We start from the raw sequence: 56684 nt of genomic DNA, 5'->3' as shown, positions 1-56684 counted from the left end.
CGATACCGCCCACGGTCACTCCAAGGGCGTGATCGAGCGCGTGCGCTGGGTCAAGGAGACCTATCCGCAGGTCCAGGTCATCGGCGGCAACATCGCCACCGCCGAAGCCGCCAAGGCCCTGGCTGACGCCGGCGCCGACGCGGTAAAGGTCGGTATCGGCCCGGGCTCCATCTGCACCACCCGCATCGTCGCCGGTGTCGGCGTGCCGCAGATCTCCGCCATCGCCAACGTCGCCGCCGCCCTCGAAGGCACCGGCGTCCCGCTGATCGCCGACGGCGGTATCCGCTTCTCCGGTGACCTGTCCAAGGCCATCGTCGCCGGTGGCTACTGCGTGATGATGGGCTCCATGTTCGCCGGTACCGAAGAGGCCCCGGGCGAGGTCGAGCTCTTCCAGGGCCGCTCCTACAAGTCCTACCGCGGCATGGGCTCCCTGGGCGCCATGTCCCAGACCCAGGGCTCCAGCGACCGCTACTTCCAGGATTCCGCCTCCGGCGCCGAGAAGCTGGTCCCCGAAGGCATCGAAGGCCGCGTCCCCTACAAGGGCCCGCTGGCGGCGATCATCCACCAGCTGATGGGCGGCCTGCGTGCCTCCATGGGCTACACCGGTTGCGCCACCGTCGAGCAGATGCGCACCAAGCCGCAGTTCGTGCGCATCACCGGCGCCGGCATGGCCGAATCCCACGTCCACGACGTGCAGATCACCAAGGAAGCGCCCAACTACCGCGTGGGCTGATTTCCAACCTGTTTCTACGTTGCGATTCGGGGCTGTCTAGACAGCCCCGAATCGTCTGAACCTAGCGCTATCGAGACCTGGCCATGTCCCAAGACATCCACGCCCACCGCATCCTCATCCTCGACTTCGGCTCCCAGTACACCCAGCTCATCGCCCGCCGCGTGCGCGAACTGGGCGTCTATTGCGAGCTGCACCCCTTCGACATGGACGACGCCGACATCCGTGCCTTCGCTCCGCGCGGCATCATCCTCGCCGGTGGCCCCGAGTCGGTCCATGAGGCTGGCAGCCCCCGCGCACCCAAGGCCGTGTTCGACCTGGGCGTGCCCCTGTTCGGCATCTGCTACGGCATGCAGACCATGGCCGAGCAGCTCGGTGGCAAGGTCGAAGGCTCCAACATCCGTGAATTCGGCTATGCCAAGGTCGACGTGGTCGGCAAGAGCCGCCTGCTCGAAGGCATCGAAGACCACATCGACGACGACGGCGTGCTCGGCCTGGACGTCTGGATGAGCCATGGCGACAAGGTCGGCAAGCTGCCGGACGGCTTCCACATCGTCGCCAGCACCCCGAGCTGCGCCATCGCCGCCATGGGCGACGACGAGCGCGGCTGGTACGGCGTGCAGTTCCACCCCGAGGTGACCCACACCAAGCAGGGCGGGCGCATCCTCTCGCGCTTCCTCAAGGACATCTGCGGCTGCGAAGCCCTCTGGACCCCGGCCAACATCGTCGAGGACGCCATCGCCCAGGTGCGCGCCCAGGTCGGCAGCGCCAACGTGCTGCTGGGTCTCTCCGGCGGCGTCGACTCATCGGTGGTCGCGGCCCTGCTGCACAAGGCCATCGGCGACCAGCTGACCTGCGTCTTCGTCGACAACGGCCTGCTGCGCCTGCACGAGGGTGACCAGGTGATGGCCATGTTCGCCGAGAACATGGGCGTCAAGGTGATCCGCTCCAACTCCGAGCAGCGCTTCCTGACCAACCTGGAAGGCGAAGCCGACCCGGAGAAGAAGCGCAAGATCATCGGCCGCACCTTCATCGACGTCTTCGACGCCGAAGCCAGCAAGCTCGACAACATCAAGTTCCTGGCCCAGGGCACCATCTACCCCGACGTCATCGAGTCGGCCGGCGCCAAGACCGGCAAGGCCCACGTCATCAAGTCCCACCACAACGTCGGCGGCCTGCCCGAGGAGATGAACCTCAAGCTGGTCGAGCCGCTGCGCGAACTGTTCAAGGACGAGGTGCGCAAGATCGGCCTGGAACTGGGCCTGCCCTACGACATGGTCTACCGCCATCCTTTCCCGGGCCCGGGCCTGGGCGTGCGCATCCTCGGCGAAGTGAAGAAGGAGTACGCCGACCTGCTGCGCCGCGCCGACGACATCTTCATCACCGAACTGCGCAAGGCCGACTGGTACCACAAGGTCAGCCAGGCCTTCGTCGTCTTCCAGCCGGTCAAATCCGTCGGCGTGGTCGGCGACGGTCGTCGCTACGCCTGGGTCGTCGCCCTGCGCGCAGTGGAAACCATCGACTTCATGACCGCCCGCTGGGCCCATCTGCCCTACGAGCTGCTGGAAAAGGTCTCCAACCGCATCATCAACGAAATCGACGGCATCTCCCGCGTCACCTACGACGTCTCGAGCAAGCCGCCGGCGACGATTGAGTGGGAGTGATTCGGCTCAGTGCTTGGCGCTGATCGTCTAAAAAGCCCGCCAACTGGCGGGCTTTTTCATGGCGGACAAGCAAAGGCCGATAGGCTACGGGTAAAGTCCAAAGCCAATGGATGACTACTCGCGGTTGATACAATTATCCGACCATGCTGATAAGCAGGCTAAAGCTTTTAATCAATTGCTACAGAACAGAAGAGGGATATCTATGGCTAGGATGTGGATGGTTCGTGGCGAAGGTGGCAGCCTGTATGACGTCTTTCGTGAGCGCGGGGTCGCTGCGGTTGGTTGGAAGCAACTGGCAGCACATGCCAAGCCTGGGATAGCCCGTAAACAGCTAATTGCCCTGTATCAAACCATCGAGCCCCAGGCCAAACAGGGAACGGTGGTCTCTGGAGCTTCCCAAGTCTGGCGCTTCGTTAATGACATCAAAGACGGTGATTGGATCGTCACCTATTCACCGGCCAACCGGCTGTACTCGATTGGTACGGTTACCAGCAATGCCGAACACCATCCGGAATGGGCTGAACAGGGCATGTCCCTGACCCGTACCGTGCAGTGGCAGACCCAGGAACTCTCACGTGATAGCTTGGGGATCGGTACCAAGAACTCCCTAGGCTCCACGCTTACCTTGTTTGAAGTGCCGTCCAGCGCGGTGGCCGAAATATTGGCCGCTGTTAAAGGTAAGCCTACGCCACCCGAGGTGGTGGAGGCCGAAGAGGCCATAGCTGATCCGCTGGCCGATATCGAAGCCCAGGCGCTGGAGCGTATCAAGGATAGAGTCAACGAACTCGACTGGGACGAGATGCAGCACCTCATCGCGGGCATCCTGCGCGCCATGGGCTACAAGACCCAGGTCTCACCGCCAGGCGCTGATCTTGGCAAGGACATCGTCGCCTCGCCTGATGGTTTTGGGTTTGAACATCCGCGTATCGTCGTGGAGGTCAAGCATAGAAAGGAGCGGATGGGTAGCCAGGAGATTCGTAGCTTTCTTGGCGGTCGTCACAAGGATGATCGCGGGCTCTACGTCAGTACCGGTGGCTTCTCTAAAGATGCCAGCTATGAAGCGGATCGCGCTTCGATACCTTTGTCGATGTGGACACTAGATCATGTGGTGCGGGCGTTAATAGAGCATTACGACGCCACTGATGCCGAAACAAAACGTATTGTGCCGCTGAAGCGGCTTTATTGGCCAGCGTAAAATAAGAGAATATCTGTTTATTAGTGGTTGTAAGATTGGTTTTCGGCGAATTTTTATAGCTATGTGTGTCGGTTGATGCGAATGGCTTGGTTTCTGTTTTGAGTTTTACAGGATGAGGTTTTTAGATGAAATCTGTTGAGCAACAATTTCTAAATGATCTTGAAAAAAAGCTTTGGAGCTCCGCTGACAGGCTGCGCTCTAATTTGGATGCGGCAGTTTATAAGCATGTAGTGCTGGGGTTGATCTTTTTGAAGTATGTCTCGGACGCTTTTGATGAACGACGGCGAGAGTTGCGTAATCAACTTACGAACCCTGCTGATGAGTACTTTATGGATCCTCAAGATTATGGTGAGATTGGCAGCGAGGAGTACGAAGAAAATGTCGCTGCCGAGCTTGAAGTGCGTGATTATTATACTGAAAGGAATGTGTTCTGGGTGCCCGTTGAGGCGCGTTGGCAGACCTTGCGCGACTGTGCGCAACTTCCGCCTAAGGCAGCTTTGCCCTGGGAAAAATACGGTAAAGACGAGCCAGAGGAAATGCGCTCGGTCGGTTGGCTAATCGACAATGCCATGGAAGCCATTGAGCGCGAAAACCCTCGCTTAAAGAACGTGCTCAACAAAGACTTCGCCCGCGTGCAGCTCGACTCTAGCAAGCTGGCCGGATTGATCAGCCACTTCTCGGATACCGACTTCAGTGCCAAGGAATATAAGGGTCAGCCGCTCGACCTGAAATCCAAGGACATCCTCGGCCACGTATACGAATACTTCCTCGGCCAGTTCGCCCTGGCCGAAGGCAAGAAGGGTGGCCAGTACTACACGCCCAAGAGCATCGTCACCCTGATTGTGGAAATGCTCCAGCCGTTCAAGGGCCGCGTCTATGACCCAGCCATGGGTTCCGGCGGCTTCTTCGTGCAGAGCGAGGAGTTCATCGAACAGCACGGCGGCAAAGCAGCCAACGGCAAGAGCGGGCAGATCAGCGTCTACGGGCAGGAGAGCAACCCCACCACCTGGCGATTAGCTGCAATGAACATGGCCATCCGTGGTATCGAGTTCAACTTCGGCACTGGTCCGGCCGATACGCTGTTGAACGACCTGCACCCGGACCTGCGCGCTGATTTTGTGATGGCCAACCCGCCCTTCAACATGAAGGAATGGTGGAACGAAAAGCTAGCCGCCGACCCGCGCTGGATTGCCGGCACGCCGCCGCAGGGCAACGCCAACTTCGCCTGGCTGCAACACATGCTCTGGCACCTGGCGCCCACCGGCAGCATGGCGCTGCTGTTGGCCAACGGTTCGATGAGTTCCAACACCAACAATGAGGGCGAAATCCGCAAGCGGCTGATCGAGGACGACTACGTGGAGTGCATGGTCGCGCTGCCCGGCCAGCTGTTCACCAACACCCAGATCCCTGCCTGCATTTGGTTTCTGACTCGCGACAAGCAGAACGGCTTCGCGCTGGACAAGAAGAAGCGCGACCGGCGCGGTGAGTTCCTGTTCATCGACGCCCGCCAGTTAGGCTATATGAAGGACCGGGTACTGCGCGACTTTACCCCTGACGACATCCAGAAAATCGCCAGTACCTTCCATGCCTGGCAACAAAACGAGGGGTATGAGGATGTGCCGGGCTTTTGCCATTCCGCCAAGCTTGACGGAATCCGCAAGTACGAGCACGTGCTGACGCCGGGTCGCTATGTGGGAGCGATCGAGCAGGAAGGGGATGATGAGCTCTTTGCTGAGAAGATGCAGCAGTTGACAGTGAAACTGGCGGAGCAGTTTGCGGAGAGTGAAAAGCTGGAAATGGAGATCAAGAAGAATTTGGCGAGGTTGGGTTATGTCATCTAATCCCGCAAAGCTCCCGCTTTCTGAACTCTTGGAACTGATCATTGATCATCGTGGTAAGACCCCAAACAAGATGGGGTTCGATGATTTTTTCCTAAGTGGTGTACCTGTTCTATCTGCAAAGCATGTCAAGACGGATGGCTTGGTTGACGTACAGTCAATGCGATATGCATCTGCTGAGATGTATAAAAAATGGATGAAAGTGGAGGTGCAAGAGGGCGATATAATTTTGACCTCCGAAGCACCAATGGGTGAAGTCTTCTACATTAAAGATGACAAGAAGTACGTGCTTGGACAACGAGTGTTTGGACTGCGGCCAAATCTAAGATTGATCAATCCAAAATACCTAACAGCCTGGCTTGCCTCCTCAAAGGGACAGCGGCAGATTGCAGCACGAGCATCTGGATCAACAGTTCAGGGTATTCGCCAATCTGAACTATTAAAACTGGAAGTTGATCTGCCCTCCAAGGAGGAACAAGAGATAATCGCAAACGTCAGGTTCTCACTTACTGACAAGTTAAGTCTTAACCGCAGCATCAATCAAACCCTCGAAGCTATGGCGCAAGCCATCTTCAAGTCCTGGTTTGTCGATTTCGACCCGGTCAAGGCCAAGATCGCGGCCATCGAACAAGGCGAAGACCCCCAGCAGGCCGCCATGCGCGCCATCAGCGGCAAGACCGACGCCGAACTCTACCAGATGTCCCGCGAGCACCACGACCAACTCGCCATCACCGCCGCGCTGTTTCCCGATGCCATGGAAGAATCGGAGTTGGGAGTGATTCCTAAGGGGTGGAATATCAAATCCGTTGCTGATCTGGCGCGGTACGCAGTCGGCAAGACTGATGTGTCTTCCTTGACTATTGAAACCTATATATCTACAGAAAATATGATTGAGAACCGGGGTGGGGTAGGTCGCGCATCCTCTCTGCCTGTGGTTAGTACCGTGCCGTCCTTTAAGAAAGGACAGATTCTAATTTCCAACATCAGGCCATATTTCAAGAAAATATGGATGGCAAGTTTTGATGGGGGGAGATCAAATGACGTGCTCTGTTTCGAGACGAAAGAAAAAGGCTGTCAAGAATTTATTTACAATCTGCTTTATCAGGATGATTTTTTTGAATTCATGATGCGCACATCCAAGGGAGCAAAAATGCCAAGGGGAGACAAGGATGCAATCGCTGGCTGGAAGTTTCCTTGCGCGTCTCCGGAGCTTAGATGCACCTTCTCGGAGAGGGTTCGCCCGTTCTATTCGCACATTGAAAACCTCAATTTGGAGTCTCGGCAAATTTCTGCGCTCCGCGATACCCTACTTCCGAAACTTCTATGTGGTGAGCTGACGGTTCCTTCTAATTTGAGTAATGAGGAAGGTCAATGACTCAGCAAGAGAGCATCTTCCCTGAGAAGCAGAACATAGGCTACTTTGAGAAAATTCCGGTTTGGAAGAGTGGAGAAAAGTGCTTTGAAGTGATGGCCGACGAACGCAGCGGCCGAATTCCAGTAACTCGATTGGAATCATGGCGGGATTACAATGAACTATTGGAAAGCCCATTTTTCAATCGCCCTGCGATACAACTGATTTTTCGTGGCCAACGACGCTCAGACTGGAGTTTGATGCCGACCCTAGGTCGTCTATCCGACAATGGGGTCGTCACCAAGAATTTGGCAGCGACTCAGCTTGAGCGCTTCAAGCGGGCGATTCGAGGCCGACTTAGCGACAATAGTCTCGTGGATGAAGATGACGAGCTTTGGTCCATTGGTCAGCATCACGGATTGATGACACCTTTACTTGACTGGACTTATTCCCCGTATGTCGCCCTGTTTTTTGCCTTTGCCAAGGCTGATAGCAAGGATGAAGAAGAGAGTCCTTATCGTGTCGTCTACGTTCTCAACAAGAGTTTTATTCTGGGGCATCAAGATGAGACTGGCATTCGGCTTTGGGAGCCGCGCAAGGACAGCTACGGGAGGTTGGTTAATCAGGCTGGACTGTTCACTTTCTCTCCGTATGACGCCACGATAGAAAACAAACTGGCAAATGTCTTAGCTGACGACGAAGCTTTTGAAGATGAGGAGTTACGCTCCGCATCGGAAGAAGATCAGCCTGATTTATTAGCTAGATACATCTGCAAGATTTATATCCGTAATGAAGGGCGTGATGCTTGCTTGCGCCATCTTAGGCGGATGAACGTGCACCATGCCAGTCTCTTTCCTGATCTGATCGGAGCATCTGATTATTGCAATATCACAACCGCGGAAGCGGAAGAGGAAGCCAGTCTTGCGCGAGCTGCAGAGCGCGAGCGCTTGATCTCTACTCAAGTTGTTCAAGTGCCTCCTGTTCCAGCTGTTGATGTCGTGGAGGCTCCTATCATTGATTCGGAGCAGACTTCTTTCAACATTGATGCCATCTTGCGTGCTCATCCTGACGCGCAGCAAGTGGAACCAGGACGTATCGCTTTGATTGCTAGCGAACTATCCCGGGATATTTCCAAACAACAAGTTGTGGATTGGGAAAAGCGTGAAGACGCTCAGGCTCGAATGCGTAACGTTATCCGAGTCACATTGCGAAAGAACGGCTATCCATCGCAACTACGTGATGAAGTGGTCGAACAAATCATGGATGCGGTGAAGCAGCAGGTAGCGGAGGGGAAATGATTACTGAACAACAACTCGAAGACCTCTGCATTAAATGGTTCGGGAGTCTCGGTTGGACGTACACACAGGGCTCTGATATTGCGCCCGATGGTGATCAACCTGCTCGCTCCGACTATCGTCAGACCGTATTGCGCGAACGCTTGTTGGTCGCGCTCATCCGCATCAACCCGCACATCCCCGTCGCGGGGCTAGAGCAGGCGGCACACGAGCTTCTGACGGTCAGCGAGCCGCTGCTGATTGCACGCAACCGTCATGTGCATCGACTGCTGCTGGCTGGCATTCCGGTCGAGTTCTCCATAGGCGACGAAAAGCGCACCGACCTGGTCAACCTGATCGACTTCGCCTATCCACGCAACAACGACTTCGTGTTGGTCAGCCAGTTCACCGTCACCGGCACCAAGCAGCCGCGCCGGCCGGATTTGGTGGCTTTCGTCAACGGCCTGCCACTGGCGGTGATCGAACTGAAGAGCCCCGCCAACGAGCAGACCGACATCTGGGATGCCTTCAACCAGATCCAGACCTACAAGGAAGAGATCGGCGACCTGTTCAACAGCAATGTGGCGGTGGTGGTCAGCGACGGTTTCACGGCGCGGTTGGGGTCGCTCACAGCCAATCAGGAGCGCATGCAGCCCTGGCGCGCAATCGCTAATGAAGACGACCGACCGCTGCTGGAGTTCGAAGTGGAGACGCTGGTGCGCGGGTTCTTCGCACCTGTGCTGTTTCTCGACTACGTGCGCCACTTCGTGCTGTTCGAACAGGATGCCGACCACATCGTCAAGAAGATCGCGGGCTATCACCAGTTCCATGCGGTGCGCGAGGCGGTGAGGGCCACGGTGATCGCCGCCAGCAGTCCGAACAAAGGCGTGCTAGAAGTGCAGGAGCCCCGTGCCACCTATGGCAAGGAAGTGCGGCCCGGCAGCCGCAAGGCCGGCGTGGTGTGGCATACGCAAGGCTCGGGCAAGAGCATCACCATGGCCTGCTACGCGGGCAAGCTGTTGCAGCAGCCGGAGATGAAAAACCCCACGCTAGTGGTGGTGACCGACCGCAACGATCTGGACGGGCAGTTGTTCGGCACCTTCTGCGCCGCCGAAGACCTGCTGCGGCAGACGCCGGTGCAGGCTGGCAGCCGCGAGGAACTGCGCGAGATGCTGGCTTCGCGCGAGGCTGGCGGCATCATCTTCACCACGGTGCAAAAGTTTGCCCTGTTGGACGATGAGGAACAGCACCCGCTGCTGTCGGATCGCAGCAATATCGTGGTGATTTCCGACGAGGCGCACCGCAGCCAGTACGGCATGAAAGGGCGACTGGATACCAAGACCGGCAAGTACGTATTTGGCTACGCCAAGCACATGCGCGACGCGCTGGCTAACGCTACCTTCATCGGCTTCACCGGCACCCCCATCGCCCTGGAAGACAAAGACACAAGGGCGGTGTTCGGCGATTACGTCAGCATCTACGACATTCAGGACGCGGTGGACGATGGCGCCACGGTACCGATCTTCTACGAAAGCCGCCTGGCCAAGCTGGACGTGAACCAGGCCGAGATCGACGCACTCAATGCCCAGGTAGATGAGGTCATCGAGGACGAGGAAGATATCACCGCCCGTGAGAAGACCAAGAGCGATTGGGCTGCGCTGACCAAGCTGGTCGGCGCGCAGCCGCGTCTGGAACAGGTGGCTGCCGACTTGGTGCAGCACTTCGAGACGCGCACGGCCACGCTGGAAGGCAAGGCGGTGATCGTCTGCATGAGCCGTGACATTTGCGCCGAGCTGTACAACGCCATCGTCGCCCTGCGCCCGGACTGGCAAGATGCCGACCCGGAGAAGGGCGCAATCAAGGTAGTGATGACCGGTTCGGCAGCGGACAAGCCCTTGCTGCAGCCGCACCTGTACAGCCAGCAGGTGAAGAAACGTCTGGAAAAGCGCTTCAAAGACCCGGCAGATCCGTTGAAGCTGGTGATCGTGCGCGACATGTGGCTGACTGGCTTCGACGCGCCCTGCTGCCACACCATGTATGTAGACAAGCCCATGAAGGGCCACAACCTGATGCAGGCCATTGCCCGTGTCAACCGGGTGTTCCGCAACAAGCCCGGTGGATTGGTGGTGGATTACATCGGCATTGCCAACGAACTGAAAGCGGCGCTCAAGACCTATACCGAATCCAAGGGCAAGGGCGACCCGGCGCATAACGCAGCCGAGGCCCTGGCGGTACTACTGGAAAAGCTCGACATCGTTCGCGGGCTGATGCATGGCTTCGACTACAGCGGCTTCGAGACCGATGCAATGAAACTGCTGGCGCCGGTAGCCAACCATATCCTGGGCCTGAAGGACGGCAAGCAGCGTTTCCTTGATGCCATGCTGGCCGTGAGCAAGGCGTTTTCCCTGTGCAGCACGTTGGATGAGGCCGCCGCCTTGCGCACGGAGATTGCCTTCTTCGCCGCCGTCAGGGCCGCCATCGTCAAGTTCACCACGGTGGATCGCAAGCGTTCCGACGCGGACAAGAACAGCGCGCTCAAGCAGATCCTGGACAACGCCATCATGGCGGATGGGGTGGCGGACATCTTCGCCCTAGCAGGCCTGGATAAACCCAACATCGGCCTGCTGTCGGAAGAGTTCTTGGAAGACGTTCGGCAGATGAAGACCCGCAACCTGGCGGTGGAACTGCTGGAAAAGCTGCTGCGTGACGAGATCAAGGCGCGGGCGCGCAACAACGTGGTGCAGGAGAAGAAGTACGGCGACCGCCTGCTGGAAACCCTACGCAAATACCACAATCGGGCGGTGGAGACGGCGCAGGTCATTGAGGAACTGATCCAGATGGCCAAGGACTTCCAGGCTGCGCTGGAACGGGAAGCCGCGTTGGGGCTGAACCCGGATGAGATTGCCTTCTACGATGCGTTGGCCAACAACGAAGGCGCCGTGAGGGAACTGGGTGACGATATTCTCAAAAAGATTGCTGTCGAAATCACCGAAAAACTGCGCAACAGCACCAAGGTGGATTGGCAAGTGCGCGAGAGCGTCCGCGCCAAGCTGAGAATTCTGGTGCGACGTACCCTGAAGAAATGGAAATACCCGCCGGTAGGTGAGGACGCGGCTGTAGAACTAGTGCTGAAGCAGGCGGAGTCGCTGTCCAACGCGTGGTCAAAATAGGTGGTGTAGTACAGTGCTCTTGGGCTTTGAGGAAACAATAGAACTGGCAAGTCCAAGCGGGACAGGCTACTGCAGGATTGCAGTCGCGAGGGAGCAGGATTGAATCAGGATCGATGCTGAGACGCGGGTGCGAGTGCGAGTTGCACCTTGCCCTTCCAGCAGTTCAAACCGCCAGCACCTCAGCCAACTGGTCCCCCTCCAACCAACCCCTGATCTCACTCCCCCGCATAGGCTTGGCGAACAGATAACCTTGTGCCCTCGTACAACCAAGATTCCTCAGCGCACCCAGTTCTGCTGCCGTCTCCACCCCTTCCACGATGCATTCCAGCTGCATGTCCTGGCACAGGGCGATCAGGGATCTGACGATCTTCACGCTGGCCGGGTCGAGGTGGAGGTTGGTGACGAAGGTGCGGTCCACCTTGAGTTTGGTCAGGGGCAGGGCGTGGATCTGGCTCAGGCTGGAGTAGCCGGTGCCGAAGTCGTCGAGGGAGATACCGCAGCCCAGTTCGCGGAAGCGGCTGATGGCGCGCTGGGTCTGGGGCAGGTCCTGGATGGCGGCGGTTTCGGTGATCTCCAGGTCGAGGCAGGCCGGGTCGAAGGGGCTGCGCTTGATCAGTTCGACGATCTGCTGGGCGGCTTCTTCGGAGGCACAGTCGTGGGCGGAGAGGTTGAAGGCCAGGCGGATGCCTGCAGGCCAGCGCGCGGCCGCGTTCAGCGCCTTGTTCAGCAGCGGCAGGGTGAGTCTATTGACCATGCCGACGCGCTCGGCGGTGGCGATGAAATCATCCGGCGGGACGTTGCCCAGCTCCGGGCTTTCCCAGCGGGCGAGTGCCTCGAAGGCCACGGTCTGCTTGCTGCGGATGTCCACGATGGGCTGGAAGACCATGTAGAACTCGCGCTCCAGGTCGGCCCGGCGCAGGGCCTGTTCGGTCAGGCCTTCGCGATTGAGCTGCTGGCGATGGGCGGTGCTGAACAGGCAGGCCGTGCCCGGGCGGTGGCGCTTGCTCTGGTACAGGGCGTAGTCGGCGTATTCATAGACGTCCGTGGCGGAAAAGGCCTGGTCGGGAAAGGTCGCGAGGCCCAGCGAGCCACTGATCTGGATGGGCAGGTCCACCAGCAGGAAGGGCTCGCGCAGGCTGGCGCAGACCCTTTCGCCAAACGCCCGCAGCTGCTCATCGTTCAAGACCCCGGTGATGATCAGGCTGAATTCGTCGCCACCCAGGCGGGCCAGGTGGACGTCTTCGCCCAGCAGCGCGCTCAGGCGCTGGCCGACCTGATGGAGCAGTCGGTCGCCCACGCTATGACCATAGAGATCGTTGACCGGCTTGAAGCCGTCCAGGTCGATCAGGCCCACGGCCAGGCGGGTCCCTTGGGCGCGCGCGTCGGCCAGCAGCGTGTCGAGGCGGGAGAAGAATTGCCGCCGATTGGCCAGGCCGGTCAGGCTGTCCTGGTTGGCCAGCTTGAGATTTTCCTCGCTGAGTTTCGCCGTCTGCGCCTGCATGTTCACCAGGCGGGTGAAGTCGCCGTACTGCGCTTTGAGGATGACCAGCATGGCGATGGATACCAGCAGGACGTCGATCGCCGTGGCCACGAAGGTGCTGATGGTGGTGGAGGCGAAGAACACCACGAAGGCGGTGTTGACCACGGCGGTGGTGGCCAGGGCCGCGGGCAGCAGGTGCATCATGCAGAAGATGCAGCCGATCACGGTGATCGCCATGTAGAAGCCCACATGCGCCTGGGTGTAGCTGTCGCCATAGGGAAACAGCGCCAGCGCCCAGGCGGTGAAGGCCGAGGCCACGAAGGGCGCCAGCCGGTTGGTGCGCTTCAGGGCCGTGAGCATCTGCGTCGGGCTGCGCGGCTGATTGCGCGTGCGGAACCATTCGGCCGCGCGGATCACGCCGAACAGCGTCATGATCAGCGGGCAATAGAGCACCAGCCAGCGCGGCGCCACGACGTAGTGGGTGCCGGCCAGCATCAGGGTGTTGGTCAGCAGGATGAAGTACATCATCGGCAGCTGGCGCGACAGCGCGAGGTATTGCGCCTTGATCAGGCCAGGATTGTCCTTGGGCACGGACATCAGGGCGCGCAGGCCGAGCAGGAGTCTCTTCATCGGGCAGGGCTCTGAAAATACGACCAGGTAATAGCTTGCACGGAATATCCTTTCCAGCCTGGGCGGAGCAGGGCTAAGGCTGCGCTCATGAGAGGCTGTCGGCTGGCGCCAGGAATTCTGCAATCTTTGCGACTAGTGGCACCTGGGCAGCAGAGCGAGGCGCCGCGCGGAAAACTGCCGTGCGCAGGCGTTGGCGGGGCGCAGTAAAAAGCCCGCCAGTTGGCGGGCTTTTTCAGGTGCGCAGTTCTTAACCCAGTTTGGTCAGCAAGGCGTCTGCCGCGGCTTCCGAGCTGGCCGGATTCTGGCCGGTGACCAGGTTGCCGTCCTCGACCACGAACTCGCCCCAGTCCGGGCCCTTCTCGTAGCGGGCGCCGAGCTTCTTGAGTTCGTCTTCCACCAGGAAGGGCACCACGTCGGTGAGCTGTACGCCGGCTTCTTCGCTGTTGGTGAAGCCGGTGACGGTGCGGCCCTTGACCAGCGGGGTGCCATCGGCGGCCTTGACGTGGCGCAGCACGCCGGGGGCGTGGCAGACCAGGCCGAAGGGCTTGTTGGCCTGGGCGAAGGCTTCGAGCAGCGCGATGGAATCGCGGGATTCGGCGAGGTCCCAGAGCGGGCCGTGGCCGCCGGGATAGAAGACACTGTCGTAGTCCTCGGCCTGCACCTCGGCAAGTTTGACGGTGCTGGCCAGCGCCTGCTGCGCCTCGGGATCGTTCTTGAAGCGTTCGGTGGACTCGGTCTGGGCGTCGGGGGCGTCGCTCTTGGGGTCCAGCGGCGGTTGGCCGCCGGCGGGGGAGGCCAGGGTGATCTCGGCACCGGCATCCTTGAAGACGTAGTAGGGAGCAGCGAATTCTTCCAGCCAGAAGCCGGTTTTCTTGCCGGTATCGCCGAGCTGGTCATGGGAGGTCAGGACCATCAGGATCTTCATCTCGGTTTCCTCTTGCACGCGGGGTGGGTGTGGTTAGACAGACCCCGGATGCGTCCGGCTAGTGCCCCTGAGAGGTCAGGGCTGGGAACCAGCGCTCGCTGCCCTGCCCGTGGAAGGGGCAGGGCAGCGTAGGGGATCAGCCCCAGTTGCCGATGCCGCGCTCGCCCGCGGCGACGGTGGAGGCCACGTCGGTGAGGTCGTGCGTACCCACCAGCTGGATCAGCGAGTCCGAGGCATCGATCTGGCCGCGGTCGCTGCCGTCATGGAAGACGTAGGTGTCCTTGCCATAGTGGAAGACCGCGGCATGCACGTCGCCGGTGGTGGTCTGGACCACCTGCTGCAGGGCGGCATAGAGGCTGGTCGCGCCCTTGAGGGTGGCGTCCGCCACGGTGGTGACCGCCGCATCGACGAACAGCGAGGAGCCGAAGACGATCTGGTCGTCCTTGGCGTTGTAGTCGGTCACGGTCACGTGGTTGGCCGCCAGGGAGCGGTTGGCGGCGGCGCTATTGGAACCGTCGAAGTTGACCAGGCTGGAGGTGAGCAGGCTGAGGGTGTCACTGCCTTCACCCAGGGTGACGGTGGCGCCATGGCCATAGTTGCCCCTCAGGGTGGCGTTGTGGGCAGCCACCCCTTCAGTGAACAGCAGATCGACGTTGTCGTTGCCGCTGCCGGCCTTGATGACGATGTCGGCCTGCTGGATATGGGCGCCGATCTGGTCATTGCCGGCGCCGCTGTCGACGGTAAGGGTCTTGACCCGGCAGTTGCTCAGGGCGGCCACACTGTCGAGTTCCGGCGCGGCGATGGTGCTGACCTGAATCAGGTCGTTGCCGCTGCCGGTGGTCACGCTCTTGAGGAAAGCGCTCTGGCTGGAATAGAGGTGATCCAGGCCGTGCTTGTAGCCATTGAGGAAGTCGATTGACAGGCCGACGGTGGAGGCGGAGCCGTCGAAGGTTTGCAGGCCGTCGAAGTTGTCCAGGGTGATGATGTCGCCTTCGTGGAACTGGTTGTCAGCGGTGTCGGTGAGGCTGACGGTGAGCTTGGTGATGCTCGAATCCAGGGTGCCGTCGCTGGCGGTGGCGCCGCGGGTATGGCCGTCGAGGCGGGTGACCTGGTCTTCCCAATGGCCGGTCAGGGTCAGCTCGTTCAGGGTCGAGCCGGCCGCATAGTGCGGGCCCTTGGCATCGAAGGTCTTGGCGAAGCCGACGTATTCGGGCGCGGTATTGATGTCGAGGGTCAGCCGCGGCTGGCTCTGGAAGGCGTAGTAGGTGACGCCGTCAGAGATGCCGGCCGGCTTGGCGGGGGCAGCGGTCAGCGGCGCCTTGGTGGTAGCGGCAGCGGTGAACAGGGTAGCGGCGGTGTCCAGGGGGTTCTTGTAGGTCATTGCGGTCATCCTTAATGCATGTCAGGCCGAGCGCTCGCTGGACACGTTCTCGCGCAGGGCAAGACGTTTCATACAGCGGAACGTCACGCCGACAGTGCCTAGCTTTCCACGGACCTACAGCGAACCACGCCGCAATTTCATCGGGCCACTAGTGGGATGCCGCTAAACGGTAGTGCGCTAAAAGTTCAATAGGCAGACGATTAGGGCGACCAGTAGCGCGATCAGCACCGGTGACCAGCGGGTGCGCAGGAGCAGCGCCAGGGCTAGGGCTGCCAGGACGACATCCGTCAGGCTGCGGATCGCCCCCGTCCACACCGGATCGTAGAGCGCCGCGAGCAGCAGACCGACGACTCCGGCGTTGAGTCCGGTCAGCAGGCGTTGCCAGCCGGGGTGCTGGCGCAGCGTCTGCCAGAACGGCAGGGCCGCGAGCAGCAGCAGGGCGCCGGGTAGAAAGATCAGCAGGGTCCAGAACAGGCCATTGAGCCAGGCGGGCAGGGCCGCGGGCGCCAGGGCGCCCAGGTAGGCGGCGAAGGTGAACAGCGGGCCGGGCACCGCCTGCGCCAGGCCGTAGCCGGCCATGACCTGGCTATCACTGACCAGGCCGCTGGGCACCACCACCGCCTGCAGCAGCGGCAGCACCACATGGCCGCCGCCGAACACCAGGGCGCCGGCGCGATAGACACCCGCGGCCAGGTTGTCCCAGACGGGTAAGAGCAGCAGCGGCAGCAGGAACAGCAGCAGTGCGACGACACCCAGGCGTCGGGAGAGTCCCGTTTGCAGGCTCGGGGCCGGCGGGGTGGCGGCGGGCGCCAGGGCCAGGCGTCCGACCAGGGCGGCCAGACCCAGGCCCAGCAGCTGGCCCACCGAACCGGGCAGCCAGAGCGCCAGGCCGGCGACGACCAGCGCCAGGATGCGACGCGAGGTATCCGGGCAGAGGCTGCGGCCCATGCTCCAGACCGCCTGGGCCACCACCGCCACGGCAAAGACCTTGAGCCCATGCACCGCGCCCGAGTCGGCCAATCCCGGAAAGTGGGCGAGGCCCAGGGCGAACAGGATCAGCAGCAGGGCGGAGGGCAGGGTGAAACCCAGCCAGGCCGCCAGCAGACCCCAGCCACCGGCGCGCCCCAGGCCCAGGGCCATGCCGACCTGGCTGCTGGTCGGGCCGGGCAGCAGCTGGCAGAGCGCGACCAGCTCGGCATAGGCGGCTTCGTCCAGCCACTGGCGCCGCGTGACGAAGGCCTGGCGGAAGTAGCCGAGGTGGGCGATGGGGCCGCCAAAGCTGGTGCAGCCCAGGCGCAGGAAGATCAGGAAGACCTGCCAGGCGCTGTCCTTATCGCGGGCGATGTCGCGCATGGCGGCCCCGATCAGCCGCGCGGCGCCGCAGAGGGAACCACCACCTCGCCATCTTCCTTGACGAAAGGTCCACGCTGCGGCTCGGGCAGAATCTCCAGTACCCGTTCCGAGGGCCGGCAGAGGCGGGTACCCAGGGGGGTCACCACGATGGGTCGATTGATCAGCAGGGGATGCTGCAGCATGGCGGCGATCAGGGCCGCGTCATCCAGCTGCGGATCGTCCAGGCCCAGTTCGGCGTAGGGCGTACCCTTCTGGCGCAGCAGCTCGCGCACCGGCATGTCCAGGTCGGCGATCAGCCGCTCCAGCTGCGCCCGGTCGGGCGGTGTCTCCAGGTAGTGGATGACCGTCGGCTCGACGCCGCTGTTGCGAATCAGGCCCAGCACGTTGCGCGAGGTGCCGCAGGCGGGGTTGTGGTAGATCGTGATGGTGCTGGTCATGGACGGTCTCGACGGTGGGAAGGGGCACCCCGTTCGTACCAGCCACGCGAGCCGTTCACCAGGCGCACGACCAGCAGCATCAGCGGTACCTCGATAAGGACGCCCACCACGGTAGCCAGGGCGGCGCCCGAGTGGAAGCCGAACAGGCTGATGGCGGCGGCCACCGCCAGCTCGAAGAAGTTGCTGGCGCCGATCAGCGCCGAGGGACAGGCCACGCTGTGGCTCTCGCCCACCAGGCGATTCAGCCAGTAGGCCAGGGCCGAATTGAACAGCACCTGGATCAGGATGGGCACGGCCAGCAGGGCGATCACCAGCGGCTGCGCAAGGATGGCCTCGCCCTGGAAGGCGAACAGCAGCACCAGGGTCGCCAGCAGGGCGGCCATCGAGAGAGGGCCGAGACGGGCCAGGGTACGCTCGAAGGCGGCCTGACCCTGGCGCAGCAGCGCGCGACGCCAGAGCTGGGCGAGAATCACCGGCAGCACCAGGTAGAGAACCACCGAGAGCAGCAGCGTGGCCCAGGGCACCGTGATCGACGACAGGCCCAGCAACAGGCCGACGATGGGGGCGAAGGCGAAGACCATGAGGGTGTCGTTCAGCGCGACCTGGGACAGGGTGAACAGCGGATCGCCCTGGGTGAGTCGACTCCAGACGAAGACCATGGCGGTGCAGGGCGCCGCTGCCAGCAGGATGAGCCCGGCGATGTAGCTGTCCAACTGCTCCGTCGGCAGCCAGGGCGCGAAGAGCTCGCGAATGAACAGCCAGGCGAGCAGCGCCATGGAGAAGGGCTTGACCGCCCAGTTGACGAACAGGGTGACGCCGATCCCGCGCCAGTGCTGGCGCACCTGGCCGAGGGCACCGAAATCCACCTTAAGCAGCATCGGCACGATCATGATCCAGATCAGCAGGCCGACCGGCAGATTGACCTGGGCCACCTCGATCCGGCCGATAGCGCGGAACAGGCCCGGAGCCAGCTGGCCAAGGGCGATGCCGGCGAGGATGCAGAGCGCGACCCAGAGGCTGAGGTAACGCTCGAAGGTGTTCATGGCGGGTGCTGCCGGAGGGCAGGCGGGGGGACTGTGCATGGCGGGCCTGGTCTTGTGGTTGGCGGTGGAGGGACTGAGGTCAGCAGGAGCAGCGCGGCGGTGCGCTGACCGCGCAGTCGCTGCCGGCGCAACAGTGCTCGGTCAGGTAGCCGAGCAGGGCATTCATCTGGTCATAGGCCGCGCGATAGATGAGATTGCGGCCCTGCTGTTCCACCGAAACCAGACCGGCATTGGCCAGTTCCTTGAGGTGGAAGGAGAGGTTGCTGCGGGCTACCTCGAGCTGATCGGCCAACTGGCTGGGGGTAAGGCCGGTCGTGCCGGCGACCACCAGGGCGCGGAAGACCTTCAGGCGCTGGGCGTGGGCGAGGGCGGCGAGGGCGGAAACGGCAAGCTCTTCATTCATGGTTCAATAGTACAAGGATCGTTGAATCATTGAATGATAGGGCGTGGTGGGCGTCTGGTCGAGCCCCTATCAGCGGCGCAGCTGTCGCAACGCTTCCAGTACCTGCTGCAGCGGGCGACCCAGGGGTTTGTCGCGGCGCAGCACCAGGGCCAGGGTGCGGGTCAGGGGCGGCGTCAGTGACTGGACCTGTAGTCCGTGGCGATGGTGCTCGGTGGCCACGGCGATGCCGGGCACCAGGCTGTAGCCGAGGCCGGCGGCCACCAGTTCCTTGAGCGCCTCGATGCTGCCCAGCTCCATCACCGGGCGGCTGGCCTGGCCGGCGCGGCGAAACCAGTCGTCGATCAGCAGCCGGGTGCTGCTGCCGGTCTCGAAGGCCAGCAGCGGCGTCTCGGCCAGGTCGGCTGGCGCCAGCGCACCCGTTGGTAACGAACCTGCAGGCGGGAGCAGGGCGACGAAGGCATCCTCCAGCAGGGGTTCCACCTGCAGGTTGCGACCGCTGGCGGGCAGGGTGACCAGGCCCAGGTCGAGGCGGTTGTCTTCCACCGCCCGCAGGACGTCCAGGGTGTTGCCGGTGCTGACCCGCACATCCAGCTGCGGAAAGCGCTGGCGCAACTGGCCCAGCAGCGGCGGCAGGAGGTGGATGCAGGCGGTGGCGCCGGTGCCGATGGCGACCCGGCCGGCGACCGTCTCGCCATGGCTGGCCAGGGCCTGCAGGGCCTGGTCCACCGCGGTCTGGATACGTTCGGCGTGATCCAGCAGCAGACGACCCGCGGCGGTGGGCTTGAGACCGCGCCCCAGGCGCTCCAGCAGCTTGAGACCCAGGCGTCGCTCCAGCTGGCGGATCTGCAGGCTGACCGCCGGCTGGCTCAGCCCGAGGCGATCGGCCGCGGCGGAAAAGCTGCCGGTGGCGACGACCTGGACGAAGGTCTCCAGCTGAGTGAGGTTGAGGTCGGCCATGCCAAGGTTTCGCTTATACCGGTGATAACCGAGCATAGCTTTATCTTTGGCTGGCCGTCCCGGCATGATCGCCCTATCGATCCCGTGAATGGACCTCTCCTGTGAACACCGCTCTGCTGTTGCGCGATGCCACCCCTGCCGATCTGCCGGCCATCCAGGCCATCTATGCCCCGCACGTGCTGCATGGCTGCGCCAGCTTCGAGCTGGAACCGCCGGACCTCGCCGAGCTGGGTCGTCGCCTGGCCGCGGTGCGCCAGGCCGGGCTGCCTTACCGGGTGGCCGAGCTGGACGGGGAGGTGGTGGGCTATGCCTATGCGGTGCTCTATCGCCCGCGACCGGCCTATCGCCATACCGCGGAAGACTCGGTGTACGTGCGTGACGGCCTGGGCGGCCAGGGCATTGGCCGCCGCCTGCTGGAAGAGATCGTCGCGGCCTGCACGACGGCGGGCTTTCGCCAGCTGGTGGCGGTGATCGGCGACAGCGCCAACCAGGGCTCCATCGCCCTGCATCAGCGGCTGGGCTTTCGCACCGTCGGCACCTTCGAGGCGGTGGGCTTCAAGCACGGGCGCTGGGTGGACACGGTGCTGATGCAGCGCAGCCTGGGTGAGGGCGAGCGGACCCCGGGTACGCGCTGATGACGCCGATGCCGAGCGATCGCGCCATCTGGCAACTGGGGCTGATGCAGTTGCTGGCCTGGGGCCTGGCCTTCTATCTACCCGGGGTCTATGGCCCGGCGATGGCCGCGGGGCTGGGCTGGGACGCGCGCTGGGTCTATGGCGGCTTTTCCCTGGCGATGCTGACCATGGGCCTGGTCTCGCCCTTCAGCGGCGCGGTGATCGAACGCCTGGGTGGCTGTCGCACCCTGCAACTCGGCCTGGTGCTCGATGCCCTGGGCTGCCTGGGCCTGGCCGCGGCCCAGTCGGCGCCGCTGTTCTACCTGGCCTGGGTGACCCTGGGCGTGGGCATGCGCCTGTCGCTGTACGACGCCGCCTTCGCCACCCTGGCGCGGCTGGCCGGCGAGCGGTCGCGGGCGGTGATGGTGCGCATCACCCTGCTCGGTGGATTGGCCTCGGCGGTGTTCTGGCCGCTGGGGCATTGGCTGCTGGAGGGGCTGGGCTGGCGCCTGGGGCTGGTGGTCTATGCCGGCATCGCCCTGGCCGGGCTGCTGTTGCTCCTGCCGCTGCCCAATGTGCGGGGGCGCCTGCCCAGTGCCGAGGTGCCCGTTGCGGCGGCGGCTGGTTCGCCACGCCTGGCCGGGGTGCTGTTCGCCACCGGGATGGCACTGATCGGCTTTCTTTCGGCGGGATTGTCGGCCCATCTGCCGGCGCTGCTGGCCGAGCGTGGGGTGCCGGTGGGGGTGGCGGCGCTGTGGGGGATCGGTCAGGTCTGCGCGCGGCTGGCGGAACTGGCCTCCGGGCAGCGGCTTTCGGCGCGCCAGCTCAATCTGTTGCTGGGCCTGGGCCTGCCGCTGAGTTTCGCCCTGGCGCTGGCGAGCGAAGGCCACCTGGGCCTCACCGCCGGCTTCGTCTTTCTCTATGGCGCCCTCAACGGCCTGGTGGCGGTGCTGCGAGCCAGCCTGCCGCTGGAATTGTTCGACCGGGCGCTCTATGCGCGCCTGACCGGCAAGCTGCTGGCGCCGAGCTTTCTGCTCTCGGCGGCCGCGCCCTGGTGCTATGCCCTGGCGCGAGAGAGTTGGGGGGATCGCGGTCTGCTCGGGCTGTGCCTGCTGGTCAGCCTGGGCGTGACCCTGGCCGCGCTGGGGCTGCTCGGCCGGCGGCGTCCGGCCCCGGCCTGAGGCGGGCGCGTTAGTTGAGGCGGCGGGCGAACTGACCCACCGCACCCACCACGCGCTGGGCGCCGTCCTGGATTTCGGTGATGCGGGTACCGGCGGCGTTGGCCAGTTGCAGGCCCTGTTCCGCCTGGTGCTTGCTCGCCGCCATGTTGGCGACCGCGGTCTGCGCCAGCTGCTGGTTCTGCTGCACCACGCCGACGATCTCTTCGGTGGCCTTGCTGGTCCGACCGGCCAGTTGGCGGACCTCGTCGGCCACCACGGCGAAGCCGCGACCCTGTTCACCGGCCCGCGCTGCTTCGATGGCGGCGTTGAGCGCCAGCAGGTTGGTCTGTTCGGCGATGCCGCTGATGGTCTTGACGATGGTGCTGATGACCAGTGACTGCTCGCCCAGGGCCTCGATGCCGTTGGAAGCCACCTGCAGCTCCTCGGCGATCTTGCGCATCACCGAGACGGTGTTCTGCACCACCTCGGCACCCTGGCGGGCGCTTTCGTCGGTCTGCTGGGAGATGTCGAAGGCGACCTTGGCCGCCTCGGCCACCGCCTGTTCCTGTTCCACCTGCTCGGTGATCACGGTGGCGAATTTGACCACCTTGTACAGCTCGCCACGGGTGTTGAGCACCGGGTTGTAGGAGGCCTCCAGCCACACGGTACGGCCATGGCTGTCGAGGCGCTTGAAGCGGCTGGCGATGAATTCGCCGCGATTCAGCCGCGCCCAGAACGCCTGGTATTCGGCGGAATTGGCTTCTTCGCTGGTGCAGAACTGCCGGTGGTGCTTGCCCTGGATCTGCTGCAGCGAATAGCCCATGCCCTGCAGGAAGCGGTCGTTGGCGGTGAGCACCTCGCCGGCCAGGTTGAATTCGATGACCGCGGTGGATCTCAGCAGGGCATTGATCAGCCCGGAGTGCTCGGTGGAGGTTTCGACCTGTTCGGTACGGTCGTTGCCATAGCAGATGGTCTTGTGGATGCGGCCGTCGGCGTCGCGCAGCGGCTGCCAGGTGGCATAGAGCCAGGCTTCCTGGCCGTTGGCGCGCAGCAGGCGGTACATGCCGCTGGTCTGGTTGCCCTGGCTGAGCGCGCTCTTGAGGTCGCGATAGCAGGGCAGTTGTTTGACGTATTCCGGAATGAAGGCATCCAGCGGACGCCCCACCACGTTCTCGGCGCGATAGCCCATCTCGCGACAGAAGCGTTCGTTGACCCGCTCGACGTTGCCGCGCTCGTCCACGGTAAGACTTAGCGCCTGGCTTTCGAAACCGGCGTGCAGCTGACGCAATTCGGCGACCTCGGCGCGCAGTTGGGCGAGTTCGGTCTTGAGAGGGCGATTGAACATGGCAGGACACCGAGAGGAGTGAAGGTATGACTTCCACTACTTCGACGGTGCCGGGATTTTCTTAAGGGGAGCGCAGCGACTTTCGACTAAAGCCGCAGCCGTCAGGCCTGGCGACTGGCGATGAAACGCCGGAAGACTTCCAGGGTGGCCTCGCTGACATGGTGCTCCATGCCCTCGGCATCGCGCCGTGCGGTATCGGCGTCCACGCCCAGGGTCAGCAGGAAGGTCTCCACCACATGGTGGCGGGCGCGGCTGGCTTCGGCCAGGGCTTCGCCTTCGGGGGTGAGGAAGACGCCGCGATAGGGGCGCTGCACGATCAGGCCGGCAGCGGCCAGGCGCTTGAGCATCTTGGCCACGGTCGGCTGGGCCACGCCGATGCGCGCGGCGATGTCGACCTGACGGGCTTCACCGCCGTCCCGGATGAGGTCGGAAATGAGCTCGACATAGTCTTCGATCAGCTCCTGACGATGGGCTTCGCGGACCTGTTGAAAACCTTCCATATGAATGGATGGATCGACCAACCGATTCAGCAGTTCGTCGTCCTTTGTCATGTTGCCCACCTGAATGACCTTCTCCGCAAAGACCTGAGGCGCGTCGAGAGGACGCGATCGGGCGCCATTTTGACCGAGTTGCGGGCGAATACCAAAGATTCCTTCGCCAATGGGCGTTATCGACGGATGAGATAGAGATTTTTTATTGCTGGATGTGTGAATTTTAGCCTAGGCTAAATTCTCCAAAGGGTAGTCCTACCTTGCCGCACGAGTTCGCCATGAAAGAATCCGCCAGCTACGTCGAGCCTGCCTGGCAGGAGCCTGCGCCGTCCGCCCGACCCAGTCTGGGACGGATGAATGCCAGCGTGCCGGTGCCCGAGGGCGGCAGCTGGTTGCGGCGGCTGCTGGCCTTTCTCGGCCCCGGCTACATGGTCTCGGTGGGCTACATGGATCCGGGCAACTGGGCCACGGACCTGGCCGGCGGCTCGCAATTCGGCTACCTGCTGCTGTCGGTGATCCTGCTCTCCAACCTCATGGCCATCCTGCTGCAGGCCCTGGCCGCACGGCTGGGCATCGCCACCGGGCTGGACCTGGCCCAGGCCTGCCGCGCGCGTTATTCGCGGCCGGTGAGCCTGCTGCTGTGGATCGCCTGCGAGATCGCCATCATCGCCTGCGACTTGGCCGAGGTGATCGGCACCGCCATCGCCCTCAACTTGCTGTTCGGCATCCCGCTGATGTGGGGCGCCATCCTCACGGCGCTGGACGTCTTTCTCATCCTGCTGCTGATGAATCGCGGCTTTCGCTGGCTGGAAGCCTTCGTCATCGCCCTGCTGACGCTGATCTTCGTCTGCTTCGGCGTGCAGATGGTGCTGGCCCAGCCGTCCATCGCCGCGATCGCCGACGGCTTTCTGCCCAAGGCGGAAATCGTCACCAATCCGGCCGCGCTCTACCTGGCCATCGGCATCATCGGCGCCACCGTGATGCCCCATAACCTCTATCTGCATTCGTCCATCGTGCAGACCCGCGCCTATCCGCGGACCGAGGAGGGGCGCCGGATGGGCCTGCGCTGGGCGGTGGCCGACAGCACCCTGGCGCTGATGCTGGCGCTGTTCGTCAACGCGGCCATCCTGATCACCGCCGCGGCGGTGTTCCACAGCGCCGGGCGCACCGATGTGGCCGAGATCCAGGATGCCTACCATCTGCTGTCGCCGATGCTGGGCGTCGGCATCGCCTCGCTGCTGTTCGCGGTGGCGCTGCTGGCCTCGGGCATCAATTCCACGGTCACCGCGACCCTGGCCGGCCAGATCGTCATGGAAGGCTTCCTGTCGCTGCGCATTCCCGACTGGGCGCGGCGGCTGATCACCCGCGGCATCGCCGTGATCCCGGTGGTGGTGGTGACCGGTCTCTATGGGGAAAGCGGCACGGCCAAGCTGCTGGTGCTGAGTCAGGTGGTGCTGTCCATGCAGCTGCCCTTCGCGGTGATCCCACTGGTGCGCTTCGTCTCGGATCGCCAGCTGATGGGTAGCTTCGTGATCGGTCGGCTCACACAGGTGCTGGCCTGGGCGATCGCCGGGCTGATCGTGGTGCTCAATGTGAAGCTGCTGGCCGATATCCTTCTCGGATAGCGGATAACTGAGGTCTGACGACCTTTGGTGGCTCTGGAATGCTGGTCTGGGAACTTCTAAAAGCGTGACGGTATCAATCCGTTACCACAATAAGTTCTTCCCATAACCACCCTGGAGCACTTGCCATGTCCTACGACGCTCGCCACACCCCAGCCTATGCGGCCACCACGGCCACCGCTACCGCACCGCTGCTGAAGCGTATTTCCTGGAGTTCGATCATCGCCGGCGTGGTCATCGCCCTGACCGTGTCGCTGCTGCTGAGCCTGCTCGGCACCGCCATCGGCTCGGCTTCCATCGATCCGCAGCAGGAAGCCAATCCGTTGTCCGGCCTGGGCAAGGGCACCGGTATCTGGGTCGGCGTCAGCGCCGTGGTATCGGTCTTCGTCGGTGCCTGGATCGCCGGTCGCCTGGCCCAGCGCGAAGGCGCCTTGCACGGCATCCTGGTCTGGGCCAGCGTGACCCTGGTCAGCGTCTATCTGGTGTCCAGCGCCGTGAGCGGCGTGGTGCGTACCGGTCTGAACGTGGCGGGCAGCGGTCTGTCGATGATCGGCAGCGGCCTGTCCCAGGCGGCACCGGCGCTGACCAACCAGGTTCAGGACCAACTGCGTCAGCAGGGCATCCAGCTCGACCTGGGTGATCTGCAGAACGAACTGGAAACCGCGCTGCGCCAGACCGGCAAGACCGAACTGCAGCCGGAGAATCTGAAGCAGCAGGCTCAGGGCGCCGAACAGGATGCCAAGAACACCGCTCAGAACAGCGCCAACAATCCGCAGCAGACCGATGACCAGCTGAGTGCCCTGCTGGATCGTCTGAAGCAGCGTGGCGACCAGGCCTGGAACGCCGCCGACCGTCAGGCGCTGGTCAACCTGATCAAGGCCCGCACCGGCAAGAGCGACGCCGAGGCCAACGCCATCGTCGACAAGGCCCAGCAGACCTACCAGCAGGCCTATGCCAAGTACCAGGAACTCAAGGCCCAGGCCGAGCAGAAGGCTCGCGAAGCCGCTGACGTGGCTGCCCGCAAGGTCTCCCAGGCCAGCTGGGTCCTGCTGATCAGCCTGGTGATCGGCGGCATCGTCGGTGCCATCGGTGGTGCTCTGGGTCGTCGTACCCAGCCGGCCAACAAGGTAGTTGCCGCCTAAGCGCAGCATCCGCCGTATCCCGCGGGATACGCTGACCTAGCACGAGGCCCGGACGGGTGACAGTCCGGGCCTCGTCGTTCAGAGATGACGCCTCGCCTAACGGTCTGGCCGCAGCACCCGGGCGAGCAGCTGCCGGCACAGCGCCAGGTCCGGGCGCTCGGCGCCGAACAGGGTGCGATAGATCAGCGGGGCGACCAGGCCATCGAGCAGGACGTCCAGGGTCGGAGCCGGTTCGCCACGGCTGCGGGCGCGTTCGAGCAGCAGCTCCAGGCGTTCCCGGGTCGGCTCGGTGCAGCGCACCGCGCAGCCCGGATCGGTGGCCGCCAGGGCGTCCCTGAGCATCGCCTGGCCGGGGGTTGAGGCGAGGTCGTCGACATAGTGTTCCAGCCAGCGTTCGAGATCGCCTCTCAGGCTGCCGGTGTCCTCGGGCGGCTGGTCCGGGCGCAGACGCTGCAGGTCGACGTCGGCCAGGAGACTGGGCAGATTGCCCCAGCGACGATAGAGGGTCGAGGGCGTGACCCCGGCGCGCGCGGCGATCAGGGGGACGGTGAGGGCTTCCCGGGGCTGCTCCTGCAGGAGCGCCAGGACGGCCTCGTGGATGGCTTGCTGAACGCGGGCACTGCGGCCGCCGGGACGGGCTTGCTTGCTGGTCATTGTGACAGGATACCCGGCTCTTAACGCAAACGCATTGCTTTTGCTGCAGGAAGGGTTCAGGCTTTAAAGCAATTATTTAGCTTTAAGGTGCGGACATGTCTTCGCTGAACGGCTCTTCCTCTGCACGCCTGACGCTGCTGGGTTCGGTGCTGCTGACCTTCCTGGCCGCGTCCAGCGCGCCGACCCCCCTCTATGCCAGCTACCAGCAGGCCTGGGGCTTTTCCACCTTCTGGCTGACCTGGGTGTTCGCCGTCTATGCCTTCGCCTTGCTGGCGGCCCTGCTGGTGGGCGGGCGGCTGTCCGATCACCTGGGGCGGCGGCCGGTGATCCTGGCGGCGCTGCTGCTGGAGGCGGGTGCCATGCTGCTGTTCCACCAGGCGCATGACCTGGCGGATCTGGTGCTCGCCCGCGCCCTGCAGGGCCTGGCGACCGGGATCGCCACCAGTGCCCTGGGTGCGGCGCTGCTCGACGTGGATGCCGAGCGCGGTCCCTGGTTGAACAGCCTGACGCCACTGCTCGGCATGGCGATCGGCGCCCTGGGCTGCGGCCTGCTGGTGGAATTCGCGCCGGCGCCGCTGCAACTGGTCTATCGGCTGTTCCTGGCGCTCTTTCTGCTGCAGGGCCTGGCGCTGCTGCGCCTGCCCGACAGCGGCCCGCGCCGACCGGGTCTGCTCGCCGCCTTGCGCCCCCAGCTGGCGGTGCCGCCCCAGGCTCGCGCCATGCTCTGGCGGGTCCTGCCGCTGGAACTGGCGGTCTGGGCCGTGGGTGGCTTCTATCTGTCGCTGATGCCGGCGCTGGTCAAGGCAGCGACCGGTACGACGTCGATCCTGGTCGGCGGGGGCGTGGTGGCCGGCCTCACGCTCACCGGTGCGGCCTGTCTGCATGGCTTGCGCCTCTGGCCGGCGGCGCGCCTGCTGAGCCTGGGGGCGAGCACCCTGGTGGCCGGTCCGGCGCTGCTCTGGTTGGCGGTGGCCAGCGGTCAGCTGGGACTCTTCGCCCTGGGCACCCTGGTGACCGGTGTCGGCTTCGGCAGCGGTTTTCTCGGCGCCACCCGCAGCCTGCTTCCGCTGGCGCAACCAGCCCAGCGCGCCGGCTTGCTGGCCGCCTTCTATGTGCTCAGCTACCTGGCGTTCTGCCTGCCGGCCCTGGCGGTCAGCGCCCTGGTGCCCCGGCTGGGCCTGACCGGCGCCGCCGAGCTCTATCTGGTCGGGGTGATCCTGCTGGCGCTGCTGGGGGTGCGCAATAGCCTGCCCCGTGCCTGCGTGCAGCCGGGATAGGCTTTGTCTGAAAAGTGCCTGCGCTCGGTCATGCTGCGTTAAAAATCCGTTCGGAATGCTCATTTACCATTCGTAAACTCCGCTTCCTCACGGATTTTTGCCTTGCCTGACCTTCGCTCGGCGACTTTACAGACAAGCCTTAGAGCAGGATGTCGGCGGGACCGAAAATGGCCCGCTCGACGGGGCTGCCGGTGACCCGCTCTTCATTGGAGAAGCCGTCGTGGTCGCGCAGCGGGCCGAAGTCGATGCCGGTCAGCTGCTCGATGCGCAGGACGCTGCACTGGTAGGTGCGCAGGCGACCGAAGGCGATGGAGAGCTCGTCCAGCTCGCGGCGCTGGTCGATGAGGTAGGCGCTGGCGGAGGGCTTGCCGTCGTCACCGAGAAAGGCCACCACCTTCCAGAAGGCTTCGGGGATCCGGGCGTCGCGATAGGCGCGGTCATCCGCACGCAGGACCGGGCCGCTGAAGACGCTGACCCGTGCCTGCCAGCGCTGGGTGTTGTCGAGAATGTAGTCCTCCAGCTCCAACCAGGTCTTCTGGTTGAAGGCGGCCATCTGCGGCGCGCAGTTGGTGAAGTGGAAGGTGTCCTTATTGGCCTGGGCCGCGGCGGCGCCCCAGTTGGGATCCTGGCGGCGCACCAGGTGGCCACGGTCGAGCAGGTTGTCGGCATAGAGCGCCTCGCCGAGCTGGGCCTCCAGCGGCACCCGGCCGTCGTAGGCCCAGGCGTCGCGACTGCGGGGCACCTCGACGTGCTGGTCGCCAGCGATATTGACCCCGACCCAGAGCGCCATTCGCCGGCTGCGCGAGAGGCTGACCGAGAAGTGGGTGTAGTCCAGGCGGTCGCCCGAGGCGGGCAGGGGATAGACGTCGCCGGCCAGGGCCGCGCTCGGACGGGGCCAGGGGACCTGGAAGTCCCCAAGGAAATCGGCCTGGTAACCCTGGCGATCGGCCAGGCTGGCGGCGGGGGTGATGTGCGGCTCGGCGCTTCTCAGACCGGCGGGTTGCGCCGGCAGCAGGGGGCGCAGGTCGGCGAGGCGCGGACGATAGGCGAGATCGACGGCAAAGGGCTGGCTGGACATGGCGGCGCTCTGGCGAAAGGGGCGAACCGCCAGCGCAGCACAGGGAGGTTACCGGACGATGACGACGGTCAGCGAAGTGGTATGCACCGGCGCTAGCTGGCAAACTCGTTCGCGACCTAACGATTCCAACCCTTGAGTGAACCGCCCATGAAGCTATCGCTGTTTTCCCCCTTTGCCCGCCAGCGCGCCTGGCTGCTCGGCGTGCCCGGCCTGCTCCTCACCGGCGCCGCCCTGGCCAGTCAGCAGTCCGACGCCAAGGGCTTCGTCGAAGACGGTGACCTGACCCTGCTGCTGCGCAACTATTACTACCTGCGCCAGAACGAAGGCGACGGCCATGGCGCTGAAACGCGCAACAGTCGCGATCCGCGCAGCTGGACCCAGGCCTTCCTGCTCAACTACACCTCGGGCTTCACCCAGGGCATCGTGGGCGTGGGTGTGGATGCCTATGGCTATCTGGGTCTCAAGCTGGATGGCGGCGATGGCCACGCCAACACCCCGAACATGCCGGTGGACGGCGACGGCAGCCAGCGCAGCGAATTCAGCAAGGGCGGGGCGGCGGTCAAGCTGCGCGTCTCCAACACCGTGCTCAAGTATGGCGACCAGCAACCCACGGCGCCGGTGCTGGCGGCGGGTGGCAACTGGCTGTTTCCCCAGACCGCCCGGGGCTGGAGCCTGGTGAGCCAGGAGGTCGATCACCTGATGCTCGAAGGCGGTCACTTCACCGCCGCCACGGCGCCGCGCACCACCGGTTCGGACGGCGGCATCTTCGCCGGCTACGCGGGGGTCGAAGCGGCTTCGGCGAGCTACGCCGGGGGCGTCTACAAATTCAGCGATCACCTCAGCGCCTCGCTCTATGCCGGACACTTCGAGGATGTCTGGGACCAGTACTACGGCAACCTCAACTATGTGGTGCCGCTGGCCGCCGAGCAGAGCCTGACCTTCGACGCCAACCTCTATCGCACCCTGGACGCGGGCAGCGCCAAGGCCGGCAGCATCGCCAATACCGCCGGCTCGCTGGCCGCCGCCTTCCAGACCGGCGCCCACACCTTCACCCTGATCCACCAGCGTATCCATGGCGACCAGCCCTTCGACTACGCGGTCTTTGGCGCGCCGGTGCCGGGGTCCTTCGGTGACTCCATCCTGCTCGGCAACTCGATGCAGTTCTCCGACTTCAACGGCCCGGGCGAGCGCAGCTGGCAGGCCCGCTACGACTTGGACATGGAAAGCTATGGCGTGCCCGGCCTGAGTCTGATGGTGCGCCATACCCGCGGCAGCGGCATCGACGGCACCCACCTGGCCGCGGACTCGGCCTATGCCGGTCTCTATGGCGACGGCGACAAGGAACACGAGACCGATCTGGAGGCCAAGTACGTCCTGCAGAACGGCCCGGCCAAGGACCTCAGCTTCCGCCTGCGCCAGGCCTGGCATTCCGGCAGCCAGAGCACCGGCGGCACCGTGGCCGAAACCCGGCTGATCACCGAGTATCCGTTGAATATCCTGTGATGGGCGGCGCTCTGCAGGTTGGGCCTTGTAGGTTGGGTTGAGCGTCGCGAAGCCCAACAGTCCGTTGGCCATCGGCATGGCCGGGAATACCCTCACCCAAAGGAAAAAGGGGTAGCCGCGTAGAGTGGATAACGGCGCAGCCTTATCCACGTCCAGGTGCAGTTGATCAGTGGAAAACGCGGCGCGGTTTTCCACGCTACGGATGCCCTGGCAGCGTGATACCACGAGCAAACCACTCCCCGCGCCGGACCAACCGCCCCCTCTCCCTCGGGGAGAGGGCTGGGGTGAGGGTTGCCCTCACCAACGGTGCCAGGGTCATGCGCGGCTTGTTGGGCTTCCGCGATAGAGATGCCTCAACCCAACCTACATGGCTGGGCCTCGTAGGTTGGGTTAAGCGTAGCGAAGCCCAACAGCCCGTTGGCATCGGCATGTCCGGGAATGCCCTTGCCCCAGCCTACCTCCAAGAGGAGAGGGGGTAGCCGCGTAGAGTGGATAACGGCGCAGCCTTATCCACGCCCAGGTGCAGAGGGCAGTGGAAAACGCGGCGCGGTTTTCCACGCTACGGATACCCTGGCAGCGCGACACCAGGGGACAAGCTACCACCCGCGCCGGACCCAACCGCCCCCTCTCCCTCGGGGAGAGGGCTGGGGTGAGGGTTGCCCCCCGCCAACGGTGCCAGGATCGAGCGCGGCTTGTTGGGCTCCGGCGATAGAGTAGCCTCAACCTAGCTAAGGCCAACCTTGGCTATTTGCCACCTTTGGCCATCGGCATGTCCGGGAATACCCTCACCCCAAGCCTCTCCCAAGGGGAGAGGGGGCAGTTCGGTGTGATCGGGTGCCTCGTAGGTTGGATGGAGCGCAGCGAAGCCCAACAGACCCTATCTCAGGCTTTCGCTCGCGACTCCTCCAGCAGCCGCTCGATCTCCTCATGCAGCCGCTCGGTGGCGCCAACCCGGTCGATCCACCATTCGGTGGACCAGACGCGCAGCAGCGTCCAGCCGAGGCCCTGGAGGATGGCGCTGCGGGTCTTGTCGCGGTCGCGGGCGGTGGCGGCGCTGTGGTAGGTGGCGCCGTCGCATTCGATGCCCACCAGGTAATCGCCCGGACGATCGGGATGGACGATACCCAGGTCGATGCGGAAACGCGACACGCCGATCTGCGGCACCACCTGCCAGCCCTTGGCCTGCAGCGCCTGGGCCACGGCTTCCTCGAAGGGCGAGTCGTGTCCCCCCAGCGAACCCTTGACCGCGGCGGCCAGGGCCTGGGGGCCGCGCTGGGCGAATTCCAGGAACAGCTTGAGATCCCGTACCGCGCGGGCATTGGTGCGATTGAGGTCGATCAGCCCCGGATCGAAGGAGGAGAACACCAGCATCTCCCGGCGCGCCCGGGTCACGGCGACGTTGAGGCGGCGCCAGCCACCGTCCTTGTTCAAGGGACCGAAGTTCATCGACATCGTATTGGCGCCCGGCTCGGTGGGGCCGAAGCCGATGCCGAGCATGATCAGGTCGCGCTCGTCGCCCTGCACCGTTTCCAGGTTCTTCACCACCACCGGCTCGGCCAGGTCTTCGGCGAAGTGCGCCTCGATCTCCGGGTGCTGCTGGCGCGCGCGGTCGAGCAGGTCGGTGACCAGGCGCTGCTGTTCGCTGTTGAGGGTGATGATGCCCAGGCTGAGACCGGCGAAGGCCGGATCGAGCAGGCGCTTGACCGCCTCTGCGACCATGGCCTGGGCTTCCAGGGCGTTGTGCCGTCCCTTGCCCTTGGCGTAGACGCCGTCCACCCGCCGCCATTCCACCGCGCTCGGGCGGATCTCCGGGGCGGGGAAGGTGATGAGCTTGCCGTCGTAGTAGTGATGGTTGGAAAAGGCGATCAGGCTCTCGTGGCGACTGCGGTAGTGCCAGTTGAGGCTGTGGCTGTAGATGCCGGCGCCCAGGCATTCGTCGAGGATGCTCTCCAGGTCCTCGGCGGTGTCGTCCTCGCCGGCGGCGCGGTCGAAGAAGCGGGTCGGCGGCATCTGCCGTGGGTCGCCCGCGATCACCACCTGCACACCGCGGGCGATGGCGCCCACCGCGTCCCAGGGCGCGATCTGCGAGGCTTCGTCGAAGATCACCAGGTCGAACAGGCCGCCATCGGGCGGCAGGTACTGGGCGATGGACAGCGGACTCATCAGCATGCACGGCGCCAGCCGCGCCAGGGCGTCGCCCATTTCCAGGGCCAGCTGGCGCAGCGGCTTGTGTCGCCGCTGCTTCTGCAATTCGTGCTTGAGCACGGCGAAGCCGCCACCCTGGCGCGCCGCGTCGTTCTTCGGCGGCAGGCCGTGGCAGAGCAGGGCGCGGATATGGCGCACGGCGAGGGTCTGCAGGCGATCGTCCAGCCGGCGATAGGCCTGGATGTCGCTTTCGTGCTCGGCCGGGACGAAATCGCGCAGCAAGGGCTCGGCGTCCAGGGCGGTGGCGGCGAACCAGCGGGCATAGGCGGTTTCGAAGACGGCTGCGAGATCCTCGCCGGAGCCGACCGTGACGCGCGCGATCAGCGCTGCCAGGCCGAGGGCGTCGGCTTCCTCGCGGACCCGCTGCCAGTCGCACCAGGCCTTGAGGCGACCGGGCTGGCGCAACAGGGCGGCGGCGGTGCGTACCAGCTCGGCGGCCGGGGTGTCTGCCGGCAGTCCTGCCTGCTCTGCAAAGCTCTGGCGCTCGGCTTCGGCGGCCTCCAGGGCGGCGGCGAAGGCGCTGCTGGCCGGGGCCAGACTGGTGTCTGCCGACTGGTCCTCGGAATGCTGCAATCGGCGTGCTGCGGCCTGGCGCAGGGCCAGCAGCTGCTCGGGCGTTTCTGCCAGGGTCGGCAGCGCCGCGCTCAGCCTTTCCGCCAGGGCGCGGCGCGCGAGCAGGGCCTCCAGGTCGCTGGTGACGCCCTGCCAGCCGCTGATGCCGGCCAGGTTGGGCGTCAACTCGTCCAGTTCGGTGAGCAGGGTGCGCTGGCGCCGCAGGCGTGGCAGGTCGGCGGCCACATCGGGCTGGCCCTGGGTTTCGCCCTGGCGGGCGAGATCCTGGGTGACCTGGCGCTGGGCGCGGCTGGCGAAGATCCAGAAGCGCTGCCCGGCGGCATCCCAGGCGGTTTCCAGCTGGGTCAGGGCGACGCGGCGACAGGCTTCGGCGGCATAGGGCACCGACAGCTCGCGCTCCAGCGTCTGGTAATCGCGCAGCAACTCCAGGGCGCGCCCCAGCTGGCGCTGACGCTCGGCGGCGCCAGGCCCGAAGGCGAAGGCCAGGTCCTGGCCGGCGGCGTTCTGCAGCAGCTCGGCGAATTCCAGCAGGCGCCGGGGCGCCACCTGATCCGCCAGCGGCAGGCCAAGGACGTCGCGCAGGCGTTGCCGCGCCTGCTGCAGGGCCTGCTGGGTGTCGCGCAGCCGTTCGGCGGCGCCAACCAGGGCGTCCTGCCAGGCGTTGGACCAGGGATGGGCCGGCAAGAGGGCGAAATCCGCCGCCAGGCTGCGGCCGGTCTCGGCGTGCAGGGCCAGGCGGCGCACGGCGTTGCGCAACTCGGCCAGGGCCTCGGCGTCGTGGGCGTCGGCATTGGGCCAGGCCAGGCGCGGGGTATCGGGGGCGGCGTCGCGCAGGACGCGGCCAATGCTCTGCTGCAGGGTCAGGCCATTGGGCCAGCGCCGGTGCAGGCGCTCGACCACTGCATTGAGGCGATCGCGCAGGCGTTCCACCTCGGCGGCCTCGGCCAGCCATTCTTCTTCGTCGAGGCCGTCGCGGGTATCCCAGGCGCGCTCCAGCTGCTTGAGTACCTCGGCCTTGGACGCCTTGCTCGAATGCAGCTCCAGGCAGAATTCGCCCAGCCCCTGGGCCTCCAGGCGGCGATACACTACGTCCAGGGCCGCGCGTTTCTCGGCGACGAACAGCACCCGCCGACCGAGCGCCAGGTTGTGGGCGATCATATTGGCGATGGTCTGGGACTTGCCGGTGCCGGGCGGGCCGTCCAGCACGAAGTCCTGGCCACCGGCCGAGGCCAGCACCGCCGCCAGTTGCGAGGAATCCGCCGGCAGCGGGGTGAAGAGTTCGGCAGGGGTGACCTGGCGATCCAGCTCGCGCTCGCGGGGAAAGCTGCCCCCGCTCAGGTAGGCGCCGGATTCCGTGGTGCGCTCCAGCAGGTGCCGCACCAGCGGGCTTTCCATCAGCTGGTCGCTGCGCTCGGTGAGGTCCTTCCACATCAGGTACTTGGCGAAGGAGAACTGGCCGAGCAGCAATTCGTTGCTGACCTCGAAGCCGGGCAGGTCGCGCACCGCGCGGCGGACCCTGGTCCAGATGCCATCCACGTCGATGCCGTTGCCATCGCCGGGCAGCGGGCCGTCGAGCCCGGGAATGTCCAGGTCGAAGTCGTGGCGCAAGAGCTCCAGCAGGGTCAGGTTGAAGCGCGGCTCGTCCTCGAACAGGTGCAGGGTGATGCCGCTGGCGGCGCTCTGCCGTTCCAGGCGTACCGGCAGCAGGATCAGCGGCGCACGGTAGTGCTTGGGATCATCGGCCGCCTTCTTCCAGCGCAGGAAGCCCAGCGCCAGGTAGAGGGTGTTGGCGCCGCCCTCGTCGAGATCACTGCGGGCGCGGCGATAGAGCTCCACCAGGGCCGCGTCCAGTTTGGTCGCATCCAGGGGCGCGACCACCTCGCCGCGGGCCAGGGCGCCGCGGGCGTATTCGTCGTCGAGATTCTCGTGCTCGCGGGCTTCGTGCAGCACGGCGTCGCGCCCGCTCACCGCCAGATCCGGCAGCGGCACCAGGCGCAGTGCCCGGCCCTCGGCCAGGCGATCTTCCAGCGCCGCCGGCTCGGGGCAGAGCAGGGGCACGCTGCGGGCGTTGTCCGGCACATGCAGCAGGCGATTGCGGGTGGTGAGGTCGAGCAGCTTGCGCTGCCACAGTGCCAGGCGCCCGACCGGGGTGGTCGGCGCCGCCTCGACGTCCACGTCGAAGGCCGGCAGCGGCGGGGCTTCTTCCAGGGCTTCGCCGGGCAGTAGCAGGCCGTCCGCATGGATGGCCGGCTGGCCGGGCACCGCCAGCGGGCGAATGCGTTGCAGACGGGCACGACGAACGTCCAGCGCCAGCACGAAGGACTCGTCGTCCAGCTGCCGCTCGGCCAGTTGCATGGCCTGGCTGAAGGAAGGCGGCGGCGAGGCGGTGGCCTGGGTGGTCTCGAAGACCAGCAGGTCCTTGAGCGCTACCCGCTTGCGCACCGGCTCGGCGTCGTCGGTGAGCAGCTGGGCGAATTCCTGGGGCTGCAGCCAGACCCCGGCGAAGGCATGGCCGCGGGTAATGACCAGCAGCGGATTGAGACCGGCCTGTTCCAGCGCCGCGCAGGCGAGCAGGGCGAGATCCAGGCAGGTGGCCAGGCCGCCGTCGAGGATGGCGCCCGGCGTGCGGATCTTCTGGCCTTGGCGCTCGAAACTGGCCGGCGGCACCGCATAGGTCAGCTGCAGACCACAGAGCGCCGACCACAGGGCCGAACCCAGCTCCCAGACGCGTCGCCGCGAGCCGCTCTCGTACCCGTCCAGCGCCGTGGACTTGCCGGCGCGGCGCAAGACCTCGGCGGCCGCGCCCAGCAGGCGATCCACTGCCGGGTCGTTGGGCATGACGAAGGCCGCGGCCAGCTCGGGCATGCTGTCCACGCCGCCCCACTGGTTGCGGGCCAGCAGCTCGACCGGATAGCGCCGCGTCTGCAGGATCTCTTCGCCCTGACGCACCGTGAAGGTCAGCTGGGCGACCAGGCTTTCCTGCAGGCTGCCGAGCAGGGCGGCGTCGAATTCGAGGTCGCGATCGTCGAGATGAAGGGTGCCCTTGGGGTCCAGGCGCTCCAGGTGCCAGGTGCGCGGGACCACGAAGGCCGGCTCGGCGGTCACCGTCAGGCTGACGTCGACCAGGGGTTCCTGGCCGCTGTGGGTGAGGCGCAATTCGCGCAGCACGGGCACCGCGTTCTGGTGCGCCGCAAAACCGATCTTGCCGGCCAGCACCAGTTCGACATCCACGCTCATCGCCTACCACCCTTGCTTATTGCCTAAGGTAGATGAATGTACAGTAGTGGACGGGTCGATGCAGCCCATAGCCGGCCTGGGCAAGCGGAAAAAGTCCTTTGGTGACGGGCGGTTGCGTGGTTTGAGGGATAGGTCGCGCTTCAGGCCGCCGCGGTCGGGAAGACCAGGCTGAAATGGATGCCCCGCTCATCCTGCTCGACCTCGGCGCGGCCGCCGTGCAGGCGCATGATGGCGGCGACGATGGCCAGGCCCAGGCCGTTGGAATCATGGGGTTGGTGGCGCGAGGGATCGGCGCGGTAGAAGCGGTCGAATAGCCGACGCAGGTGCTCCGGCGCCAGCGCCGGCCCGGCATTGCTGACGCGGATGCGCCCGCCGTCCGCCTGCAGGAGGATCTCGCCGTCCGGCTCGGCATAGCGGATGGCATTGGCCACCAGGTTGCTCAGGGCGCGGCGCAGCATCAGCGGATCGGCGACCACCTCGCCGCCGCCCGATACCACCAGCCGCAGGCCGCGCTCGTCGGCCGGCCCTTCGAAATAGTCGGCGATGCGCGCCAGCTCTTCGTCCAGCTGCAACGGCTGCGGGGTCAGCACCGCCTGGGCGTCGTCGGCGCGGGCGAGGAAGAGGATGCTTTCCACCAGCCGCGAGATGCGCTCCAGCTCCTCCAGGTTGGACGCCAGCAGCGCCTGGTAGTCCTCGGCACTGCGCACCTGGCGCAGGGCGACCTCGGTATGGCCCATGAGGGCATTGATCGGGGTGCGGATCTCGTGGGCGAGGTCGGCGGAAAATTGCACCAGCCGGCCATAGCCGTCGGCCAGGCGCGCCAGCATGGCGTTGTAGTTTTCCACCAGCGGCTGCAACTCGCGCGGCGCATCGGCCAGCTCCAGGGGCGCGGCCAGGCGGGTCGGGGTGATGCCGCCGGCATGGCGGGCGATGCGCCGCAGCGGCGCCAGGCCGCGTCGCAGCAGCAGATAGCCGAGGCCAGCGGTACACAGGAAGGCCAGGGTCACCGCGCCGATCAGACCCAGCCGGAAATCGGCCAGGGTGGTGTCTTCGTTGCGCAGCACATGGGCGGCGGTCAGCTCCACCGGGCCTTCGGGGGTGTTCACCGCGACCCGCGCCGCGCGCCAGCGGGTGCCGTCGGCCAGCTGGCCTTCGCGCAGATCGGCCCGGGTCGGTCGTCGGGTCTGGGGGATGACGGCCAGCTCGGGAAGGGCGATCTGCAGCGGATTGGAGGCGATCACCGGCTTGGCGCCCGGCGCGCCGATGAGAAAGACGTCCTGCTCGTTGCCCAGCATGTTGGCGAACAGCTGCGGACTGCGCCCCAGGGTCTCCAGCGACAGGTCGGCGCTGAGCAGGCTGCGAAAATGCGCCAGGCGACCGAGCAGGGCATAGTCGGCGCGCTCCAGCACCGTCCGTTCCAGGCTGTGGTAGAGGAACAGGCCGGCGCCGCCCACGGCGAGCAGCGCCACCAGGGCGAATCCCAGGGTGGCGCGCAGGATAAGCGAGGGTGAGCGGGCGCTCAAGGGCGGACCTCGCAGACATAGCCGATGCCGCGCACGGTATGGATCAGCTTGACCGGGTAGGGATTGTCGACCTTGGCGCGCAACCGCTTGATGGCCACGTCCACCACGTTGGTGTCGCTGTCGAAATTCATGTCCCAGACCTCGGCGGCGATCAGGGTGCGCGACAGCACCTCGCCTTCGCGGCGCAGCAGCAGGTGCAGCAGGGCGAATTCCTTGTTTGTCAGCACGATGAGGTCGTCGCCGCGGGTCACCCGCCGCCGCAGGAGGTCCAGCTGCAGATCGGCCAGGTGGAAATGCTCGGGCTCGCGCACCACGCCACGCCGCAGCAGAGTGCGGATGCGCAGCAGCAATTCGACGAAGGAGAAGGGCTTGACCAGGTAGTCGTCAGCGCCCAGCTCCAGGCCGCGGATACGATCCTGCAGGCCGTCGCGGGCGGTGAGAAAGAGCACCGGCACGTCGAGCTTCTTGCGCAAGACCTCCATGATCTGCCAGCCGTCGATGCCGGGCAGCATGACGTCGAGGATGATCAGGTCGTAACGGCCGTCCAGGGCCAGGTGCAGGCCGTCGGCGCCGTGCTGGGTCCAGTCGACCGCGTAGCCGGATTCGCCGAGACCCTTCTTCAGGTACTCGCCGGTCTTCTGGTCGTCTTCGATGAGGAGAATGTGCATGACGTAATGGTAGGGCCTCCGGTCGCTTCGCTGGGTGACATTTTTGTCATTCGCCGGTCATCTTGCTGACCCCCCACGCGTCGCACTGTGGCGGGGCGATTCCCTATCCCAGGAGGCTTCATGCGTACCCAGACTCTGCTCCGCGGTTCCCTTGCCCTGCTGCTCGCCAGCAGTGCCCTGCTGGCCCAGGCCGCGCCCATGCCCACCGTCAAGCCCATGCGCGGCACCGTGGACAGCGTCCAGGGCGACACCCTGGCCTTCACCACCCGCAACGGTGCCCACCAGACCCTGATGCTGGATGACAAGACCAGCTACCGCGCCGTGTCCAAGGCCAACCTGGATCGCATCGAAGCCAACAGCTTCATCGGCTCCGCTGCCACACCGCAGCCCGACGGCACCCTCAAGGCGCTGGAAGTGACGGTGTTCGAGGCCAGCCTGCGCGGCTCCGGCGAAGGCCACTACGGCTGGGAAAATGCCGATGGCAGCACCGGCACCATGACCAACGGCACCGTGGGCGAACTCAAGAAGGCCAACGGCCGCACCCTGACCGTGCAGTACAAGGGCGGCGAGAAGCAGCTGGTGGTGCCGGAAGACGTGCCCATCGCCTATGTCGAGAAGGGCGACCGCAGCCTGCTCAAGCCCGGTGCCAAGGTCGTGCTGTTCCCCGCCGAAGACGGCAAGCACGCCAAGGGCGTGGCCGTAGGCAAGGACGGTTTCACCCCGCCCATGTAATGAACTACCCAAAGCCAGCTGCGCGTCGGCCAAACGGCGTTGAAAAGCCCCTGGGTCGCCAGCCCTGCCTAGGCGGCCCCATCGGAATGCTCATTTACCATTCGTAAACTCGAGCGCGAGTCCGATCCGCTTCCTCAGGGCCTTTCGCCTTGTTTGGTGCTAGCTCGCAAGGCTTTGAATAGTCCATGTAGTTAAGCGGTCGCCTGGCGACCGCGTCCAACTTTCCGTGGAGGGGAACCCCATGACCACCTCGCGACGGCGCCTGGTGCACCGCTGGCCGGTGCGCCTCACCCACTGGCTCAACGCCCTGGCGATGCCCTGCATGTTCATGAGCGGCTGGGCGATCTACAACGCCTCGCCGCTGTTCTCCTTCACCTTTCCCGCCTGGTCGACCCTCGGCGGCTGGCTGGGCGGCGCCATCGCCTGGCACCTGGCGGTGTTCTGGCTGCTCGCGGTGAACGGCCTGGTCTATCTGCTCTATGGCCTGTTCAGCGGCCACTTCCGGCGCGATTTCCTGCCCCTGTCGCCACGCGCCATCGGCCGGGATTTCATCGCCGCCGCACGTCTGCGGCTTGGCCACCAGCTGGGCACCTACAACGCCGTGCAGCGCCTGCTCTACTGGGGTGTGCTCGCCCTCGGGGTCCTGGTGGTGCTCTCCGGACTGGCCATCTGGAAACCCGTGCAGCTGCAAGGGTTGGTCGCGCTGCTGGGCGGCTTCGACACCGCCCGCTACGTGCATTTCTTCGCCATGGCCGGCATCGGCGCCTTCGTCGTCGTGCACCTGGCCCTGGTCATCCTGGTCCCCCGCACCCTGCCGCCGATGATCACCGGCCGGGCGCACGAGGAGGTTGACGATGAGTCGGCGTGAACGGCTGCGCCTGGAACCGGCGCAACAGCGGCAGGTGGAAAATCTGCAACGACGCCTGCTGCTCAAGCAGGGCCTGACCGTGGGTGCCCTGGCGATGCTCAGCGGCTGCAACCTGCAGGACGGCGACAGCGTCGACAAGGTGCTCTGGTCCATGTCGCGCTTCAACGACCGGGTGCAGGCCTGGCTATTCGGCCGCGAGCGCCTGGCGCCGACCTATGCCGCCAGCCAGATCACCAACCCCTTTCCCTTCAACGCCTTCTACCCCGAATACAACGTTCCGGAAGTGGACCTGAGCGACTATCGCCTGGAGGTCTCCGGCCTGGTCGCCCATAAGCAGGCCTGGACCCTGGAAGACCTGCGCCGCCTGCCGCAGCGCGCCGACATCACCCGCTTCATCTGCATCGAAGGCTGGAGCGCCATCGGCCAGTGGGGCGGGGTGCCGCTGCGCACCTTCCTCGAACGCATCGGTGCCGACACCACGGCCAAGTACGTCGGCTTCAAGTGCGCCGATCGCTACTACTCCAGCATCGACATGGCCTCGGCGCTACATCCCCAGACCCTGCTGGCGCTGGACTTCGGCCAGGTGGCCCTGCCGCCGGACTACGGCTACCCGCTGCGCCTGCGGGTACCCACCAAGCTCGGCTTCAAGAATCCCAAGCACATCCAGGCGCTGTTCGTGACCAACGACTATCCCGGCGGCTATTGGGAGGACCAGGGCTATAACTGGTTCAGCGGGATCTAGATCCCACTCAACGTCTGCTGCGCGTCGGCCAAACTGCGTTGAAAAGACCCTGGGTCGCCAGCCCGGCCTAGGCGGCCCCGTCGGAATGTTCATTTACTACTCGTAAACCCGAGCGCGGGTCCGATCCGCTTCCTCAGGTCTTTGATTCGCTAGCGCTGACCCTTCGGGCCAGGCTGCGCCTGTTACTCCCGCAGGTCGTTGCGTCTTGTCTGTCTCTAGCTCGCGAGACGTTGAGCGGGATCTAGCCGGCGGAACCCCCGTCGTCGGGGGCAGTCGAGATACCACCCATCCTTTACCCAGGAGTCTCGCCATGTCCGCCCATCCCTCGATCGGTTTCATCGGCTTCGGTGCCATGGCCCAGCGCATGGGCGCCAACCTGCGCGAGGCCGGCTATGCGGTCAGCGCCTATGCCGAGCACCAGCAGGACGGCGAGCGCCACGGCACGCCCATGGAGCCCCTGGCGACCCTCTTGCCCCAGGCGGAGGTGGTGATCGTCTCCCTGCCCAACGACGCCATCCTCGAACACGTGCTGCTCGGCCCCGACGGCGTCCTCGCCCGGCTGGAGAGCGGTCGTCTGCTGATCAACACCAGCACCAACTCGCCGGCGCTGGCGCTGCGCCTGGAGGCGGCCGGTCGCGCCCGGGGTATCGCCGTGGTCGAGGCCCCGGTGTCCGGCAGCACGCCCGAGGCGGAAAAGGCGCAACTGGTGGTCCTGGCCGGTGGCGAACCCGAAGCGGTGGAGCGCGCCCGTCCCATCCTCGAGACCCTGGGCAAGACCGTGCACCACGTCGGTCCGACCGGGCAGGGCGCCGCCATCAAACTGGCCATCAACGGCCTGATGGGCGCCGGACTCGCCGCCCTGGCCGAGGCCCTGGCCTATGCCACCCGCGCCGGCCTGGATGCCGAGGTGCTGTTCGAGGTGTTCGGCGACCTGGCGGTGCTCTCGCCCCATCACCAGCGCAAGCTGGCAGCCCTGCGCGACGGCGACTTCGCCCCGCAATTTCCGGCGGCGCTGATGCACAAGGACATGGGCCTCCTGCTGGCCGAACTCAACGCCACCTACCAGGGCGCCCCGACCCTGGCCGCCGCGGCGCAGCAACTGGCGCTGGGCGCCGAATTGCACCCGGACGCCGACTACCTGATCACCGCCGACGTCCTGCTGGAGGAAGCCGAAGACGCCGCCACCCGCTGACGCCTGACTTTCCCCCTTCCGGGACGACGTCTAGACTGCTCCGGTCCGTCGTCCCGGAATCCCTGCCACATGACCGCTACCGGCGCCGTCCCCCAGTTCTGGCGCGATCCCGCGCTGCCCTTTCTTGAAGCCCGTTCCATCCAGGACGGCCGCGCGCTCTGCTATGCCCCGCATTCCCACGAGACCTTTTCCATCGGCACCGTGCTGGGCGGGCGCAGTCGCTATCACAACGGCCGGACCCGCGAATTGGTAGGGGCGGGGACCCTGGTGCTGATGAATCCCGGTGACGTTCATGCCTGCAATCCCCAGGGCGAGGCCGCCTGGCGCTATCGCATGCTGCACGTGGACGCCGGCTGGCTGGCCGAGCTGCAGCGTCCGGGGCGCGACGACTTCCAGCCCCTGGCGGCACAGCTGTCGCGGGACGGCCCGCTCTATGCCGGCCTGGAAGCCCTGCATGCCTGCCTGATCGATCCCGACAGCCTCACCCTGCAGCGCCAGAGCCAGGCGCTGCTGTATTTCGAGGCCGTACTGGCCCGCCTGGGCCGCACCCCGGTCGCGGCGGCGCCGGTGCGCGAGGATCGCCGGCTGAGGCGCGCCGCCGAATTTCTCGATGCCCATTGCGGCGAAGGAGTCAGCCTGGACCAACTCAGCCAGGTGGCGGATCTCTCGCCCACCCAGCTGATTCGCAGCTTTCGCCGGCGCTTTGGCCTGACGCCCCACGCCTATCTGATCGACCGACGCATCCGCCTGGCGCGGCAACGCCTGCGCCAGGGCGAGGGGCTGGCCGAGGTCGCCCTGGCCACCGGTTTCGCCGACCAGGCCCACCTGCAGCGCACCTTCAAGCGCCTGGTGGCGGCCACCCCCGGTCAGTATCGCGCCGCGTCAGCCCTCCCATAGCAGCGAAGCGGCGCACAGCACCAGCAACGCGGCGAGGGCGCGATTGAGCAGGCGCAGGCGACCTGGCGTCAGGGCGCGGCCACGCAGCCATTGACCGGCCACCGCCCAGCAGGCCAGGGAGGCGAAACAGATCACCAGGTAGAGGCCGGCGAACAGCGCCAGGCGGCCGCGATCCTCGCCCACGAACAGCGCCACCCCGGCCGCGGCGGCAAGCCAGGCCTTGGGATTGAGCCACTGCAGCAGGGCGCCGTCGCGAAAGCCCGGGCAGGCCGCCACTGCGCCGCTGCCCAGGTCCCCCGAGGCCCGTGTCAGTTTCCAGGCCAGGTACAGCAGGAAGAGGGCGCCCGCCACGCGCAGGATCCAGAGCAGTGCCGGCCAGGCGGCCAGCACCTCGTGCAGGCCGAGGCCGACCCCCAGCAGCAGGACGACGAAGCCCAGGGTGGCCCCGGCGACATGCCACAGGGCCGGTCGCCAGCCGTGGGTGAGGCCGGTGTTGAAGCCCACCAGATTGACCGGGCCGGGAGAGAGGGACGCCACCAGGGCAAAGGCGGCCATGGACAGGATCAGGGTCATCGCGAGGTCTCGACAGTTGTGGAGACCTGAACCTAGCGGGGATGTCCCCTGGCGGTATTGAAGAAAATGACCCTTGCAGCCCGACGAAAGGCGGGAATTCGCGGCGTTTCGCTAACGTCCATTACAGCGAGCCCAGCGCTCCCCCGGTGGTTTCAACGTCGCTGTCGGCCACCGGGGCTTTCCTTTCTCTCGTCCGGGTACGCTAGGGCGCGATGGGCAGGGTGAAGCGGAAGGTACTGCCTTCGCCCAGGGCGCTGGTGACGCTCAGCTCGCCGCCATGGGCTTCGACGATGCCCTTGGCGATATACAACCCCAGCCCATGACCGGTAGGGTTGTCTTCCTGGACATGCCAGAACCGCTCGAACACCCGCGCCTGCTGCGCCTGGTTCATGCCGCGACCGTTGTCCGTCACGCTGATCTCCGCCAGGTTGCCGACCTGCCGCATGCTGAGCTGTACCAGACCGCCCGGCGCGGTGAACTTGATGGCATTGCCCAGCAGATTCATCAGTACCTGGAAGATGCGTTCGGCTTCCACCAGGACCTGGAGCTCCGGATCGGCCGCGTATTCCAGACTGATGTTCTTGATCTCCGCCAGCGGGCGCGACAGCAGGATGGGCTGCGCGCAGACGTCGGCCAGGCGCGCGGGCTTCAGATCCAGCGCCAGGCGATCCGATTCGATCTTGGACAGGTCCAGCAGGTCGCTGATCAGGGCATTCATGCGATTGGCCGCGGTCTCTATCACCTCCAGCGAACCGGGCAGGTGATCATCGCCCGGGGCCAGCTTTTCCAGCTGGCGCTGCAGCATTCCGACCTTCATCAGGATGATGGTGATGGGGCTGCGCAGGTCATGGGAGACCGCCGCGACGATCTCGTCGCGGAGACGCACCGCCTGCCGCTCGCGTTCGACCTGGCGTGCCAGATCCAGCTCGATGGCCGAGCGGCGCAGGTCCTTGGCGGCGAACAGATCGGCCTGGCGCCAGCGTTCGGAACGCAGCCGTACCAGCTCCTTCCAGGCATCGAAGGAACGCCGCGGATGCGGATAGTTGAGCCCTGGACCCGGCATGGGCACCGTGGCTTCCAGCTTGGCCGGGTTACCGCTCCAGACCACCGTGGTAACGATCTCGGGGCGGAACCAGAGCACCAGGTTGCGCACCGGCTTGGGCAACGTCAGGGCCAGCACGCCACTGGCGCTGGCGCTGTAACGGCGGGCGTCGGGCAATTCGTCGGCCAGGCAGCGAGTCGCATAGATGCCCGAAGTGTCCATCTCGGCCGTGACCCAGGCGGCGAGGACGCGAATGTCCTCCGCGCCGGGGCACTCTCCCAGGGTGCAGAGCTCGTCCTCCACCAACACCGCGACCCCGGTGGCATCCACCAGCTCCAGGAGGTCGGTGGGTCTTTCGCAGAGTCCGCTGAGCACCTCGCCACGGCTGTCGCACATGCCCTGGATCAGGGCTGCCAGCTGCGCCTCGCGGGCGTCGATCTCACGCTGCACCTGGCGATTCTCCAGAGCGCGGATCATCAGCGATACCAGCACCCCGACCGAGCGGCAGGCCATCCGCGTGCGATAGGGCAGATACAGGGGTTCGCGGTGGCCACAGCTGATCAGTCCCCAGAGCTTGTCGTCGCTGATCAGCGACACGCTCATGGAGGCGCGCAGACCCTGGTTGCGCACGTACTGGCAGTGGATGGGCGATACGCTCCGCAGCACCGCATGGGTCAGATCGATGGGGTCGCGCTCGGTGCCATGGAGAAAGGCCGGTACCAGCGGGATCGCCTCGTACTGGGCGTCGGGAATATTGCGGATCCAGTTCTCGTGATAGAGCGCCCGGGCCTGGGCGGGGATATCGCTCGCCGGAAAGTGCATGCCCAGGTAGCTGTCGATGTCGTCGATCCGATCCTCGGCCACCACCTGGCCATCGCCGCCATCATCAAAGCGATAGACCACCACCCGATCGAAGCCGGTCAGGGCGCGCACCTCGCGTACCGCGCCTTCGCACAGCTCGGGCAGGGTACGCGCCTGTTGCAGGCGGGCCAGGGCACGGGCCAGCCCGGCGGGTTCGACACCGCCATGGTCGTCCGGCTCGAATTCCAGGAACACCAGGCCATGGCTGCGGTGCAGGATCACGTCCATGTCGCGGGCCGGGCGCGTCCAGCTCAGCGGATTGGCTTCTTCCAGATGCTCCAGGGTCAGCGCCTGCCGCACCTGTTCGTACAGCTCGAGGGGCAGGACCTGCTGCAGTGGTCGATCCAGCAACTCGACCTGGGGCTTGCCGAACAGCTCGGGGAGGTTGCGGCTGGCATGCTTGATCAGCCCTTCCGCCTCATCGAACGCGATAAGGTAGCCGTGTGCCTGGATGGCGCCTGGAATGCGGATCGGCTCGCTTTCGCAGCTTTGCAGGGACTGACCGGAGGGTGCAGCAATCATGCGACTGTCTCAGATGAACTCTTGAATAGGACCGCAACGAGGCGGTCCTGTTAAAGCTTTAGCACCGAATGGCTGTGAATGTGATGCCGTTCACGCACTGCAAGCAGTCACCGCACCATTTTCGCATTCGAAGTACCTGATAACCATTATCGCAATCATTTTTTGCCGAAGGGTTCATCTTTGGCCGCGGATCCTGCGACTGGTCTCGCGGGCTGACGGCGGTATCATGACGCTTTGTCCAGAGTTCAGTCATGGCCCGCTTCCGCCCCTTGCCCATCATCGACCGCAGCCGGGATGACCTGTTCATGCGCGAGGCCCTGGCCCTGGCGGAGCAGGGCGCCGCCCAGGGCGAGGTGCCGGTCGGCGCCGTGGTGGTGCTCGATGGCGAGGTCATCGGCCGCGGCTTCAATCGCCCCATCGGTGCCCACGATCCCAGCGCCCATGCCGAGATGCAGGCGATTCGCGACGCCGCCGCTCGGCTGGCCAACTACCGGCTGCCTGGCGCGACGATCTATGTGACGCTCGAACCCTGCAGCATGTGCGCCGGCCTCATCGTCCACAGTCGCATCCAGCGCCTGGTCTATGGCGCCAGCGAGCCGCGCGCCGGCATGGCCCAGAGCCGCGGGCGCTTCTTCGAGCAGGACTTCCTCAACCACCGGGTGCTGGTGGAGGGTGGGGTGCTGGCCGAGGCCTGTGGTCAGGTGCTGACCGACTTCTTCCGCGCGCGGCGCAATCCCGCGGCTAGCGAAGGCTAGGCCGCCAGTTCGCGCATCCGCGTGAGCACGGCATTCAGGCCGTTGCTGCGCGATTGCGACAACTGCCGTTCCAGGCCAAGTTCGCCCAGCCAGCCGTGAATGTCGAGGCGGCCCAGCTCTTCGCGGGTCAGGCCATTGGCGCGCACCAGCACCACGGCGAGCAAGCCCTTGAGCACCCGGGATTCGCTGCTGGCACGAAAGAAATGACGCTCGCCCTGGGCTTCATGGGTCAGGCGTACCCGACTCTCGCAGCCTTGTACCAGGTCTTCGTCGCGCTCCTCGAGCACCGCCGGCAGGCGCTCGGCCCACTGCAGCAGCAGTCGCGAGCGCGCCTCCCAGCCCTTGGCGATGACAAAGGCGCGGCGGGCTTCCGCCGCATCGGGAAGCAGATTCATCGCAAGAGCTCCAGGGCGTTGTCCAGGGCGGTGAAAAAGCGCTGCAGGTCCTCGGCATCGTTGTACAGGCCCAGGGAAACCCGCAGCGCACCGGGGGTCTGCAGGGTCTGGAACAGCGGCATGGCGCAGTGCTGACCGGCGCGCACCGCGATGCCCTGTTCGCCCAGCAGATGGGAGAGATCGCCGACGTCCACGCCCGCGACCTGGAAGCTGGCCAGGGCGATCTGGGGTTCACCCAGCACCCGCACGCCGTCTCGGGCAGCCAGCCCGGCCAGCAGCTTCAGGCTCAAAGCCTGCTCGTGACCGCGGATCAGCGTCTCGTCCTGGCCCTGTAGCCAGTCGACCGCCGCGCCCAGGGCGATGGCCGCGCCTATGGGCGGCGTCCCCGCCTCGAAGCCCATGGGCGCGGCGTGGAAGCGGGCGTCGGTGAAGGTGGTGTGCTGCACCATCTCGCCGCCGAATTGCCAGGGCTTGAGCTGCGCCAGGCACTCGGCCTTGCCCCAGAGTACGCCGATGGCCTCCGGGGCATAGAGCTTGTGGCCGGAGAACACATAGAAATCGGCGTCGAAGTCGGCCGGGCGATGCCGCCCATGGACCGCGCCCTGGGCGCCATCCACCACCAGCCAGGCCGGCGAGCGTGCCCGGATCAGGGCCGCGAGTTCCGCCAGCGGCTGCCAGGTGCCGAGCACGTTGGACAGCTGGCTGACCGCGACCACGCGGGTGCGCGGCCCCAGCAACCGCTCGGCGGCTGCCAGATCCAGATGACCGCTCGGAGTCAGCGGGATGACCCTGAGCTCGAGGCCGCGACGCCGGGCCAGCTGCTGCCAGGGCAGCAGGTTGGCGTGGTGCTCCAGGGCACTGATGAGAATCTCGTCCCCGGCTGCGAAGGCGTCTTCCAGGCCATAGGCCAGCAGATTGAGCGCCTCGGTCGCGCCGCGGGTCAGCACCACCTCGGGCGGCGCGGCAGCGCCCAGCCAGGCGGCGATCCGCCCCCGGGCGCCTTCGTAGGCGGCGGTGGCGCGCTCGGCAGCCCAGTGCTGGGCCCGGTGCACATTGGCCGCGCCCAGGCTGTAGCTGGTCAGCAGGGCATCCAGCACCACCTGGGGCTTCTGCGCCGTGGCGGCGCTGTCGAGGTAGGTGATGCCGTCGGCGGCGAAGGCGGTGAAAGCCGGGAATTCGGCTCTCCAGGGGGAGGGTAGCGACATGGCGACAGCTCCGGGGTAGCCCGCGCGAGGCGGGCTGCCCGGTTGTGGACTCAGTTGTGCGCGTGCAGCGCTTCGTTGAGTTCGATGGCGGTCTTGTTGGTCTTGCATTCGACGGCGCCGGTTTCCGAATTGCGACGCAGCAGCAGGTCGCTCTGACCGGCCAGCTCGCGCGCCTTGACCACCCGTACCAGCTGGTTCTGGTCATCCAGCACGGCGACCTTGGTACCCGCGGTCACATAGAGACCGGATTCCACGGTGCAGCGATCGCCCAGCGGGATGCCGATGCCGGCGTTGGCGCCGATCAGGCAGCCTTCGCCGACGCTGATGATGATGTTGCCACCGCCGGACAGGGTGCCCATGGTGGAGCAGCCGCCGCCCAGGTCCGAGCCCTTGCCGACGAAGACGCCCGCGGAAACGCGGCCTTCGATCATGCCGGGGCCGGCGGTACCGGCGTTGAAGTTGACAAAGCCTTCGTGCATCACGGTGGTGCCTTCACCCACATAGGCACCCAGGCGCACGCGGGCGGTATCGGCGATGCGCACGCCGGCCGGCACCACGTAGTCGGTCATCTTGGGGAATTTGTCCACCGAGAAGACTTCCAGCAGCTTGCCGCGCAGACGGGCTTCCAGCTGCTCGGCCGGCAGCTCGGCCAGGTCGATGGCGCCCTGGTTGGTCCAGGCCACGTTGGGCAGCAGGGCGAAGATGCCGCTGAGGTTCAGGCCGTGGGGTTTGACCAGGCGATGGGACAGCAGGTGCAGCTTCAGGTAGGCCTCGGGGGTGGAGGCGGGCGCGGCGTCTTCGGCCAGCAGGGTGGCCACCAGCGGCTTGGTGCTTTCCGCCAGGCGGGTCAGCAGCGCCGATTGCACGGCATCGATGCCCTTGAGGGCTTCGGCCAGGCCGCGGGCCTGGGCCGGGGCGAAGGCGATGGCCTGGTTGCCGCCCTGGTAGTCCAGCAGCGGCGCGACCGCCTCGACCAGCGCCGCCGGGGGATTCAGCAAGGGCTGTGCATAGAAGACTTCCAGCCAGGCGTCCTGGCGATTCTGGGTGCCGACACCGAAGGCGATACTGAAGAGGGCATTCGACATGAGACTGTTCCTTTGCAGAGGCACCGATCCGGTCGGTGCGAGATGTTCGGTAGTAGGGGCGGTGGCCGCGGGATCAGTTCAGGGCCGCGGCATAGAGCTCGGGCTTGAAGCCCAGCAGGGTACGGTCGCCGAGATCGAGCACGGGTCGCTTGATCATGGAAGGCTGCGCCAGCATCAGGTCGATGGCCTTGGCGGTGTCGAGGTCGGCCTTCTGGGCGTCGTCGAGCTTGCGGAAGGTGGTGCCTGCGCGATTGAGCACCTTGTCCCAGCCATGCTCCGCGCACCAGGCCGCCAGCCGCTCGCGGTCGATGCCGCTCTGCTTGTAGTCATGGAAGTGGTAGGCCTGGCCGTGCTCGTCGAGCCACAGGCGGGCCTTCTTCATGGTGTCACAGGCCTTGATGCCGTAGAGGCTCAGGCCACTGGCCGCTGCGGGCATGGCGTTCTCCTGCGAAAGACTGCAACCGCGGATTATGCCATGACGGGCCGGAAAAGGGCCGGGCGTCGCGCCCTGAGTGCAGAGGGCGGAGGCCGGAAAGCAGAAGGCCGGGGAGTCCCCGGCCTTGGCGATCAACCGCGGCTTTTCACGCCGTAGGTTTCGTCGAGGGTGCCGGGGGTGCCGTCACCCTTGGGCGCGTAGTCCCGCGGCGCTTCGGTCGGGCCGTCGATGCGCTCGCGACTGGAGGGGTAACGCTGCTCGGCGCTGTGCAGCGAGGCCAGCAGGTGCTGACGGGTCAGTTCGTCCTGGGCCAGGCGCTCGGCGCCTTCGGACAGGTGCGACTGCATGTCCTGGTAGGTCTGGGTGAGCTTGCGCACCAGGCCGGCGGTGGTGCTGAAGTGGCTGGTGACCTCGTGCTGGTAGTCGTCGAACTTCTTCTGCAGATCATCCAGCTGGCGCTGCACCCGGCTCGGCGCGGCACCCGGCACCAGGCGTGCCAGCAGAAAACCTATCCCGACCCCGATCAGCAGCGCGACCAGGGGCAACAACCAGGTAGTGAGCGACTGTTCCACGAAACTTCCTCTATGAGCGGCTTTGCTTTACGGTAACGGCAGACCGGCGAGCCTGTACACTGGGTTGCGTCTTCTGCCATTCGCTGGGCGTCATCATACCCCGCACTCAGGCATCGCGCAGGATCGACCCTATCAAAATCAACTCCTTGGATGAGCACTGTTCGTCCGGGATCACGGAGTCAAGCGTGTCAGCCCGTGAACAACCCCTGCTGCTGGAGGGCCCCGCGGGCACTCTGGAGGCGCTGTACCAGAGCCCGGATGCCCCCACCGGCGCGGTATTGCTCTGTCATCCCCATCCGCTCCATGGCGGCGCCATGCAGAACAAGGTGGTCGCCACCCTGCAGCGCATCGCCCGGGATGCCGGCCAGGCCACCCTCAGATTCAATTTTCGCGGCGTTGGTGCCAGCACCGGCGTGCATGCCGGTGGCGAAGGCGAGATCGACGATGCCGCGGCCGCCGTGGCCTGGTTGCGTGAACGCCATCCCGACCTGCCCCTGACCCTCTGCGGCTTCTCCTTCGGCTCCTGCGTCGCCGCCTGCCTCGGCGGGCGCCTGGAAGGCGAGGGCGTGGCGGTGGAACGGCTGTTCATGCTGGCGCCGCCGGTGGAGCGTTTCGCGGTCGACGGCCGCCTGCCCCAGCGGGCGCGCCTCACCGTGATCCAGCCCGAGGCCGACGAGGTGGTGACCCCCGAGCGGGTCTATGCCTGGTCCGCGGCGCTCGAACAGCCGCACGAATTGCTCCGCGTCGCCGACTGCAGCCATTTCTTCCATGGCAAACTCGTCGAACTCAAAGATCTGGTCCTGCCCCGCCTGCAGGCCTGACCCTCGTTAGTCTCTCGGATTTCCACCGCCTCCATGACCACTCGCATCCTCACTGGCATCACCACCACCGGTACCCCGCACCTGGGCAACTATGCCGGGGCCATCCGTCCCGCCATCCGCGCCAGCCTGGCCGACGATGCCGACTCCTTCTATTTCCTCGCCGACTACCATGCCCTGATCAAGTGCGACGACCCGGCGCGCATCCAGCGTTCGCGCCTGGAGATCGCCGCCACCTGGCTGGCCAGCGGCCTGGATCCGGAGCGGGTGACCTTCTATCGCCAGTCCGACATCCCCGAGATCCCCGAGCTGACCTGGCTGCTCACCTGCGTCGCCGGCAAGGGCCTGCTCAATCGCGCCCATGCCTACAAGGCCGCGGTCGACCGCAACCTGGAGCAGGGCGAGGATCCCGATGCCGGGGTCACCATGGGGCTCTACAGCTATCCGGTGCTGATGGCCGCGGACATCCTGATGTTCAACGCCCTGCGTGTGCCGGTCGGGCGCGACCAGATCCAGCACGTGGAGATGGCCCGCGACATCGGTCAGCGCTTCAACCATCTGTTCGGCAATGGGCGCGACTACTTCGCCCTGCCCGAGGCGGTCATCGAGGAAAGCGTCTCCACCTTGCCCGGCCTCGATGGCCGCAAGATGTCGAAGAGCTACGACAACACCATCCCGCTGTTCGGCAGCGCCAAGCAGCTCAAGGACGCCATCGCCCGCATCGTCACCGACTCGCGCCTGCCCGGCGAGCCCAAGGACCCCGACAGCGCCCACCTCTTCACCCTCTACCAGGCCTTCGCCACCCCCGAGCAGAGCGCGGCCTTCCGCGCGGCCCTGCTGGACGGCCTGGCCTGGGGCGAAGCCAAGGGCCAGCTGTTCGAGCTGCTCGACGCCGAGCTGGGCGAAGCACGCGAGCGCTATGCGGCGCTGATCGCCCGTCCCGATGATCTGGAAGACATCCTGCTGGCCGGTGCCGCCAAGGCCCGCCGCTATGCCACGCCCTTCCTCGGCGAGCTGCGCGAAGCCGTGGGCCTGCGCTCGCTCAAGACCCAGGTCGCCACCGGCGGTGCCAAGAAGAAGGCCAGCAAGACCGCCCGCTTCGTCAGCTTCCGCGAGAGCGACGGCAGCTTCCGCTTCCGCCTGCTCGACGCCGACGGCACCGAACTGGCCCTGTCGATCCCCTTCGCCGAGGCCAAGACCGCCGGCATCACCAGCAAGCAGCTGGTCACCACGCCGGCCAGTGTCGTGGCGGGAGAGGGCAACGGCTTCCAGCTGCTGCTGGCAGATCAGGTGGTGGCCGAGGGCGTCGCCAGCGATTCCCCCGCCGCGCGCGATGCGCTGATCGAGCGGACGCGCACCGCACTCGCGCAATTGGCCGAGGCCTAAAGGGCACCCGCGGTCCCCGGCGTTGTCAACGCCAGGGACCGCCATTACAGTGACCACCCTTTTTTCCCACCCGACCAGAAGCCGCCATGACCCCCCTCGAGCGTTACCAGGCCGACCTCAAGCGCCCGGAGTTTTTCTACGATGCTGCCCAGGAAGAGGCCGTCCGCCATCTGCAACGCCTCTATGACGAATTGCTCGCCGAGCCCGCGTCCAAGGGTGGCCTGTTCGGCAAGCTGCTCGGGCGCAAGACGGTCACGCCGGTCAAGGGGCTGTATTTCTGGGGTGGGGTAGGGCGCGGCAAGACCTATCTGGTCGATACCTTCTATGACGCCCTGCCGTTCAAGCAGAAGATGCGCACCCACTTCCACCGCTTCATGAAGCGGGTCCACGAAGAGCTGCGCACCCTCAAGGGCGAGAAGAATCCGCTGACCATCATCGCCCGACGTTTCGCCGACGAGGCGCGGGTGATCTGCTTCGACGAATTCTTCGTCTCCGACATCACCGACGCCATGATCCTGGCGACCCTGCTGGAAGAGCTGTTCAAGAACGGCGTCAGTCTGGTCGCCACCTCGAACATCGTGCCTGACGGCCTCTACAAGGACGGTCTGCAGCGCGCGCGCTTCCTGCCGGCCATCGCGCTGCTCAAGGAACACACCGAGATCGTCAACGTCGACAGCGGCGTGGACTATCGCCTGCGCGCTCTGGAGCAGGCGCAGCTGTTTCACTATCCGCTGAGCGACGAAGTCGAGGCGGCGATGGCCAAGAGCTTCCGTTCGCTCACCGTCGAGTGCAACGACCTCTGCGAAGACGTGCCGCTGATGATCGAGAATCGCGAGATCCGCGCTCGCCGCACCTGCGAAGACGTCGCCTGGTTCGATTTCCGCGCCCTCTGCGACGGTCCGCGCAGCCAGAACGACTACATCGAGCTGGGCAAGATCTTCCAGACGGTGCTGGTCAGCAACGTCGAGCAGATGGACGCGCTCAAGGACGACATGGCGCGGCGCTTCATCAACCTGGTCGACGAATTCTACGATCGCCAGGTCAAGCTGATCCTGTCGGCCGAAGTGGAGCTCAAGGACCTCTATTCCGGTGGCCGCCTGGAATTCGAATTCCAGCGCACCCTCAGCCGCCTGCTGGAAATGCAATCCCACGAATACCTGGCCCGTCCGCACAAGCCGTGAACCCTGCCCGGGTTGAAGGATCAATCCTTTGACCCAGGTTTTCGGGAGGTACGTGTGAATTCCGATCCCTTCGCCGAGTGGGACGGCTCGCCCGCCCAGGCGCGCATCCTGCAGAAGCAACTGGCCACCCAGGTCCTCTTGCACGACGACTTCGGCGCGCCGCGGCGTTACGCCGGGGTCGACGTGGGCTTCGAGGAGGGTGGCGAGATCACCCGTGCGGTCGCCGTCCTGCTGGATGCCGAGACCCTGCAGCCACTGGCTCATGCCGTCGCCCGCATCCCCACCGTGATGCCCTATGTACCGGGCCTGCTGTCCTTTCGCGAATTGCCGGCGCTGCTCCAGGCCCTGGCGGAATTGCCGGAGACGCCCGAGCTGGTGTTCTGCGATGGCCATGGCATCGCCCATCCGCGCCGGCTGGGTATCGCCGCCCATCTTGGGGTGGTCACCGGTCTGCCGACGATCGGCGTGGCCAAGAAGATTCTCACCGGTCACCACGGCGAACTCGCCGAGACGCGCGGCAGCCAGGTCGACTTGCGGGATCGCGAGGGCGGGGTGATCGGCACGGTGCTGCGCAGCAAGGACCGGGTCAAGCCGCTGATCGTCTCGCCCGGGCACCGGGTCAGCCTGGCCAGCGCACCCGCGCTGGTCATGGCCTGCGTCAGACGCCATCGGTTGCCGGAACCGACGCGGCTGGCCGATCACCTGGCCTCCCGTCGCCAGGGTTCGGCGGCGACCCAGGCGCTATTTTCTTTCTAGCTTGCGGTTGCTTTTCTGGCGTGAACGGGTATCATGCCGCAGCTTTCTTGGCGGGGGATGCCTAAGCCTGCCGAGATCGCCGTAGCGGACGCCGACCCGAGCCCCCGAAGAGCGTCTGTTTCCGGCTGCCCCTGACTTGTCTGGGGTTGCACTGTTGTGTAGAATTTGCCGTCTTTTTACCAGGGCGGCCTCTGAGGCCATAGAGAATGAAAACTTTCACCGCAAAACCGGAAACCGTTAAGCGCGACTGGTACGTCGTCGACGCTGCTGGCCAGACTCTGGGTCGTCTGGCTACTGAAATCGCCACTCGCCTGCGTGGCAAGCACAAGCCCGAATACACCCCTCACGTTGACACCGGCGACTACATCGTCGTCATCAACGCCGAGCAGGTTCGTGTGACCGGTGCCAAGACTACCGACAAGATGTACTACCATCACTCCGGTTTCCCGGGTGGCATCAAGTCGATCAACTTCGAAAAGCTGATCGCCCGTGCTCCCGAGCGCGTCATCGAGACCGCCGTCAAGGGTATGCTGCCGAAGAACCCGCTGGGCCGCGACATGTATCGCAAGCTCAAGGTGTACAAGGGTGCGAACCATCCGCACACCGCTCAGCAGCCCCAAGAACTCAAGTTTTAATCGGGATAGTACAACATGTCGGCAACTCAAAATTACGGTACCGGCCGTCGTAAGACTGCCACCGCTCGTGTCTTCCTCCGTCCGGGCACTGGCAAGATCTCCATCAACGATCGCGCTCTGGACACCTTCTTCGGTCGCGAGACCGCGCGCATGGTCGTGCGTCAGCCCCTCGAGCTGACCGAGACCCTGGAGAAGTTCGACGTCTACGTTACCGTCGCTGGCGGTGGTGTGAGCGGTCAGGCCGGTGCTATCCGTCACGGCATCACCCGTGCGCTGATCGAGTACGACGAAGGCTACCGCAGCTCCCTGCGCAAAGCCGGTTACGTCACTCGTGACGCCCGTGAAGTCGAGCGTAAGAAAGTCGGTCTGCGCAAAGCGCGTAAGCGTCCGCAGTACTCCAAGCGTTAATCCTTCGGGATGCGCTCGAAAAACCCAGCCAAGCGGCTGGGTTTTTTTATGCCTGGGATTTTTCGGCGAAGGATGCGCAGGGCCAATGGTGTGGGTTCGCCGCCAAAGGTCGGCAGTCGGGTATCAGCCGAACGTTGGGCTTCGCTACGCTCAGCGCCAACCTGCCTCGATTCCCATGGGTACCGTAGGCTGGGTTGAGGCAGCTCCACCGCCGAAGCCCGGCAATCAGCCCATCTCCCCGTGTTGGGCTTCACTACTCTCAGCGCTAACCTGCGTCGATTCCCTTGGGTCCGTAGGCTGGATTGAGGCAGCTTCACCGCCGAAGCCCAATAGTCAGGCCATCCTGACCTTTGTTGAGCTTCGCCACGCTCAGCGCCAACCTACGTCGATTCCCTCGGGCACCGTAGATACCATCTCTCCCATCAATCACAACAGGTCCTCTAAAGGGCCTGTCGTGGTTGATAAGGTCGCTGCGTCTTGAGCACACCATAGGCAATCTGCAGCAGTTTGCGCATGGCGGCGCCCAAGGCGCTCATTCGGGCTTTGCCGCGTGCCAGTAGTCGTTCATACAGCGCTTTCACGTCGGGGTTGCGCTCTTTGGCGACTATGGCGCCCATGTACAGCTTGGCTCTGATGAGCGGGGAACCGGCCTTGCTCAATACCGTGCGTCCCTCCACCGTTTTGCCCGATTGCCAAGGGC

48 protein-coding genes (1 of these 48 running past the window's edge) are annotated in these 56684 nt (G+C 65.3%); 25 read left to right on the top strand and 23 right to left on the bottom strand.

Annotation, left to right across the window (positions count from 1 at the left end):
- From guaB to PSK12I2_RS0110070, 7 genes are all read left to right on the top strand, one after another.
- Nucleotides 1-733, top strand: the 3' portion of a protein-coding gene (gene guaB / locus PSK12I2_RS0110100; RefSeq protein WP_007160653.1) for an IMP dehydrogenase. 737 nt of this gene lie to the left of the window's left edge; only the last 733 of its 1470 coding nucleotides appear in the window; the start codon falls outside the window, past its left edge; it ends in the stop codon at nt 731-733.
- An 83-nt stretch (nt 734-816) separates the two neighbouring features.
- Nucleotides 817-2394 (top strand): glutamine-hydrolyzing GMP synthase, encoded by a 1578-nt coding sequence (guaA, locus tag PSK12I2_RS0110095; protein WP_027598294.1) that lies wholly within the window; start codon nt 817-819, stop codon nt 2392-2394.
- A gap of 202 nt (nt 2395-2596) precedes the next feature.
- Entirely contained in the window at nt 2597-3589 is a 993-nt protein-coding gene (locus PSK12I2_RS0110090) for a restriction endonuclease (protein ID WP_027598293.1), read from the top strand.
- Between the two features lie 125 nt (nt 3590-3714).
- Complete coding sequence (locus PSK12I2_RS0110085; protein WP_027598292.1) at nt 3715-5430, top strand: class I SAM-dependent DNA methyltransferase; 1716 nt, start codon at nt 3715-3717, stop codon at nt 5428-5430.
- A complete protein-coding gene (locus tag PSK12I2_RS0110080) occupies nt 5420-6802 on the top strand; it encodes a restriction endonuclease subunit S (RefSeq protein WP_037007657.1) in 1383 nt (460 codons plus the stop codon). The genes PSK12I2_RS0110085 and PSK12I2_RS0110080 overlap by 11 nt, the downstream gene beginning before the upstream one ends.
- Nucleotides 6799-8076, top strand: coding sequence for an FRG domain-containing protein (locus PSK12I2_RS0110075; protein ID WP_084222086.1), 1278 nt, complete (start codon nt 6799-6801; stop codon nt 8074-8076). Before PSK12I2_RS0110080 ends, PSK12I2_RS0110075 begins: the two co-directional genes overlap by 4 nt.
- Nucleotides 8076-11222, top strand: a complete 3147-nt coding sequence (locus PSK12I2_RS0110070) for a type I restriction endonuclease subunit R (protein WP_027598289.1) — start codon at nt 8076-8078, stop codon at nt 11220-11222. The genes PSK12I2_RS0110075 and PSK12I2_RS0110070 overlap by 1 nt, the downstream gene beginning before the upstream one ends.
- A 163-nt stretch (nt 11223-11385) precedes the next feature.
- Here PSK12I2_RS0110070 and PSK12I2_RS0110065 read toward each other — a convergent pair whose 3' ends face one another.
- The 8 genes from PSK12I2_RS0110065 to PSK12I2_RS0110030 form a co-directional block, all read right to left on the bottom strand.
- Nucleotides 11386-13332: a bifunctional diguanylate cyclase/phosphodiesterase gene (locus PSK12I2_RS0110065; protein WP_027598288.1), complete on the bottom strand. Its 1947-nt coding sequence runs from the start codon at nt 13330-13332 to the stop codon at nt 11386-11388.
- A 247-nt stretch (nt 13333-13579) separates the two neighbouring features.
- The gene (locus PSK12I2_RS0110060; protein ID WP_007160645.1) at nt 13580-14257 is read right to left on the bottom strand and encodes a type 1 glutamine amidotransferase domain-containing protein; all 678 of its coding nucleotides are present in this window, start codon (nt 14255-14257) and stop codon (nt 13580-13582) included.
- Between the two features lie 136 nt (nt 14258-14393).
- Nucleotides 14394-15638, bottom strand: coding sequence for a hypothetical protein (locus tag PSK12I2_RS0110055; protein ID WP_037007655.1), 1245 nt, complete (start codon nt 15636-15638; stop codon nt 14394-14396).
- A gap of 177 nt (nt 15639-15815) precedes the next feature.
- Nucleotides 15816-16991, bottom strand: a complete 1176-nt coding sequence (chrA, locus tag PSK12I2_RS0110050; RefSeq protein WP_027598286.1) for a chromate efflux transporter — start codon at nt 16989-16991, stop codon at nt 15816-15818.
- A gap of 11 nt (nt 16992-17002) precedes the next feature.
- Complete coding sequence (arsC, locus tag PSK12I2_RS0110045) at nt 17003-17428, bottom strand: arsenate reductase (glutaredoxin) (protein WP_027598285.1); 426 nt, start codon at nt 17426-17428, stop codon at nt 17003-17005.
- Nucleotides 17425-18510, bottom strand: a complete 1086-nt coding sequence (gene arsB, locus PSK12I2_RS0110040) for an ACR3 family arsenite efflux transporter (RefSeq protein ID WP_027598284.1) — start codon at nt 18508-18510, stop codon at nt 17425-17427. Before arsB ends, arsC begins: the two co-directional genes overlap by 4 nt.
- A 40-nt stretch (nt 18511-18550) precedes the next feature.
- Nucleotides 18551-18874: a helix-turn-helix transcriptional regulator gene (locus tag PSK12I2_RS0110035; protein ID WP_027598283.1), complete on the bottom strand. Its 324-nt coding sequence runs from the start codon at nt 18872-18874 to the stop codon at nt 18551-18553.
- Between the two features lie 69 nt (nt 18875-18943).
- Nucleotides 18944-19867 carry a LysR family transcriptional regulator gene (locus PSK12I2_RS0110030; RefSeq protein WP_084222085.1) on the bottom strand — a complete coding sequence of 308 codons (924 nt, stop codon included), beginning with the start codon at nt 19865-19867 and terminating at the stop codon, nt 18944-18946.
- Between the two features lie 65 nt (nt 19868-19932).
- Here PSK12I2_RS0110030 and PSK12I2_RS0110025 point away from each other — a divergent pair, with 65 nt between their 5' ends.
- Entirely contained in the window at nt 19933-20466 is a 534-nt protein-coding gene (locus PSK12I2_RS0110025; protein ID WP_027598281.1) for a GNAT family N-acetyltransferase, read from the top strand.
- Nucleotides 20466-21626: an MFS transporter gene (locus PSK12I2_RS0110020; protein ID WP_037007653.1), complete on the top strand. Its 1161-nt coding sequence runs from the start codon at nt 20466-20468 to the stop codon at nt 21624-21626. The genes PSK12I2_RS0110025 and PSK12I2_RS0110020 overlap by 1 nt, the downstream gene beginning before the upstream one ends.
- Before the next feature lie 10 nt (nt 21627-21636).
- Here the strand turns inward: PSK12I2_RS0110020 and PSK12I2_RS0110015 are convergent, their stop codons facing one another.
- Nucleotides 21637-22950, bottom strand: a complete 1314-nt coding sequence (locus tag PSK12I2_RS0110015; RefSeq protein ID WP_027598279.1) for a PAS domain-containing methyl-accepting chemotaxis protein — start codon at nt 22948-22950, stop codon at nt 21637-21639.
- 101 nt (nt 22951-23051) lie between these two features.
- Nucleotides 23052-23501 (bottom strand): manganese-binding transcriptional regulator MntR, encoded by a 450-nt coding sequence (gene mntR / locus PSK12I2_RS0110010; protein ID WP_027598278.1) that lies wholly within the window; start codon nt 23499-23501, stop codon nt 23052-23054.
- A gap of 218 nt (nt 23502-23719) precedes the next feature.
- On the opposite strand from mntR, the gene PSK12I2_RS0110005 reads away from it, so the two are divergent.
- Both PSK12I2_RS0110005 and PSK12I2_RS0110000 read left to right on the top strand, forming a co-directional pair.
- A complete protein-coding gene (locus PSK12I2_RS0110005; RefSeq protein ID WP_027598277.1) occupies nt 23720-25066 on the top strand; it encodes an Nramp family divalent metal transporter in 1347 nt (448 codons plus the stop codon).
- Between the two features lie 125 nt (nt 25067-25191).
- On the top strand, nt 25192-26205 hold the full coding sequence (locus tag PSK12I2_RS0110000; RefSeq protein WP_027598276.1) for a YrzE family protein: 1014 nt from the start codon (nt 25192-25194) through the stop codon (nt 26203-26205).
- A gap of 96 nt (nt 26206-26301) precedes the next feature.
- Here the strand turns inward: PSK12I2_RS0110000 and PSK12I2_RS0109995 are convergent, their stop codons facing one another.
- Nucleotides 26302-26859, bottom strand: coding sequence for a TetR/AcrR family transcriptional regulator (locus PSK12I2_RS0109995; protein WP_027598275.1), 558 nt, complete (start codon nt 26857-26859; stop codon nt 26302-26304).
- A 95-nt stretch (nt 26860-26954) separates the two neighbouring features.
- Here PSK12I2_RS0109995 and PSK12I2_RS0109990 point away from each other — a divergent pair, with 95 nt between their 5' ends.
- Complete coding sequence (locus PSK12I2_RS0109990) at nt 26955-28136, top strand: MFS transporter (RefSeq protein ID WP_027598274.1); 1182 nt, start codon at nt 26955-26957, stop codon at nt 28134-28136.
- A gap of 139 nt (nt 28137-28275) precedes the next feature.
- Here PSK12I2_RS0109990 and PSK12I2_RS0109985 read toward each other — a convergent pair whose 3' ends face one another.
- A complete protein-coding gene (locus PSK12I2_RS0109985; RefSeq protein ID WP_027598273.1) occupies nt 28276-29214 on the bottom strand; it encodes a DNA/RNA non-specific endonuclease in 939 nt (312 codons plus the stop codon).
- A 147-nt stretch (nt 29215-29361) separates the two neighbouring features.
- Here PSK12I2_RS0109985 and PSK12I2_RS0109980 point away from each other — a divergent pair, with 147 nt between their 5' ends.
- Entirely contained in the window at nt 29362-30717 is a 1356-nt protein-coding gene (locus tag PSK12I2_RS0109980) for an OprD family porin (RefSeq protein WP_027598272.1), read from the top strand.
- An 882-nt stretch (nt 30718-31599) separates the two neighbouring features.
- Here the strand turns inward: PSK12I2_RS0109980 and PSK12I2_RS0109975 are convergent.
- The 3 genes from PSK12I2_RS0109975 to PSK12I2_RS0109965 form a co-directional block, all read right to left on the bottom strand.
- Nucleotides 31600-36732, bottom strand: coding sequence for a DUF4011 domain-containing protein (locus PSK12I2_RS0109975; protein ID WP_027598271.1), 5133 nt, complete (start codon nt 36730-36732; stop codon nt 31600-31602).
- A gap of 140 nt (nt 36733-36872) precedes the next feature.
- Nucleotides 36873-38255, bottom strand: coding sequence for a heavy metal sensor histidine kinase (locus tag PSK12I2_RS0109970; RefSeq protein ID WP_027598270.1), 1383 nt, complete (start codon nt 38253-38255; stop codon nt 36873-36875).
- A complete protein-coding gene (locus PSK12I2_RS0109965) occupies nt 38252-38923 on the bottom strand; it encodes a heavy metal response regulator transcription factor (RefSeq protein WP_027598269.1) in 672 nt (223 codons plus the stop codon). Before PSK12I2_RS0109965 ends, PSK12I2_RS0109970 begins: the two co-directional genes overlap by 4 nt.
- Before the next feature lie 120 nt (nt 38924-39043).
- On the opposite strand from PSK12I2_RS0109965, the gene PSK12I2_RS0109960 reads away from it, so the two are divergent.
- The 5 genes from PSK12I2_RS0109960 (at nt 39044) to PSK12I2_RS0109940 (ending at nt 43354) form a co-directional block, all read left to right on the top strand.
- On the top strand, nt 39044-39655 hold the full coding sequence (locus PSK12I2_RS0109960) for a hypothetical protein (RefSeq protein ID WP_017640014.1): 612 nt from the start codon (nt 39044-39046) through the stop codon (nt 39653-39655).
- Between the two features lie 241 nt (nt 39656-39896).
- On the top strand, nt 39897-40523 hold the full coding sequence (locus tag PSK12I2_RS0109955) for a cytochrome b/b6 domain-containing protein (RefSeq protein WP_007160625.1): 627 nt from the start codon (nt 39897-39899) through the stop codon (nt 40521-40523).
- Nucleotides 40510-41265 carry a molybdopterin-dependent oxidoreductase gene (locus tag PSK12I2_RS0109950; RefSeq protein WP_007160624.1) on the top strand — a complete coding sequence of 252 codons (756 nt, stop codon included), beginning with the start codon at nt 40510-40512 and terminating at the stop codon, nt 41263-41265. The genes PSK12I2_RS0109955 and PSK12I2_RS0109950 overlap by 14 nt, the downstream gene beginning before the upstream one ends.
- Before the next feature lie 310 nt (nt 41266-41575).
- Nucleotides 41576-42457 (top strand): NAD(P)-dependent oxidoreductase, encoded by an 882-nt coding sequence (locus tag PSK12I2_RS0109945; RefSeq protein WP_027598268.1) that lies wholly within the window; start codon nt 41576-41578, stop codon nt 42455-42457.
- A 69-nt stretch (nt 42458-42526) separates the two neighbouring features.
- Nucleotides 42527-43354: an AraC family transcriptional regulator gene (locus PSK12I2_RS0109940; protein WP_027598267.1), complete on the top strand. Its 828-nt coding sequence runs from the start codon at nt 42527-42529 to the stop codon at nt 43352-43354.
- On the opposite strand, the gene PSK12I2_RS0109935 is transcribed toward PSK12I2_RS0109940, so the two are convergent.
- Together PSK12I2_RS0109935 and PSK12I2_RS0109930 are read right to left on the bottom strand one after the other, a co-directional pair.
- Entirely contained in the window at nt 43340-43927 is a 588-nt protein-coding gene (locus PSK12I2_RS0109935; protein WP_027598266.1) for a LysE family translocator, read from the bottom strand. The genes PSK12I2_RS0109940 and PSK12I2_RS0109935 overlap by 15 nt on opposite strands.
- Nucleotides 43928-44129: 202 nt before the next feature.
- On the bottom strand, nt 44130-46352 hold the full coding sequence (locus PSK12I2_RS0109930) for an ATP-binding protein (RefSeq protein WP_027598265.1): 2223 nt from the start codon (nt 46350-46352) through the stop codon (nt 44130-44132).
- Nucleotides 46353-46603: 251 nt separating this feature from the next.
- On the opposite strand from PSK12I2_RS0109930, the gene tadA reads away from it, so the two are divergent.
- The gene (tadA, locus tag PSK12I2_RS0109925) at nt 46604-47107 is read left to right on the top strand and encodes a tRNA adenosine(34) deaminase TadA (RefSeq protein ID WP_027598264.1); all 504 of its coding nucleotides are present in this window, start codon (nt 46604-46606) and stop codon (nt 47105-47107) included.
- Here the strand turns inward: tadA and PSK12I2_RS0109920 are convergent.
- The 5 genes from PSK12I2_RS0109920 to PSK12I2_RS0109900 all read right to left on the bottom strand — a co-directional run bounded on the left by PSK12I2_RS0109920 (nt 47104) and on the right by PSK12I2_RS0109900 (nt 50800).
- On the bottom strand, nt 47104-47502 hold the full coding sequence (locus PSK12I2_RS0109920) for a SufE family protein (RefSeq protein WP_027598263.1): 399 nt from the start codon (nt 47500-47502) through the stop codon (nt 47104-47106). The two genes, tadA and PSK12I2_RS0109920, sit on opposite strands and share 4 nt — an antisense overlap.
- Nucleotides 47499-48707 (bottom strand): aminotransferase class V-fold PLP-dependent enzyme, encoded by a 1209-nt coding sequence (locus PSK12I2_RS0109915; protein WP_027598262.1) that lies wholly within the window; start codon nt 48705-48707, stop codon nt 47499-47501. Before PSK12I2_RS0109915 ends, PSK12I2_RS0109920 begins: the two co-directional genes overlap by 4 nt.
- A gap of 50 nt (nt 48708-48757) precedes the next feature.
- Nucleotides 48758-49792: a 2,3,4,5-tetrahydropyridine-2,6-dicarboxylate N-succinyltransferase gene (dapD, locus tag PSK12I2_RS0109910; protein WP_007160616.1), complete on the bottom strand. Its 1035-nt coding sequence runs from the start codon at nt 49790-49792 to the stop codon at nt 48758-48760.
- A gap of 73 nt (nt 49793-49865) precedes the next feature.
- Nucleotides 49866-50228: an ArsC family reductase gene (locus tag PSK12I2_RS0109905; RefSeq protein WP_007160615.1), complete on the bottom strand. Its 363-nt coding sequence runs from the start codon at nt 50226-50228 to the stop codon at nt 49866-49868.
- 131 nt (nt 50229-50359) lie between these two features.
- Nucleotides 50360-50800 (bottom strand): YhcB family protein, encoded by a 441-nt coding sequence (locus PSK12I2_RS0109900; protein ID WP_007160614.1) that lies wholly within the window; start codon nt 50798-50800, stop codon nt 50360-50362.
- Nucleotides 50801-50985: 185 nt separating this feature from the next.
- On the opposite strand from PSK12I2_RS0109900, the gene PSK12I2_RS0109895 reads away from it, so the two are divergent.
- From PSK12I2_RS0109895 to rpsI, 6 genes are all read left to right on the top strand, one after another.
- The gene (locus PSK12I2_RS0109895; protein WP_027598261.1) at nt 50986-51621 is read left to right on the top strand and encodes an alpha/beta hydrolase; all 636 of its coding nucleotides are present in this window, start codon (nt 50986-50988) and stop codon (nt 51619-51621) included.
- Nucleotides 51622-51654: 33 nt separating this feature from the next.
- Nucleotides 51655-53004: a tryptophan--tRNA ligase gene (locus tag PSK12I2_RS0109890; protein WP_007160612.1), complete on the top strand. Its 1350-nt coding sequence runs from the start codon at nt 51655-51657 to the stop codon at nt 53002-53004.
- An 86-nt stretch (nt 53005-53090) separates the two neighbouring features.
- Nucleotides 53091-54185: a cell division protein ZapE gene (gene zapE, locus PSK12I2_RS0109885; RefSeq protein ID WP_007160611.1), complete on the top strand. Its 1095-nt coding sequence runs from the start codon at nt 53091-53093 to the stop codon at nt 54183-54185.
- A 54-nt stretch (nt 54186-54239) separates the two neighbouring features.
- Complete coding sequence (nfi, locus tag PSK12I2_RS0109880; protein WP_027598260.1) at nt 54240-54941, top strand: deoxyribonuclease V; 702 nt, start codon at nt 54240-54242, stop codon at nt 54939-54941.
- Nucleotides 54942-55147: 206 nt separating this feature from the next.
- Nucleotides 55148-55576 (top strand): 50S ribosomal protein L13, encoded by a 429-nt coding sequence (gene rplM, locus PSK12I2_RS0109875; RefSeq protein ID WP_007160609.1) that lies wholly within the window; start codon nt 55148-55150, stop codon nt 55574-55576.
- Between the two features lie 15 nt (nt 55577-55591).
- Complete coding sequence (rpsI, locus tag PSK12I2_RS0109870; protein WP_007160608.1) at nt 55592-55984, top strand: 30S ribosomal protein S9; 393 nt, start codon at nt 55592-55594, stop codon at nt 55982-55984.
- Between the two features lie 440 nt (nt 55985-56424).
- Here rpsI and PSK12I2_RS23900 read toward each other — a convergent pair.
- A partial coding sequence (locus PSK12I2_RS23900) for a transposase (protein WP_037007534.1) occupies nt 56425-56684 on the bottom strand: 260 nt, incomplete at its 5' end.

Source organism: Pseudomonas sp. MOIL14HWK12:I2 (assembly GCF_000510745.1).
GTDB classification, from domain to species: domain Bacteria; phylum Pseudomonadota; class Gammaproteobacteria; order Pseudomonadales; family Pseudomonadaceae; genus Chryseomonas; species Chryseomonas oryzihabitans.
This window is presented reverse-complemented; position numbering and strand designations above follow the sequence as displayed.

What these genes read in the sequence shown, in the direction of transcription:
- PSK12I2_RS0110085 (WP_027598292.1), top strand. Translation starts at nt 3,715, where the DNA reads ATGAAATCTGTTGAGCAACAATTTCTAAATGATCTTGAAAAAAAGCTT.
- PSK12I2_RS0109960 (WP_017640014.1), top strand. Translation starts at nt 39,044, where the DNA reads ATGCGTACCCAGACTCTGCTCCGCGGTTCCCTTGCCCTGCTGCTCGCC.
- PSK12I2_RS0109890 (WP_007160612.1), top strand. Translation starts at nt 51,655, where the DNA reads ATGACCACTCGCATCCTCACTGGCATCACCACCACCGGTACCCCGCAC.
- rpsI (WP_007160608.1), top strand. Translation starts at nt 55,592, where the DNA reads ATGTCGGCAACTCAAAATTACGGTACCGGCCGTCGTAAGACTGCCACC.
- PSK12I2_RS0109990 (WP_027598274.1), top strand. Translation starts at nt 26,955, where the DNA reads ATGTCTTCGCTGAACGGCTCTTCCTCTGCACGCCTGACGCTGCTGGGT.
- PSK12I2_RS0109975 (WP_027598271.1), bottom strand. Translation starts at nt 36,732, where the DNA reads ATGAGCGTGGATGTCGAACTGGTGCTGGCCGGCAAGATCGGTTTTGCG.
- PSK12I2_RS0109930 (WP_027598265.1), bottom strand. Translation starts at nt 46,352, where the DNA reads ATGATTGCTGCACCCTCCGGTCAGTCCCTGCAAAGCTGCGAAAGCGAG.
- rplM (WP_007160609.1), top strand. Translation starts at nt 55,148, where the DNA reads ATGAAAACTTTCACCGCAAAACCGGAAACCGTTAAGCGCGACTGGTAC.
- PSK12I2_RS0109945 (WP_027598268.1), top strand. Translation starts at nt 41,576, where the DNA reads ATGTCCGCCCATCCCTCGATCGGTTTCATCGGCTTCGGTGCCATGGCC.
- PSK12I2_RS0110000 (WP_027598276.1), top strand. Translation starts at nt 25,192, where the DNA reads ATGTCCTACGACGCTCGCCACACCCCAGCCTATGCGGCCACCACGGCC.
- chrA (WP_027598286.1), bottom strand. Translation starts at nt 16,991, where the DNA reads ATGCGCGACATCGCCCGCGATAAGGACAGCGCCTGGCAGGTCTTCCTG.
- PSK12I2_RS0109920 (WP_027598263.1), bottom strand. Translation starts at nt 47,502, where the DNA reads ATGAATCTGCTTCCCGATGCGGCGGAAGCCCGCCGCGCCTTTGTCATC.
- PSK12I2_RS0110075 (WP_084222086.1), top strand. Translation starts at nt 6,799, where the DNA reads ATGACTCAGCAAGAGAGCATCTTCCCTGAGAAGCAGAACATAGGCTAC.
- dapD (WP_007160616.1), bottom strand. Translation starts at nt 49,792, where the DNA reads ATGTCGAATGCCCTCTTCAGTATCGCCTTCGGTGTCGGCACCCAGAAT.
- PSK12I2_RS0110080 (WP_037007657.1), top strand. Translation starts at nt 5,420, where the DNA reads ATGTCATCTAATCCCGCAAAGCTCCCGCTTTCTGAACTCTTGGAACTG.
- PSK12I2_RS0110030 (WP_084222085.1), bottom strand. Translation starts at nt 19,867, where the DNA reads ATGCTCGGTTATCACCGGTATAAGCGAAACCTTGGCATGGCCGACCTC.
- zapE (WP_007160611.1), top strand. Translation starts at nt 53,091, where the DNA reads ATGACCCCCCTCGAGCGTTACCAGGCCGACCTCAAGCGCCCGGAGTTT.
- PSK12I2_RS0109915 (WP_027598262.1), bottom strand. Translation starts at nt 48,707, where the DNA reads ATGTCGCTACCCTCCCCCTGGAGAGCCGAATTCCCGGCTTTCACCGCC.
- PSK12I2_RS0109965 (WP_027598269.1), bottom strand. Translation starts at nt 38,923, where the DNA reads ATGCACATTCTCCTCATCGAAGACGACCAGAAGACCGGCGAGTACCTG.
- PSK12I2_RS0110060 (WP_007160645.1), bottom strand. Translation starts at nt 14,257, where the DNA reads ATGAAGATCCTGATGGTCCTGACCTCCCATGACCAGCTCGGCGATACC.
- arsC (WP_027598285.1), bottom strand. Translation starts at nt 17,428, where the DNA reads ATGACCAGCACCATCACGATCTACCACAACCCCGCCTGCGGCACCTCG.
- PSK12I2_RS0110020 (WP_037007653.1), top strand. Translation starts at nt 20,466, where the DNA reads ATGACGCCGATGCCGAGCGATCGCGCCATCTGGCAACTGGGGCTGATG.
- arsB (WP_027598284.1), bottom strand. Translation starts at nt 18,510, where the DNA reads ATGCACAGTCCCCCCGCCTGCCCTCCGGCAGCACCCGCCATGAACACC.
- PSK12I2_RS0109935 (WP_027598266.1), bottom strand. Translation starts at nt 43,927, where the DNA reads ATGACCCTGATCCTGTCCATGGCCGCCTTTGCCCTGGTGGCGTCCCTC.
- tadA (WP_027598264.1), top strand. Translation starts at nt 46,604, where the DNA reads ATGGCCCGCTTCCGCCCCTTGCCCATCATCGACCGCAGCCGGGATGAC.
- PSK12I2_RS0110090 (WP_027598293.1), top strand. Translation starts at nt 2,597, where the DNA reads ATGGCTAGGATGTGGATGGTTCGTGGCGAAGGTGGCAGCCTGTATGAC.
- PSK12I2_RS0109905 (WP_007160615.1), bottom strand. Translation starts at nt 50,228, where the DNA reads ATGCCCGCAGCGGCCAGTGGCCTGAGCCTCTACGGCATCAAGGCCTGT.
- PSK12I2_RS0110035 (WP_027598283.1), bottom strand. Translation starts at nt 18,874, where the DNA reads ATGAATGAAGAGCTTGCCGTTTCCGCCCTCGCCGCCCTCGCCCACGCC.
- mntR (WP_027598278.1), bottom strand. Translation starts at nt 23,501, where the DNA reads ATGACAAAGGACGACGAACTGCTGAATCGGTTGGTCGATCCATCCATT.
- PSK12I2_RS0109995 (WP_027598275.1), bottom strand. Translation starts at nt 26,859, where the DNA reads ATGACCAGCAAGCAAGCCCGTCCCGGCGGCCGCAGTGCCCGCGTTCAG.
- guaA (WP_027598294.1), top strand. Translation starts at nt 817, where the DNA reads ATGTCCCAAGACATCCACGCCCACCGCATCCTCATCCTCGACTTCGGC.
- PSK12I2_RS0109955 (WP_007160625.1), top strand. Translation starts at nt 39,897, where the DNA reads ATGACCACCTCGCGACGGCGCCTGGTGCACCGCTGGCCGGTGCGCCTC.
- PSK12I2_RS0110005 (WP_027598277.1), top strand. Translation starts at nt 23,720, where the DNA reads ATGAAAGAATCCGCCAGCTACGTCGAGCCTGCCTGGCAGGAGCCTGCG.
- PSK12I2_RS0109980 (WP_027598272.1), top strand. Translation starts at nt 29,362, where the DNA reads ATGAAGCTATCGCTGTTTTCCCCCTTTGCCCGCCAGCGCGCCTGGCTG.
- PSK12I2_RS0109985 (WP_027598273.1), bottom strand. Translation starts at nt 29,214, where the DNA reads ATGTCCAGCCAGCCCTTTGCCGTCGATCTCGCCTATCGTCCGCGCCTC.
- PSK12I2_RS0109940 (WP_027598267.1), top strand. Translation starts at nt 42,527, where the DNA reads ATGACCGCTACCGGCGCCGTCCCCCAGTTCTGGCGCGATCCCGCGCTG.
- PSK12I2_RS0110065 (WP_027598288.1), bottom strand. Translation starts at nt 13,332, where the DNA reads ATGAAGAGACTCCTGCTCGGCCTGCGCGCCCTGATGTCCGTGCCCAAG.
- PSK12I2_RS0109950 (WP_007160624.1), top strand. Translation starts at nt 40,510, where the DNA reads ATGAGTCGGCGTGAACGGCTGCGCCTGGAACCGGCGCAACAGCGGCAG.
- PSK12I2_RS0110055 (WP_037007655.1), bottom strand. Translation starts at nt 15,638, where the DNA reads ATGACCTACAAGAACCCCCTGGACACCGCCGCTACCCTGTTCACCGCT.
- PSK12I2_RS0110015 (WP_027598279.1), bottom strand. Translation starts at nt 22,950, where the DNA reads ATGTTCAATCGCCCTCTCAAGACCGAACTCGCCCAACTGCGCGCCGAG.